The following is a 57,671-nucleotide window of genomic DNA, read 5'->3' as shown; positions in this document are numbered from 1 at the left end:
CGTCGACAGCGGCAGGTCGGGATTGTGGTTGGCCGGGGTGTCCTTCGCGAACCATGGCTCGCCGTAGAGGATGTAGTCCTTGCCGTCGCCGATGCCTTCGAGCTGTGCGCGCACCTGGCGCATCGTGTCGACGTCGATGAGGCCCATGAGGTCGAAGCGGAAGCCGTCGATATGGTATTCGCGCGCCCAGTATTCCACGGAGTCGGCGATGTACTTGCGCATCATCGGCTTCTCGGAGGCCATGTCGCAGCCGCAGCCGGAGCCGTTCGTGAAGGCGCCGTGCATGTCGCGGCGGCAGAAGTAGCCGGGCACCGTGCGCTCGAACCAGTTGTCGGTGGTGTACATGTGGTTGTAGACCACGTCCATGATCACCTTGAAGCCGGCCTTGTGCAGGGCCTGCACCATCTGCTTGCACTCGCGGATGCGCACGGCGCCGTCGAAGGGGTCGGTGGAGTACGAGCCCTCGGGCACGTTGTAGTTCACGGGATCGTAGCCCCAGTTGTAGCCGCGGTTCATGCGCGGGGCGGCTTCGTCGACGGAGCCGTAATCGTACATCGGCTCGATCTGCACGCAGGTCACGCCGAGGTTTTTGAGGTAGTTCACGCAGGTGGGCGTCATGCCCGCGCCGTCGAGCGTGGTGTCGGGGTGGGTGAAGGCGAGGAAGGTGCCGAGGTGCTCGCGCGGCACGCCGCTGCGCGGGTCGGCGGAGAAGTCCACCACGTGGGTCTCCCACACCACGAGCTTGTTGGCGGGGATCTCGGGCGCGCGGTCGTCGGCCCAGCCCTCGGGGTCGGTGCGCTTGAGGTCGATGACCATCGAGCGCTTGCCGTTCACGCCGGCGGCGCGGGCCCAGGGGTCGGCGGAGACGGTGACGGTTCCGTCATCGAACTGGATGGCGAAATCGTAATACGTGCCGTCGAGGTTCTCGGGCACGCTGGCGCGCCAGACGCCGGTGGATTTGAAGGCGGCGTCATGCGCCATCTCGTAGGTGGCGAAAGGCGCGAAGGCTGAGGATTCCAGCGCCGCCGCGTCGCCGACGGTGGCGGGGTCGAAGGCGGACGATTCTGCGGTTCCGTTCGTGGCCGCGAGGTCGCGCGCACGGCGGTTCCTCTCCTCGACGATTTCCTCATCGGAGCCCTTGCGATACAGGCGCACCGTCACGGCTGCGGCCGTCGGCGCCCAGAGACTGAAAATCGTCGAATCATCGCGCAACACCGCGCCGAGATCGTGACCGTGGTACTCCGCGGTGATGTCCTGAGCCAAAGCAACTGCATGAAGAGCCATTTCCACTCCTGAGAGAGCCAACACGACGCGACCCATCCTAACCCAGCTCCCCAGACCACGCCCCGTGTCTCCTCCGGGTCTCGCCGGACTGTGCGGAGCGCCCGCTCTGTCCGCGGACGTGGCTCACCATGTCCGCAAGCCATCACACTGTTGCCAATTCCACAACAATGTGATGGGTTACGGACAAAAATCCACGATTTCGGGGCCAAAATCGTCAAAAAATGTCCGCAAGCCATCACACTGTTCTGGAAGGGGCACATCGTTCTGGGAGGGGTCCGCACGCCCGCACGCCCCCCACAACAGCACAAGGCCTCTCGGCGAGTGCCGAGAGGCCTTGTGAATTCACGCCATACGCTAGCGCATCAGCCCTTGACGGAGCCAGCCATGGACTCCTGGTAGAAGCGCTGCATAACCATGAACAGAATCGCAATCGGGATGGAGACCACCACGGCGCCGGCGGCGAAGCGGGCGTACCAGTTGGTGATGTACTCCTTCTGCAGCATCTGCCACAGACCGAGCGCCACGGTGTACTGATCCTGGGTGCGGCAGATGGCCTTCGCCATAACGAAGTCGAGCCACGGGGCCAGGAAGCCGGTGATTGCTTGGTACACGATCATCGGGCGGCAGATCGGCAGAATGATCTTGTAGAACACCTGCCAACGCGTGCAGCCGTCGAGCATGGCGGCCTCATCAAGCGAGGTCGGGATGGTATCCATGTAGCCCTTCATCATGTAGAAGCCCGCGCCGGTACCGGCGGAGTACACGAGGATCAGGGCCACGACCGTCCAGTTGCCCGAGGTCAGGCCCATGGCCTTCAGGATGAAGTACACGGCCACGACGGACATGATGCTCGGGAACATGCCGAGCACGAGCACGATGTTCATGAACGGCTTGCGGAAGCGGAAGCGCATACGGCTCATGCAGTAGGCCACGAGCAGCACGAACGCCACCGAGATCAGGCACACGAAGCACGCGATGATGAACGTACGCAGGAACATCGAGCCGAAGTTCATGACGGACGTGTCGGTGAACAGCTGCTTGTAGTTGTCGAAGGTGTACTGCGTCGGGAAGAACGTTGCCTGGTACGGCGCGGTGTTCTTGTTAAACGATTCCAGGAACACCCACACGATCGGCAGGATCCAGATGATGCTCAGCACACCAAGCAGAATGTACGACAGGACATCGGCGATGACACGACGCGTATGAGCGTTGTGGATGCCGGTTCCGGCCTTTTCGGTGTAGCCGGCGCTGACGTCTTTGCTACTCACCGGAAGCCCTCCTCATTCTTGTACGAACCACTGTTGCGGTAGGTGATAAGCGACACGACGGCGAGGACGATGAACGTGAAGATACCGATGACGGCGCCCACGTTGTAGTTGCCCTGGTCGACGGTGAGCTTGTACAGCCACGTGATCAGCAGATCGGTCTTGCCTGCGGTCGAGCCAACCGGCTGCGGCTGGCCACCGGAGAGCAGGTAGATGACGTTGAAGTTATTGACGTTGCCGGTGAAGGTCGTGATCAGGTACGGGGTGGTCACGAAGATCATGTACGGCATGGTGATGTTGCGGAACTGCTGCCACCAGTTGGCGCCGTCCAGCTCGGCGGCCTCGTAGAGGTCGGCCGGGATGTTCTGGAGGATGCCGGTCACCTGCATGATGGTGAACGGGATGCCGACCCAGAGGTTGATGACGATAACCGTCACGCGGGCCCAGGTGGCGTTCGTGAAGAACGGCAGCGGCGAGCTGATCCAACCCCACGATTGGAGGAGTCGGTTCACGGCGCCGTTGGAGTCGAGCATCTGGTTCATGACCAGGAGGGACACGAACTGCGGCACGGCGATGGACATCGAGAACACGCCACGCCAGAAGTTCTTGAGCTTCGTGGTCTTGCGGTTGATGACCATGGCGAGGAACATGCCGAGGAAGTAGTTGAGGAACGTCGCGAAGAACGCCCACACCAAGGTCCAGGCAAGCACCGAAAGGAACGTGTGCAGGTTGACCTGGCCGCCGTTGTTCGAGAGAACCGTCTTGAAGTTCTCGAAGCCGACCCACGAGAAGTGCGACGGATGGTTGTTGTCGAACGACGTGAAAGCCATCGAGATCATGAAGATCAGCGGCAGGATCGTGAAGATCAGGATGCCGGCGGCCGGGAGGAAGAGCATCGTCACGTAGGCGCGGCCGTCGACGAGGTCCTTGACGTCCTCGACGAAGCCGGGCGCGTGGCCGGTGGTCTGCTTCAGGTACTGGGCCTTGTACGCGGCGCGCATGTTGACGGTCCAGAACCAGATGAAAATGGCCGTGAAGAACACTGCCATGATGCCGTACAGAAGAATCGTGACAGAACGCTCCTCGGCAGTCTGCACAGGAATGCCGTAGGAGTTGAACACCTGCTTGGATTCGGTTCCGTACAGGCCGGAAATGAGCTTGCCGATCGCAACGCTGCCCGTATTCACCATATACATGATGTAGAGCGCTTCGACGGCAAGGAACAGAATGCCTTTGACGATTTGCTTACGCGCGAGATTACTCAGGCCAAAGATGACGCATGAGAGGTAGGTGAAGACATCGCCGTGCTGGAACGCGTGCTTCACCGTCCAAGGCGCGGGGGCGACATAATCGGCGCCGACCTTCTTGGTCTTGCGCTTCTTAGTCTCCACATGCTTGCTGGTCGTAGCCACGAGCTGACCAACCTTCCTTGTCTAAACAGTGGAACTATTTCGTTTAGGCCATCGTCACACCATTCCCGGCGGCATCGCCGGAAATACGATGGCGACAGGCAAAACGAGGAGCTGTGCCGGTTGCAGAACCAAGCACAGCTCCTCATGATACAACCGTAGTTGTTAGTTATGCTGAGTTATTCCGATTGTCGCTTACTTGGCGGCCGGAAGCTGACCAGCGAAGGCGTTCGTCTGGGACTCGGCATTATCAGCGGTCACGTCACCGTTGTAGATGGCGGTGCCGAAGTTCTTGACCGGGGTCCAGAAGTTGGCGTCGTTCATCTCGGCGATGGTCGGCTGGACGATGGAGGCGTTGGCCACGGTGTTCATCTGGGCGACGGCGGCCGGATCAGACGTAATCGTGGAGTCGCTGGCGAGAGCGGTGTCGGACGGGATGACGCCGCCCTGGCGAATCTCGTAGTGAGCCTTCTGGGCATCGGTGGAGCCGAGGAACACGGCGAAGGCCATGGCGACGGCCACGTTCTTGGAGCCCGGGTTGTAGCCAACGGCCTTGGCGCCGGCGAAGGCCTTCATCTGGTAGTCGGTGCCGTCAACGGTGAAGGTCGGCGGCTGGGCGGCGGCGTAGTTGGAGTCGCCGAGGGCGGACTTGACGTCGGAGGCATCCCAGGTACCGGAGAACATGGCGTTCACGGAGCCGTCGGCGAGGCCGGCGAGGCCGGAGCCATCGTTGTCGAGCACGAAGTTCGGGTTGTTCTTGAGGTTGACGAGGTACTTCGTCACGGCCACGGCGTTGTCGCCGAGGGAGATGCCGGCATCGGCGTTGGTGCCGTCATCGCCGAACAGCGTGGCACCCGCGCCTGCATAGAAAGCCCAGAGGTACCAGGAGTTCTCAAGCGGGAAGGAGACCTTGCCCTTCTCGAGCATGGTGTCGAGGGACTTCACGTCGTCAGCGGAGAACACGGAGGAGTTGTAGTACATGAACCACGTGTTGGCGGTGAACGGAACGCCGTAGACGGAGCCGTTGTTGGTCACGGCCTGGATCATGGTGTCGTCGGCGTGATCCTTGATCTGCTGCAGATAATCGCCCTGGTAGGCGCCGATGGCGTTGGCCTCGACGAGCGTACCGAGCTGATCGTTCGAGAAGAGGTAGACATCGGCGGCCGCTTCCGGATCCTGCTTCACGGTCGTGCCGGCGTCACCTTCGGAGACCACGGAGTTGCTCCACGTGATCTTGCAGTTCGGGTTCGCCTTCTCGAAGGCGTCTTCCTCGGTCGGCAGCCAAGAGCTGTTGTCCGTCTGGTCCTCGGACGGGCCCCACACGGTCAGGTTGACTTCCTGACCCTCGGTGCAGATCTCCGCGCTCTCGGAGGAGCTGGAACCGGCAGCGCTGCTGCTCGCATTGTTCGAAGAGCCACCGCAGGCAGCGGCACCGGCGATCATAGCCACGGAGGCTGCGAGGCCGACAATCTTCTTTCCGTTGATCATCTTTGATCCCTTCCTGTTTCCGTCTCCGGAGGGAGGCGGGTTGTAACCCTTGTCTGTCCAAGACATCGGGATGCCTTGGACATAACAACCCTTAGTGTATCATGCTTTCTCCACGTTTCCGCAACCTTTTCCTCGCGGACGACCTTCCGCCCACGCCCCGCACGCCCGCCCGAAACACCCCCCCGACACCCGCGCAGCGTTCGGATTCAAGCCCTCCGGGGTCATCGTCCCGCGTTTGCACAGTTCCACGATGAACGCGACACGCACGGAGAATTTCTTTCGAACCGGGGCTTCCGCATCGAGGGAATGCCCCTCCAAAGCCCGCCAGGCACTCTTAGGCGGCCGTAGGAGTTCACGAGCCGGTAACAATTGCGCGTCCCTTTTCAGAGCGTTTCAAGGGGCCTTTCAGGAACGCGGCGAGGCATGCGATCCGGCGCTCCCACGCCGTGCCCTTCCACCGCCGCCGCTACAGTGGGAGGCATGTCATACAGCAGCAACGGCGCCGACGCAGGCAGCACTTCCGAATCCGCATTCACCTCCGCACCCAACACCGCACCCATCCCCTCCCCCGCCGCGGTACACGCGCCCTGGCTCAGGGACGCCGTGTTCTACGAGGTCTACCCGCAGTCGTTCAACGACACGAACGCCGACGGCATCGGCGACCTGCCGGGCGTCACGGCCAAGCTCGACTACATCGCGTCGCTCGGCGCCACCGCCATCTGGCTCAACCCGTGCTTCGACTCGCCGTTCCAGGACGCCGGCTACGACGTGCGCGACTACAAGAAGGTGGCCCCGCGCTACGGCACGAACCAGGACCTCGTCGACCTCTTCGCCGCCGCCCACGAGCGCGGCATGCATGTGCTGCTCGACCTCGTGGCCGGCCACACCAGCGACGAACACCCGTGGTTCCGCGCTTCCAGCCAGCCGGAGCGCAACGAGTTCTCCGACCGATATATATGGACGACCTCGTGGGTCGAGGGCGCGCCGGGCCTGCCGTTCATCGGCGGCGTGGCGCCGCGCAACGGCACGTATATCCTCAACTTCTTCGCCTGCCAGCCGGCGCTGAACTACGGCTTCGCACGGCAGGAGAAGCCGTGGATGCAGTCGCCCGACTCTCCCGCCGCCCGGGCCACGCGCGACGCCATGGTGGATGTCATGCTCTACTGGCTCGAGCTGGGCGCCGACGGCTTCCGCTGCGACATGGCGGATTCGCTGGTGAAATACGATGACGACCGCCGCACCCACACCATCGCGGCGTGGCGCGACATGATCGGCCGCGTGCGCGAACGCTTCCCGCAAGCCGCATTCGTGTCGGAATGGGGCCGCCCGACGTTGTCTCTGACGGCCGGCTTCGACATGGACTTCTACCTCGACTGGCGCTGGGACGGCAACCCGAACGGCTACTGTATGCTCGCCCGCGACACCGACAGCCAGATCGGCGGCGCGCCGGACGCGAGCTTCTTCCGCGCCACGAGCGGCACTGGCGCCGCGCGTTTCGTGCGCGAATACCTGCCGCAGTACGAGGAATCGCGCGGCAACGGCTACTTCTGCTTCATCACGTGCAACCACGATTGCGCCCGCCTCGCCCCGCGTCTGAGCCCGCGCGAGGAGCAGATCGCCTTCACGATGTTCCTGACCATGCCCGGCGTTCCTTATATTTACTACGGTGACGAAATCGGCATGTCCTACCGCGAGCTCCCCACGAAGGAAGGCGGCTACACGCGCACCGGCACGCGCACGCCGATGCAGTGGAACGGCGGCGCGAACCGCGGGTTCTCCGACGCGCCGGCCGAGAAGCTCTACCTGCCGGTCGACACCTCGTCGGACGCGCCGACGGTGGCGGCGCAGGAGGCCGACCCGGAGTCGCAGCTCAATTACGTGCGCGCGCTCACCGCGCTGCGCCACGAGACGCCGGCGCTGCAGTCCGACGGGCTGTTCACGGTGCTGCACGCCTCCGACGACGACCGCGCTTTCGTCTACGCGCGCACTGCGGCGGACGGCTCGTCGGTTGTGGTGGCGCTGAATCCGGGGCTTGAGCCGGCGGCGGTCGAGCTCGAGTCGGTGCCTGCTGGCGTGGGCGGCCAGGTGCTGCTGTCGCGCGGCGGTTCGGCGGCGCTCGAGGGGTCGCGCATCGTGTTGCCGGCGCAGTCGGCCACGATTCTGCGGTAGGGCAAGAACGATGTCGCAATCGCAAGCCATCGGAGGGAACGGAGAACACATGAAGAACCAGCAGACCCACGCATCGTGGACCCGCAGAATCGTGGCGGCGCTGGCCGCCATCGCAACCGTCGCCGCATGCCTCGTCGCCGGTGCGGCCACCGGTCTCGACGGCGCGCAGCCCGCCCTCGCCACGCCGAACGGCAAGGCGCTGCACGACGTACAGCCGGCGAGCGACGTCGTCGTCATCGCCTTCCAGCAGAACTGGAACTCCATCGCCAAGGAATGCACCGATGTGCTCGGACCCGAGTACGTGGGCTACGTGGAGGTGTCGCCGCCGCAGGAATCCATCCAGGGATCCGAATGGTGGACTTCCTACCAGCCGGTGAGCTACAGCCTCGACTCCAAGGAGGGCACCGAGGAGGAGTTCAAGAACATGATCGCCACCTGCAACGCCGCGGGCGTGGGCGTTATCGCGGACGCGATCACGAACCATATGGCCGCGGCGCCCGCCGACGGCAGCGACCAGGGCATCGGCGTGGCCGGCAGCACCTACACGGGCGACGGCGACTTCCCCGCCGTGCCGTGGACAAGCGCCGACTTCCACTCGTGCACCGACGCAGTCAGCGACTACAAGAACGTGCGGAACGTGCAGGAATGCCGCCTCGACGGCCTGCAGGACCTCAACACCGGCGACGAGCATGTGCAGGACGTGCTCGCCGGCTACCTCGCCAAGCTCTATGACATGGGCGTCTCGGGCTTCCGCATGGACGCCATCAAGCACATCGCACCCGAGGACGTGGCCGCCATCAAGCAGAAGACGGCGCAGAAACTCGGCGTCGACGAAGACCGCATCTGGTGGATGCAGGAGGTCATCGACGACTCGGGCAACGCGCAGGAGCTCATGCCGAGCAACTACCTGTCGACCGGCGACGCGTCGGAGTTCCGGTTCACGTATGACCTCAAGGCCGCCTTCGGCCTCAGCGTGGCGTCACTCAAACGCATCGGCACCGGCGGCTATGTGAGCTCCGACAAGGCGCAGGTGTTCGTAAGCAACTGGGATACCGAGCGCAGCAACAACTCGCTGAGCTACAAGGACGGCAAGAAGTACCTCCTGGCCAACGCCTTCATGCTCGCCTACGGCTACGGCACGCCGAACATCCAGTCCGGGTACGTGTTCTCCAACCGCAACACGGGCGCGCCGGGCGCCACGGCCACGTCCGTGCCCGACACACAGTGCGGTGCCGGCTCGCCGTGGCTGTGCGTCGAAAGGTGGACGTCGATCCGCGGCATGATCAAGTTCCACGCGAACCTGGCGGGTGCGCCCGTGACGGATTGGTGGGACGATGGCGCCAACAACATCGCGTTCGGGCGCGGCGACGCCGGGTTCTTCGCCATGAACAACTCGAACCAGGCCGTTACCACCACATACAAGACGTCGATGCCCGCGGGCACGTACTGCAACGTGTACGCGGCCGGCGACTGCTCGCAGACCGTGACAGTGGCGGACGACGGCACCGTCACCGCCACGCTCGAGCCGTACAGCGCGCTGGCCATCAGCCACACCGACACGCCCGAAACGTGGACCGGCACGGCGGCGAGCGACCCGAGCGACCCCACGTTCACGTCCACCGGCGCCTTCGACGATAGCGCCATCGACATGACCTACGGCGGGGTGTACGCCGCCAACGGGGCGTCGGCGAAGGAGTCCGCGAGCGCCGATCCGCACGCCGGTGCGGGTGCGGTTGGTGCAGGTTCCGATGGCGCGGGTTCGGATGGTGAATCGTCGGAGAACTCCCCCGCCAACACCCGCGCGCGCCTGATCATCGGCGCCGTCGTCATCGTCATAGCCCTTGCCGTCTGTATCCCCGAAGCCGTCCGCCGCCACCGCGCCGCCGCCGAGAACTCCGAGGCTGCGAACTAACCCGCGTCGCCGAGGCCGGAGCCGCGGCCTAACCCGCGCAGTCCGGCCAGACGCCTTCGTCGGGCCGGGCACCCCCATCGTGTCCGTAACCCATCACATCGTTTCGAATTCCATAACAATGTGATGGGTTACGGACAAAAATCCACGATTTCGGGGCCAAAATCGCCGAAAAATGTCCGCAAGCCATCACACTGTTGCGGAAACGGCCCCATCATGCGCCCTTTCGCCTACGACAGGCGGGAGGGCGCATTTTGAAAGAGCGCATATACAATTGACTCCGTATGGACACGAGCCGAAACACAAAGTTGTGAACCACATGCGCACAACGCCCGGAACGCCTCGCAACGCCCGCCGATGACGACGGAACCGCCCATGTCGGTCGGCAGCAGGCAGACCGGGCCGCACCCCACCCCCGGGGAACGGCGCTCCCGTCCATGCACCCGAGAAAACAGGAAGCAAAGGAACCAGTCACATGAGAACAGGGAAGTGGACATCGCGCCTGACGGCAATCGTCGCGAGCGCGGCCATGGCCCTCGGAACTGTGAGCCTCGCACCCCTGGCGTCGGCCTTCGCCGACGACGGGGACCCGACCACGACGACGTCGACGAATGTCAACGGCGCCGCCACGGCCGATGCGTTCAAGCTCAACAGTGACGTGCAGGTCATCGCATTCCAGCAAAACTGGAACACCATCGCCCAGGAGTGCACCGACACGTACGGCCCCGAAGGCGTGGGCTTCGTGGAGGTGTCGCCGCCGCAGGAATCCATCCAAGGATCCGAATGGTGGACCTCCTACCAGCCGGTCAGCTATAAGCTCGACTCCAAGCTGGGCACCGAAGAGGAATTCAAGAACATGATCACGACCTGCAAGGCTGCGGGCGTGGGCATCATCGCCGATGTGGTCATGAACAACACCGCCGCCCCCGACGGCACGGGCAAGACCTATACCGGCACCAACGGCAGCGAATACACGCCGGACACCGCATCGTTCCCCGGCTTCGCCACCAGCACGTATCCCAAAGGCATCACCGCCGACGATTTCCACACGTGCACCGACAAGATCAAGGACTACACGAACCAGACGGAAGTGCAGCAGTGCCGCCTGCTCGGCATGCTTGACTTCGATTCCGAATCCGACAAGGTGCAGGACATCGAGGCCGACTACATGGCGCGCATGTACAACTACGGCGTGGTCGGCTTCCGCATCGACGCGGCCAAGCACATCAACACCGACAGCCTGAACGCCGTCAAGGCCAAGCTGGCGCAGAAGGTGGGCAAGAACGCCGCCGACATCTACTGGATCCAGGAGGTCATCGGCAATGGCTCTGAGGCGGCCGGCATCCAGCCGCCGCATTACACGCAGAACGGCACCGTGACCGAGTTCGGCTTCAAGAGCGAGATGAGCCAGGCCTTCAACGGCAACGTCACCTCCCTCAAGGGCCTCGCCGACCGCCTGAGCGGAGACCTGTCGAGCAACGACGCAAACGTGTTCGTCACCAACTGGGACACCGAGCGCAGCTCCGGCACGATCACCTACAAGGATGGCGGCAAGTACCAGCTCGCCAACGCGTTCATGCTCGCCTACGGCTACGGCACGCCGCGCCTCATGTCGGGCTATAAGTTCGACAGCGATAAGACGTTCGAGGAGGAGAACACGAAACCGGGCGCGCCTGGCGCCACCGCCACCTCCGTGCCGGACGTCGACATGAACACCGCGTGCTCCACGAACACGGGTGACTGGAACTGCGAGCAGCGCTGGACCTCCACGCGCGGCCTCATCGCATTCCACAACTACGTGGGAGACACCACGTCCGCCCCGGTTCAGGACTGGCAGTCCAGCGGCAACGACAGCATCGCGTTCTCGCGCGGCGACAAGGGCTTCCTCGCCATCAACAACGGCACGACAGCCCTCGACGTCTCCTATGACACCACGCTGCCCGACGGCGAGTACTGCAACGTGTACGCCGTGGAGGACTGCTCCCAGACCGCGACCGTCGCCGACGGCAAGGTCACCACCACGATCCCGGCCCGCACGGCCGTGGCGCTGTACGCCGGCGCCACGAAGGACAGCCACCCGGCCTCCACCGTGACCACCGACCCCTCCGATCCGGAGAACGTGATCGAGGACGAGACGGTCAAGCCGACCGACACGACCCTCACCATCTATTACAAGAACACCGATAACTACGCGACCCCGTACATCCACTACGGCATCGGAAGCACCTGGACCACCGCTCCGGGCGTGGCGATGACGAAGGACGAGGCCACGGGCTATTGGAAGTACACGATTGACACGGGCGGCCAGGCGGTCAGCTACGTGTTCAACGATGGCGGCGACACCTGGGATAACCCGGCGGGCGGCGGCAACTACTCCGCCGCGGCCGGAATCGTGCAGGAAACCGTTGCCGACCACGCGAGCACCGTCGGCGCCCCGAGCGACTACCGCGCGAACGGCAAGACCCGCCTCGTGGTGCACTACAAGGCCGCCGAGGGCGATGCCGACCGTGCGCTGTGGGTGTGGGGCTCCAACTCCAACACCGGCGCCAACCTCGACGGCGCCCAGGTTGAGTTCACCGGCGCCGACGGCTGGGGCAAGGTCGCGGAATTCGTGACCGACGGCACCTGGACGCAGTTCGGCGTGATCGTCAAGGCCACGGATTCGTGGGACAAGGTCGGCGGCGACCGCACGGCCACCGTGGACGCCACGGGCACCGCGGAGATCTGGATCGACGGCACCGCCGCGGATCCGTCCGCCACGCTCACCGCAGCCCCTGAGGACTACGTGAAGGCCAACACCGCCTACGACGTGAACATCACCGTTCACTACTACCGCGATGACGGCCTGTACTTCAACTCCTCCGACACCACGAACAAGACCCCGCAGTGGGATCTGTGGACGTGGTCGGGCTCCGGCGCCGCCAACGGCCGCCAGACCTTCGCCAGCCATGATGACTGGGGCGAGGTCAGCACCTGGACGCTGAAGGGCTATAACTACTCCGCCGCCTCCGATGCCGCCGCCGGCGACATCGGCCTGCTGCGCCGCTATGGCGGCGACACCTGGGCCAGCAAGGACCCGGACGACGCGAACCACTTCGTCCCCGCCGCCTCGATGGTGTTCGATGCCGCGACCAAGACGGGCAAGGCCGAGGTCTGGCTCGTCTCCGGCGACCCGACGATCTACACCGCCCAGCCGAACCTGAGCGTCAAGGCCAAGAGCGCGGAGATCTCCGATTACAACCAGCTGACGGCCAAGCTGTCGGCCGAGAGCAAGAAGGACGTCACCGCCACCGTGACCGACGCCGACGGCAACGCCGTCGAGACGACGGCCGTCACGAAGAGCGGCTCCACCGTCACGATCACGACGAAGGACGACCTGTCGATCACCGGCAAGTACTCCGTCTCGCTCAAGGACTCCGACGGCACCGACCTCGGCACCGTCGATGCGATCGCGGGCGCCATCGTGCGCACCGACCGCTTCGACTCCGAGAACGCCTATGACGGCAGCGACCTGGGCGCCACGAATGGCGACGGCACCACCACCTTCAAGGTGTGGGCCCCGACCGCCACCGACGTGCAGCTCGTGACCTTCAAGGAGGCCACGGCCGAGGCCAACGACCCGGTGGCCATGACCCGCGGCGACAAGGGCGTGTGGTCCGTCACGATTGACAACACCGCCGACGCCCTCGCCTACGAGTACAAGCTCACCTTCGCCGACGGAACCGTCAACGAGTCCACCGACCCGTACGCCACCTCCGCCACCGCGAACGGCGACCGCTCCGTCGTGCTGTCGAACGCCAAGGCCAACGCCGTCACCGTGGACGCCGTCCAGGGCGGCCGCGTGAGCCAGGGCGACGCGATCATCGCGGAAACCCATATCCGCGACTTCACGAAGAGCGAGACCTCCGGCGTCTCCGAGGCCAACCGCGGCAAGTACCTCGGCATGATCGAGACCGGCACGAAGAACGCCAACGGCGACGCCACCGGCATCGACTACCTCAAGGAGCTCGGCATCACCGACGTCCAGCTGCAGCCGTTCTTCGACTACGCCTCCGTTGACGAAACGAAGACGCTCGATGACACGAACTACAACTGGGGCTATGATCCGGAGAACTACAACGTTCCGGAAGGCTCGTACTCCTCCGACGCCACGAATCCGTCCGTCCGCGTGGACGAGACGAAGGAAATGGTCGACGGCCTGCATGACGCGGGCATCGGCGTGGTCATGGACGTGGTCTACAACCACGTCGCGAGCGCGGCCGACAGCTCGTTCAACAAGACCGTTCCGGGCTATTACTTCCGTTACGATTCGAACGGCAACCTCACCAACAAGTCCGGCTGCGGCAACGACACCGCCTCCGAGCGCGCGATGATGCGCAAGTACATCGTGAACTCGGTGACGTACTGGGCCACCGCCTACGGCGTGGACGGCTTCCGCTTCGACCTCATGGGCCTCATGGACACCGAGACCATGAAGGAAGTGCGCGAGGCCCTCGACAAGATCGACCCGAACATCATCGTTCTCGGCGAAGGCTGGGACATGGCGGGCGACTCCGTCTCGAGCGACACCACGATGACGACGCAGCCGAACGCGTACCTGGTGGACAACACCGATGGCACGGGCTCGACGGTTTCGTTCTTCAACGATTCCATCCGCGACGGCCTCAAGGGCTCCGTGTTCTCCGACACCGACACCGGCTATGTGTCCGGCAAGGCGGGCCAGGAGAACCTCATCGCCCACAACATGCTGGGATGCCAGTACGACGCGACGCCCGGCGCCACGACGTGCTGGAACGGCTCCGCGCAGGACAAGTACGCGAACGCCTCCCAGGTGGTGCAGTACGCGGAGATCCATGACAACATGACCCTCTACGACAAGCTGCGCACGTCGAACCCGTCGGATTCCGACACGACGACGATGAAGCGCGCCGAGCTCGCCGATTCCGCACTGTTCCTCAGCCAGGGCATCTCGGAGATCCAGCTGGGCCAGGAGTTCCTGCGCACCAAGGACGGCAACGGCAACAGCTACAACGCCGGCGATTCGGTCAACGCCCTGGATTGGAACCGCCAGGACACGTACAAGGAGAGCGTCGACTATGTGAAGGGCCTCATCGCCCTGCGCAAGAACGTCAAGGCCTTCCAGTACTCCAGCTACGCCGACATCGCGGCCAATTCCACGATGATCAAGGCCGCCGACGGCGTGGTCGCGTTCCAGATCAAGGACGCCGACGCCACCTACGTCGTGATTCTCAACGCCAACGACACCGCCGCGAAGGTGCCCGGCCTCACCGCCGGCACCTACCGCACGATGGTCGCCGACAGCAAGGTGAACGCCACGAACGCGGCCGACGCCTCCAAGCTCGACGGCGTCACGGTCGGTTCCGACGGCACCTACACCGCCGGCGCGCTCTCCGCGACGGTTCTCGAAATCGAGATCCCGAGCATCGTCACCACCTCGCTCGCCGAGGCCACGGCGAACACGGAGTACACGCAGGCGATCGAGACCGCCCACGCCGACACCGTGAACGTGTACGGCCTGCCCGAGGGCCTGTCGTATGACGCGGCCTCCGGCTCCATCCACGGCACCCCGACCAAGGGCGGCTCCTATGTCGTCACCGTCACCGCGGGCAACGCCGATGTCGCGACGCCTGTGAGCACCACGTTCACGCTGGCCGTCCACGGCACCGCCGTGGCGATCGACACCACGGACCTGCCCGCCGCCGAGACCGCCACGACGTACTCCGCCCCGGTCTCCGTCGAAGGCGATCCGGCTCCGACGGTGCGCGTCTACGGCCTGCCCGAGGGCCTGGCCTACGATGCCGCCACCGGCACGATCACCGGCGAGGCCCAGAAGGCCGGCGACTACACGGTCGTCATCAGCGCCTACAACAAGCTGAGCGCCCCGGTGACGCGCGTGGTCACGCTTTCCGTGACCGGCGACGATGTGCAGAACGTCCCGGTGTACCGCGTGTACAACCCGGGCAACGGCGAGCACTTCTACACCGAGTCCGCCGATGAGCGCGACGGCCTGGTGGCCGCCGGCTGGAGCGACGAGGGCACCGCTTGGCTGGCGCCGTCCAAGTCGTCCGAGGCCGTGTACCGCATGTACAACCCGGTCGAGGGCACGCACCACTTCACAAGCAACGCCGCCGAGCGCGACCAGCTGGTGAAGGCGGGCTGGAACGACGAGGGCACCGCGTTCTACGCGGCGAAGACCTCCGACGCCAGCGCCGTGCGGCGTGCATACAACCCGAACACGGGCCTGCATGTCTACACGCTCGACTCCAACGAGTACGAGTCCCTCGTCGCCCTCGGCTGGCAGGCCGAAGGCGATGCCTGGAACTCCATCAAGGCCACGGCCTGAATCAAAGCCACGGCCTGATGACTCCTCCGCTCTCGCCCCTGGCCTCGCGGCCTTTCGCGGGTGCCGACGGTCCCCCTTCCTGACCGGCGGCTCCCGCGGTAGGGCTGCGGACTGGGCCCCGGGCGGGCCCCGGGCCGGTCCTTAGGCTGGTCCCGGACGAACCCCGGCGGGCCTGAGCGGGCCTTGGACCCCGAACCCCGGCGCGATAATCGCGCCGGGGTTCTTTTATCGCGCCGGGGTTCTTTTTCTGTCCGTAACCCATCACATTGTTATCGATTCCGCAACAATGTGATGGCTTGCGGACATTTTCCGACGATTTTGGGCGGGAAAATCGTGTTTTGTGTCCGCAAGCCATCACATTGTTCTTGGGGGGGGTGTTCTTGGGGGGGCAAGTGACGATGGTTCAGCTCTCGGTCCCGCCTTGCATCAACGGTCGGCTTCGCTGGTCGCGACAGTGCCAGTGAGAGGCACCGTTGGAGAAGAATTGGCCTGTTTCCAACGGCTGAGTCTCCAACGGTCAGCTTCACCGGTCGCTTGAATGCCAGCGAGAGGCACCGTTGGCAGAGCGACTGTTGAAAATGCTGGGCTTTCCCTCCAAGAGTGCCTCTTGCTGGTCGCTTGAGTGCCAGCGAGAGGCACTGTTGGGCTTGCGGGATGCCGGGCGGGTGGGAATCGGTCCGCAACCCATCACATTGTTTCTGGGAAGAACGGGGCACGGAAGAACGGGGCACGGACCGGGAAACGATGCACGGCCCGGGAAGGCGAGAGCACAGGTTCTGGGGCGAGGCCACATTTTTTGCGGGTTGTCCAATTATTTCGCCAATAGCCCAAAACGGTGGGTCGGTCGGGACATGCGGCAAAAGTCTGAGTAGGTTAAGTCTATGCATCGTCCCGATTGGGACAGAACGCCGCGAACGTTGGAACGAGCCGCCAAACGCACGATGCGCACCCGAAACGCGCACGCACGCGCACACGCCCCGCGCACCCGAAACGCACGCACACGCGCAACGCGCACCTTAGGCACACCGCGTATTACGCTCGTACAAGCGCCCCGGCATGTCACGACAGGAGGAGCCATGGAACGCAACGAGAAATCATCCGCCTACGAGATGGTCGCGAACATGAACTCGATCGCCCAGCTTGACGACACAACACGCCTTTTCATCGGCATGCACCAGCTCGAGGCGCTATCGAGCCGCGGCCTGCGCAACGCCATCCCCGACAGCGTCACCGAACGCCTCAACGGCTGCCCGGCCACGCCGTGCAACATCCGCATCATCACGTACCTGGCGCGCAACGAAGGCCGCGTAATCTTCCAGAACGACATCGAGCGCCGCTGCGGCGTGACGCGCTCCACCGCCAGCCGCGTGCTGAACCTCATGGAGAGCAAGGGCCTCGTGCGCCGCACGATCCCGACCTTCGACGCCCGCAAGCGCCAGATCACGCTCACCGACAAGTCGCGCTCCATCGTGCGAGACATCGAGCAGCTCGGCGAGGAATACTTCAACCACCTCACCGAGGGCATCCCACAGGAGGACCTCGACGCCACGATGCGCACGGTGCGCGCGATCATCGCCCGCGCCGAGGAGGAGGAATTCGGTTCGGTCTCGCCCGAAGACAGGCCGTTTAATCCGATCGACGATGGCGATGGCGGCGATTTCTCCGGCGCAAACGATTTCTCCGGCGCCGGCGCGCTCCGCGGCTGACGGAGGCTGACAATGGTCGGCGCAGGCGGCGGAGGCGACACGCCGCCGCGTCACGGCGATACGCACCACAAGTGACATTCGTCCCGAACGGTGGCATACTGAAACTGAAATAACCGACCGGTCCATAGGGGTTCGCCCCGATGACGACGCCCTACCCGCACGCAGCGGATAGGGCGTTTCACTGTTTTGGCAGTCGGGACGCCCGTCGCGCGCCTCGCCCCGGCATCTGCGCGTGACGCGCCGCGTCATATGGCAGACAGGCAGCCGAAGAAGAAGACAGAGAGAACAGACGGAAACACGATAGAAAGAAGGCCCTGTGGTTCGACATAGCGACGACACCCAGCGCACCGCCCCGGACGGCGGCCCCAATCCCGCGGATCCTGCGGATCCCGCGGCGGCGACCCCCGCGACCCCCGCGGCGGCGACCCCCGCGACGGCGGCGACGACGAAAAAATCGTATAAGGTGAACACCCCTCTCGGCGACGACGGCGAACCTCTGGACGCCGAGGCCCTCCAGGAATACACTCGCGACCAAGGCCACAAGGGCGACTACCGGCTCATCGGCCGGTCCATGCGCGAGTACAGGAAGCACGCCATCCTCGCGCCGGCCTATGTGGTCGGCGAAGCCATCGTGGAGATCCTCATCCCCACCTTCATGGCCTACCTGCTCGATCAGGGCATCACCGCCGGCAACATGGCCAGGGTGTGGCAATGGGGCGCGGTCCTCGTGGCATGCGCCATCGTCAGCCTCGTCTGCGGGTTCGCGTCGGGCCGCGAGGCTGCCATCGCCGCCGCCGGCTTCTCGAAGAACCTTCGCCACGACCTATTCGAAAAGGCGCAGGGCTTCTCATTCACGAACATCGACCATTTCTCCACCGGCTCGCTTATCACGCGCCTGACCACCGATGTGACGAATGTGCAGATGGCGTTCCAGATGACGATCCGCACGGTTTTCCGCGCCCCCGTGCTCGCCGTCTGCGCGTGGATCTTCGCGTTCCGCATCTCGCACAGCATCTCCGTGGTGTTCCTCGCAGTCATCCCCGTGCTGCTCGTGGCGCTCATCGTGATCGCAGGCAGCGTGCATCCGATTTTCGTGCGGGTCTTCCACCTCTACGACGTTCTGAACAACAACGTGGAGGAGAATCTCGCGGGCATTCGCGTGGTCAAGTCCTTCGACCGCGAAGAGCACGAGGATTCCAAGTTCATGCGCATCTCGCAGCGCATCTACGACGGCTTCTGCAAGGCGGAGAGCCGTCTCGCGCTCAACCCTCCCGCCATGCTGCTGTGCGAGTACACGTTGATGATCGCCATCGCGTGGATGGGCGCCAAGCAGATTGTGGCGTCAGGCAACGACGCCGCGCTCGGCCTGACGACGGGCGACCTCACGTCGCTCGTGGCCTACGCGATGGAGCTGCTGATGTCGCTCATGATGATCTCGATGGTGTATGTGATGGTCATCATCTCGCGCGCCTCGGTGGCGCGTATCTGCGCGGTTCTGCGCGAAGAGCCGACGATGACCGTTCCTGCGGACGCCGCCACCGATGTGAAGGACGGCAGCGTGGAGTTCAGCCACGTGACCTTCCGCTACGAGGAGACGTCGGAGGAGCCGGTGCTCGACGATGTGTCGCTGTCGGTGCCGTCCGGCTCCACGCTGGGAATCGTGGGCGGCACAGGTTCGGCGAAGTCGAGCCTCGTGCAACTGATCCCGCGCCTGTATGACGTCAGCTCCGGATTTGTCAGGGTCGGCGGCCACGACGTGCGCGACTACGACCTCGACGCGCTGCGCAACAACGTGGGCATGGTGCTGCAGAAGAACACGCTGTTCTCCGGAACCATCGCCGAGAACCTGCGCTGGGGCAACCCGAACGCCACCGACGAAGAGGTGCGCCACGCCGCCGAGCTGGCGCAGGCCGACGAGTTCGTGCAGGGCTTCCCCGACAAATACAACACCATGATCGAGCAGGGCGGCACGAATGTGTCGGGCGGCCAGAGGCAGCGCCTGTGCATCGCCCGCGTGCTGCTCAAGAAGCCGAAGGTGCTGATTCTCGACGATTCGACCAGCGCCGTGGATACGAAAACGGACGCGAAGATCCGCGAGGCCTTCGCCCACGAGATCCCGGGCACGACGACTATCATCATCGCGCAACGCATCTCGTCGGTGCAGGACGCCGACCAGATCATCGTGATGGACAGGGGCCGCATCGTGGCGCGCGGCACGCACGACGAGCTGCTGCGCTCCTGCGAGGACTACCGCCAAATCTGGCAGTCGCAGACCAAGAGCATGGCGCAACCGCAGGCGGCGGGTGCCACGGCGGCGGATGCCACGACCACCGAGGGAGGCGCCGACCATGAGTGACGCAACCGCAACCTCGAAAACCACCGCTCCGAAAACCACCGCCCCGAAAACCACAAGACAGCGTGCGAAAGGACGCCCCGGCATGAACAAACACGGCATGCGCATCAACCCGGGAACCACCCGGCGCGTCATCGGCTACATGATGCACTATCGCTGGCGCCTGGCGCTTGTGGCGCTGTGCATCATCGTCAGCGCCGCGGCCCAGGCGGGCGCCTCCCTGTTCCTGCAGCGGCTCATCGACGACTACATCCTGCCCATGATCGGCGCGGCCGACCCGAACTGGGCGCCGCTGCTGCGTGCGCTGACTCTCATGGCCGCCCTCTACCTCTCGGGCATCGTGTGCACGTATGTGTACAGCCGCCTGCTCATCACCGTGGAGCAAGGCACGCTCAAAACCATCCGCGACGACATGTTCGGCCACATGCAGAAACTGCCTCTGCGCTACTTTGACTCCACGCCGCACGGCGACATCATGAGCCGCTACACCAACGACGCCGACACGCTGCGCCAGGCCATCTCGCAGAGCCTTCCGCAGATGTTCAACTCACTGATCAGCTCGCTCGCCGCGCTGATCGCCATGATGGTGCTGAGCCTTCCGCTCACCGGCATCGTGGTGGTGTTCTCCGTGGCGCTTTTTGCCTTCGTGCGCGTGCTCACCACGCGCTCCGGGCGCTTCTTCGGCGAGCAGCAGCATGAGCTGGCCGACGTCAACGCCTTCGTGGAGGAGTCGATCTCCGGGCAGAAGGTCATCAAGGTGTTCACGCACGAGGCCGCTACGCAGAAGGACTTCGACAAGCGCAACGCCTCGTTGTACGAGGCCACGCGCAACGCGAACTACTACGGCAACATCCTCATGCCGATCGTGAACAACATGGGCTACCTGCTGTACGTGCTGCTCGCCGTGGTCGGCGCGGCGCTGGCGATCGGCGGCGCGGGGAACGTGTCGCTGACCGGCGCGGGCGCGTATACCACGGGCACGATTGTGTCCTTCCTGACGCTGTCGCGCAGCTTCGTGAACCCGCTCGGCGAGGTGTCGCAGCAGATGACGTCGGTGCTGATGGCGCTGGCGGGCGCGTCGCGTATCTTCGAGCTACTTGACGAGAAGCCTGAGGTGAACGACGGGCGCGTGACGATCGTGAACGCGTCGGTGCTCGACGATGGCACGATTCGCGAGGCCGACCACCGCACGGACCAGTGGGCGTGGAAGGTGCCGGCCGGCGTGCGCGTGCGCGCGGATATCGCGCGGATGTCACCGGTGGGCGCGGGTGACGGCGGGACGGGCGCGGGTGACGGCGGGAAAATCGTGGATACCGCGAACGCCGACCGCACCCAGAGCGCACCCGCGGCCAAGGGCACCGTCGTCGTGACACCCGCCGCCACCCTTGTGCGGCAGCGCGGCGACATCCGTCTCAACCATGTGAACTTCTCGTACGAGCCGGGGCACGAGGTGCTGCATGACATCACGCTGTTCGCCAAGCCCGGGCAGAAGGTGGCGCTTGTCGGCGCGACCGGCGCGGGCAAGACCACGATTACGAACCTCATCAACCGGTTCTATGACATCGATGACGGCGAGATTCTGTACGACGGCATCAATGTCAAGGACATGGACAAGACGGATCTCAGGCGCTCGCTCGGCATTGTGCTGCAGGACGTGAACCTGTTCACGGGCACCGTGATGGATAACATCCGCTACGGCAACCTGGAGGCGAGCGACGAGGACTGCATCCGCGCGGCGAAGCTTGCGAACGCGGACGGGTTCATCCGCATGCTGCCGCACGGGTACCGCACGCGCATCTCCGGGTCGGGCGACGGGCTTTCGCAGGGCCAGCGGCAGCTGATCTCCATTGCGCGCGCGGCCGTGGCCGATCCACCGGCGATGATTCTCGACGAGGCGACCAGCTCCATCGATACGCGCACCGAGGAGATCGTGCAGTCCGGCATGGATGCGCTGATGGAGGGGCGCACCGTGTTCGTGATCGCGCATCGCCTGAGCACCGTGCGCAACGCCGATGTGATCATGGTGATGGACCACGGGCGCATCATCGAGCGCGGCAACCACGATGAGCTCATCGCGCAGCGAGGCCAGTACTACCAGCTCTACACCGGCGCCTTCGAACTCGAGTAAGGCGCGGGTGTGGGGAGGTCACGCGGGCGCGGCGCGGGCGCCCGCGTGACCTCCCCACCAATTCCTCTCTCCCCACCAACAATGTGATGGGTTACGGACACAAAACACGATTTTCCCGCCCAAAATCGTCCGAAAATGTCCGCAAGCCATCACATTGTTGCGAATTCTCCAACAATGTGATGGGTTTCGGACACGAGGCCGGTCCGGCCGCCACGCCTCTGCCGCAAACGGGGCATCGAACACCTATTGCGCGGTTTGTGGGGTCCCGGACGGCAAACCGACGACGCAATTGCAACGTTCCCGGACGCTCTCTACTCGGGCACTCCCTCGAAAACGACCCCACAAACCGCGAATTACCCCTCCGCGGCATATCGAACACCCGCATCGGGCACCCGATTCACCGCTTCGCGGCGTCCGCACCGTGTCCGCACCGTGTCCGCAACCTATCACACTGTTGCGCATTCCCTAACAATGTGATGGGTTACGGACACAAAACACGATTTTCCCGCCCGAAATCGTCCGAAAATGTCCGCAAGCCATCACATTGTTGCGGAAACGAGAACGATGTGATGGGTTACGGACCGATTTCCACCCGTCCGGCATCCCGCAAGCCCAACGGTGCCTCTCACTGGCACTGCCGCGACCAGCGAGAGGCACCGTTGATGCAAAGCGGGACCGAGCCATCGTCACTTCCCCCCAAGAACACCCCCCCCAAGAACAATGTGATGGGTTGCGGACCAAGGGCGCTTCGCTACGGACCAGGGGCACGATTCGATGGTGCGACACGCGGAGGAAGGCGGGGGTAGAATCCATCACAGTGGTGCGACACGCAACGTATGACGCGCCGTTCCGCGCATGGTCGCGCGGGGCGCGGAACACGCGCAAGGCACGCACCAACGCACGGCATCACGATTGCACGGCATCACGATTACAAGGCGTGATGAGTTCAAGATATATAGGGGGTATCGATGGCCGAACACACGCTGACATTCGACGATCTGCAGAAAGACACCGAGGTCGAGGGCATCGTTCCGGGCCGAGTGGTGAAAATCGTGGTTGTGCAACCGGCCCCCACGCCCGCCCCCGCCACCGCAACCGTCATCTACACCGACCCCGACGGCAAGCTCGGCTCGGAGCTTCTCACCGCCGCCCGGCTCGCCGACCTGCACATCGTGCGCAAAGCCAACGCAGCACCCGCCTTCGACGGCGACCCCACCGCGTTCCGCCTGGCGTCCGAAGCCTTGCGCATCCGCAACGCCGCGGCCTACGACCCCATGAGCGCGGTCTACTCCTCGAGTATTGCGCCGCTGCCCCACCAGATCCGCGCGGTCTACGAAGACATGCTGCCCAAGGTGCCGCTGCGCTTCTTGCTCGCCGACGACCCGGGCGCCGGCAAAACCATCATGGCCGGCCTGTACATCCGCGAGATGCTGCTGAGGTCCGCCGCCGAGAGAGTGATCATCGTGTGCCCGGGCGGCCTGGCCGAGCAGTGGCAGGACGAGATGCAGTCGAAGTTCTCGCTGGATTTCGACATCTTCTCCCCCGCCATGGTGGCCGCGTCGCCGTCGGGCAATCCGTTCCGCGAGGCGCGCCTACTCATCGTGCGCATGGACCAGGTGGCGCGCAACGACGAATTCAGCGCCATGCTCCGCGACCCGGACGTGCGCTGGGACATCGCGGTGGTGGACGAGGCGCACCGCATGAGCGCCCACTACCGCAACGCCTACGACGAGATGGACCGCACGCGGCGCTTTGCACTCGGCCAGACGCTGTCGCAGACTTCGGAGAACCTGCTGCTCATGACGGCCACGCCGCATTCCGGCAACGAGGCCGACTTCCAGCTGTTCCTGACCCTGCTCGACAAAGACCGCTTCGCCGGCCAGCCGCGCGGCCAGCACAACCACCAGCACATCGACACCAAGGACGTCATGCGCCGCATGGTCAAGGAGGAGATGCTCGACTTCGACGGCCATCACCTCTTCCCCGAGCGCCGCGCGGAAACCGTGCGCTACCCGCTTTCGCCCGACGAGGCGAGCCTGTACCGGGCGGTCACCGACTACGTGCGCAGCGGCATGAACAAGGCCCAGAGCATCATGTCGACCGACAAGCGCCGCGGCAACAGCATCGGCTTCGCGCTCACGGTGCTGCAGCGCCGGCTTGCGTCGAGCCCCGAGGCAATCTACCGCTCGCTTGTGCGCCGCCGCGACAGGCTGCAGATGCTGCTCGAGGCCATCGACAGGAATCCCCACGATATCGCACGCCTGCTGGCCGCGCCCTCCGGCAACGGCTCCGCGCCCGGCAGCACCTCCGCCCCGAATTTCGACGATTTCTCCGATCTCAACGATTACGACGATGCCTGGGACGAGGCCAGCGAGGACTCGCAGGGCGTCTTCGAGAACGGCGCCGACGCCATCGTGGATTCCGCCACCGCCGCCCGCACCCGCGAGGAACTCAAGGCGGAAGTGGCCACGCTCAACATTCTCGTCAGCCAGGCCCGCACCCTGCGCGACTCGGGCAACGACACGAAATGGCGTCAGCTAAGCGACATCCTGCAGGAGCACATCCTCGACACCGGCACATCCGACATGCCGCACAAGATGATCGTGTTCACCGAGCACCGCGACACCCTGAACTACCTCGAGCGCAACATCGCCAACCTACTGGGCAGGCCCGAGGCCGTGTGCACAATCCACGGCGGCCTCAGCCGCGACCAGCGCAAGACAGTGCAGGAGCGCTTCATCAACAACCCTGAATGCCGCATCCTCGTCGCCACCGACGCTGCGGGCGAAGGCCTCAACCTGCAGCGCGCCGACCTCATGGTGAACTACGACCTGCCGTGGAACCCTAACCGCATCGAACAACGCTTCGGCCGCATCCACCGCATCGGGCAGAAGCGTATGTGCTTCCTGTGGAACATGGTGGCGGCACACACGCGCGAAGGCGATGTCTACACGCGTCTGCTAAGCAAGATCGGCACGATGGACAAGGCCTACAACGGCCGCCTGTTCAACGTGTTGGGAGACAGCAAGGCTTTCGAAGGGCGCTCGCTGAGCGACCTCATGGTGCAGGCGATCCAGCGCGGAGACAGCCCCGAGGCGCAGCAGTGGCTCGACACGGTCATCGACGCGGGCGTCACCGACGGCCTGCAGAAGCTCAAGCAGGAGGAATCGGTGGACCGCGAATCCTTCCTCCACCTGACCGGCGCGGACGTGGACGCCGAGCGCCGGCGCATGGAGCAGCACCGCGAGCGCAAACTGCAGCCCGGCTATATCGAGGCTTTCTTCGTGGAGGCGATTCTCGACCTCGGCGGCTCCATCTCCAGGCGCGAAACCGGCCGGTGGGAGATTCTGCGCATGCCGCAGGAGGTGCTGCGCGCGGCGGAGCAGCTGAACAGGCACCGTCCGCTGGCGAACCGCTACGAGCGCGTGACCTTCGACCCGGCGCATGTGGACGATGCGAGGAACCAGACCAAGGCGCTGCTCGTCACGCCGGGCACCCCGATTCTGAACGCGGTGATCGCGGTGGTGCTCCGCAAATACGCCGGCGAGCTCGCCAAGGGCACGATTTTCGTGGATGACACGGATAGCCAGAACGAGCGCCCCGCCATCGTAACCGCGGCCAGCCAGGATATCAGCGCCTCGGCCCTGGGCCCGCGCCATAAGGGCGACAGCGAGGTGATCGCGCGGCAGTTCGACTACCTGCAAGTGGAGGATAACGGCGACATGCAGACGCTCGCCGTGCCGCCCTACGCCGATTTTCGTGCCCCCACCGACGCCGAGCGAAGGCAGATCGACGCCATCCGGGCCTGCGAATGGTTCACAATCGACCATTCGCAGGAGCTGTGCGACTACGTGTATGCCACGTGCACGGCGAAGCGCGTGACGCAACTGCAGGCGGCGCATGATGCGGAGCGGGCCCATGTGTGGGAGCGCGTGAAGCAGCGCTTGGATAGCGAAAGCAACTACTGGTGGGGTGAGTATCTTCGCATTCAGGAAAGCGAGCGCACCCAACCCGGCAAGAAGCAGCCGATGTCATCCGCCGCCGCATACAAGCGCGCCGAGGAGATGGATGCCCGCCTCAAGGAGCGCAAGGCGGCGCTGGCGGGGCCGGACCATCTGCATGTCAGCCCGGTGCGGCTCCACGGTCTGGCGCTGGTTATTCCCGCGTCGCTGCTGGCGCACGATGGCGAGGGCAATGATGCGGCGGATGAAGGCGACGAGCAGCTGCCTGCGCATATGGCGAAGGAGACCGAGGAAGTGGACCACCGCGGCATGGAGCTCACGATGGAGGCCGAGCGCCGCCTTGGGCGCGAGCCCCACAAGATGCCCCACAACAACAAGGGCTACGACATCGAATCCTACGATGCTCACGGCACGAAGATCATCATCGAAGTCAAGAGCAAAATCGACCTGCCCGGCCGCGATTACTTCTTCGCAACTCCGAGCGAGATCATGATGGCCAAAACCCAAGGCGACCACCACCGTCTGGCCCTGGCGCTCATCAGCCCTGACGGCCCCGAGCATGACAAGATCAGATACGTGGCCCATGCCTTCGACCGGATTGTTCCCGACGAAACAATAGTGGATGCCAAAATATACTTCAGCAAGCACTGGAACAATGGCTCCGACCCGTTCTGATGTAGGCACAAACTTGAAAACGCCTAAGTACTCATTGAATTACAGCACACTGCATCACATCATTGCCCAGCGTGACAATATCGACGATGAAGATGACGAGGCATTGGAAACATGGCGAACACAGCTGGCCACGTTTCTCACCGAAGACATCAGCGGCACCGTCGAGTGGCTCGAAACGGATTGCACCCGCGAGCAATTCGAATGGCTGAGCGAGTTGTTCGACAAAATACTCGCCAGATCCCAAGATTCGCGACTGGTCCAGGCTCTGGTCGAGACCTGCGACAGGCTGATTCCGGACGAGGACACATATCATGTGCGGGAGATGCTGCAGATGGCGATTTTCGGCTATTGCAACGATTCCGATCGCGATCGGTATCTGCGACGAGAGCTGCTTTCTCCTCGCGAATGGAACATATTCCAACAAGAAAAGGCCGCCGCCGCTTCATGTCGGATTCATGAAGAGCAGAACCCACTGTTCTGAAGCTACGACGACATCACCACCCGCCACTCCATAGCAACACACGGGGCCAGGTATCGTCCTCCGTCATACCCGGCCCCGCGGCGGGAACACGTCACGCCATCGGCGGATTTCCGCTACATGAATACCACTCGAAAATTCTCTTCCATATATCGCGTACTTCCCTTCCGCTCCGGCTGAAACTTTCAAGCGAAAATCATGACGTTGCAACACAGTTCACAGCCTCCGACACACTGGTGTTCATCGCGCATACACTAGAGGCAACAGCTAAGAAGGGAACGATATGACGACCCCCCCCCGAAAGAAACTCATTGAGACCAGCATTCCGCTGACGGATATCAACGCCGAATCCGTGCGGGAGAAATCCCTGCGCCACGGTCTGCCGTCCACACTGCACCTGTATTGGGCGCGGCGACCGCTCGCCACCACTCGCACCATCCTGTTCGCTCAGCTGGTGGACGACCCGTCCGGCCGCCCCGACCTCTTCCCCACCGAGGAAGACCAGCGCAGCGAGCGCACCCGGCTGCATGACATCATGAAACGCCTCGCCTCATGGGACAACATCCACGATGCCGAACTGTACCGTGAGGCGCGGCAGGCGATTCTTGACTCCAACGATGGTGTGGAGCCCGCCGTGCTTGATCCTTTCGCCGGTGGCGGCGCCATTCCGCTCGAAGCGCAGCGCCTGGGATGCGAGGCACACGCCTCGGACCTCAACCCGCTGGCTGTCATCATCAACAAGGCGCTGATCGAGATCCCGTCGCGCTTCTGCGGCCACCCCTCCGTGCACCCCACGGAAGGCGTGCGCACATCAGACGGCGCAGGCGGCTTGGCTGACGACATCCGTTATTACGGCAAGTGGCTGCGCGACACCGCGTATGACAAGCTCAAAGGCCTCTACCCAACCGTGGTTGACGACGACGGTAAGGAACGCACGGTCATCGCATGGATCTGGGCGCGCACCGTCACCAACCCCAATCCTGCAAACCAAGTGCCTGTGCCGCTCGTGCGCTCGTGGTGGCTGAGCAAGAAGAAGGGCCACGAGGCATGGATCAAACCCATCGTGCACGATGACGGGTCGATCAGCTATGAGGTTCAGCATTCCGCGGATGGGCCGACGGGAGATGACGGGACCATGCTCAAACGAGGCAATGCCTTTTCCGTGGTGGACGGCACTCCGATATCCTCCGATTACATCAAAGCCGAGGGAAAAGCGAATCGTCTGGGTGCTCAGCTTCTGGCTATTGTCGCCGAAGGCGACAGACAACGTCTCTATCTCTCTCCTAGTGAATTCCAGGAGCGTCTTGCCTCGAACGCTCCTGTTCCCGATGAAGTGCCTGACTACCCCTTGGCAAATGATCCTAAGAATTTGTGGACGCCTTCATATGGTCTGACTCAGTTCTCTGACCTCTTTACCAATCGGCAGCTCACGGCTTTGACTACCTTGTCGCAGATGGTGGCGCATGTGCGGGAGCGCGTGCTCGCCGATGCCCGCGCCGCAGGCATGTCCGACGGCGAACGCCTCGACAACGGCGGGGACGGAGCCCAGGCTTACGCCGACGCCATTGCCGTGTATCTCGCCCTCGCCGTCAGCCGACAGACAGATCGCTGCTCGAGTATCAGTGGCTGGGATTCGAGTCGAAGCACGATTCGAAATGTATTCGCACGACAAGCGATTCCCATGACATGGGATTTCGCTGAGGCGAATCCGTTTTGCTCTTCGACAGGCAATTTCCTCGGCCAAGTGGATCTCGTCGCTGAGGCAATCGAAAATGTGCCAGCCCATCCTCATAGCGAAGCCATGCAAGCCGATGCCATGACACGCGACTACACGAATGTGGTGATTTCCACCGATCCGCCGTATTACGACAATATCGGTTACTCCGACCTGTCGGATTACTTCTATGTGTGGCTGCGGCCCATGCTGCATGATGTGCTGCCCTCGGTCACGGCCACCATGCTCACGCCCAAGGCGCAGGAGCTCGTGGCAAACCCGTACCGACACGGCGGCAAAGACGGCGCGGAGCAGTTCTTCGTGGACGGTTTCGACGCGGTATTTGACCGCATCCGCGGCACGGCGCGCACCGATGTGCCCATGACCGTCTACTACGCCTACAAGCAGCATGGCTCCGACGGCGTCTCCACAGGCTGGTATGCGCTGCTCGAAGGCCTCATCAACGCCGGGTGGCAGATTACCGCCACCTGGCCGGTGCGCTCCGAGCTGTCCAATCGTATGCTCGCCAGCGGCACCAACGCCCTCGCTTCCTCCATTGTGCTCGCCTGCCGTCCGCGCCCCGACGACGCACCGCGCGTCACCATGCGCGAATTCATCTCCACGCTGCGCCGCGAGCTCAGCGAGGAGCTGCGCACACTGATGACGAGCGGCATCGAGCCGGTGGACCTCAACCAGGCCGCCATCGGCCCCGGCATCAGCGTGTACTCGCGCTACTCGCGCATTGTGGAAGCCGACGGCAGCGACGTGGATGTGCGCCAGGCGCTTGAAATCATCAACCGCATCATCGACGAAACCCTCGGCGAGGACGGCGACGACTATGATCCCGCCACGCGCTTCGCCATCAAGTGGTATCAGAGCTACGGATGGTCCGGCCAGCAGTCCGGCCTCGCCGACCAGCTCTCGATGGCGTGCGGCACCACGCCGGGCGCCTTGGTGGATGATGGCATTTTTGAAGCAGTCGGCGGCACGGCGCGCCTGCTCACACCAAGCGAGCTCAGCGGCGAATGGAACCCGGCCAAGGACTCGCACACTGATCTGTGGGAGGCCGTGGTGCGCCTGACCGGCGTGTATGCCACGAGCGGCGCTGATGCCATAGTGCCGCTACTCGCCGAGGTGTCGCAACGTTTCCCCAGCCTCGACGCCATCAAGGCGCTGGGTTTCCGCATGTACCACGAGGCGGAGAAGCGCGGCGACACCGACGCCGCCCTGCAGTTCAACTCGCTGGTGTCCGCATGGGATGACCTCGCGATGGATGCGCATCGCTATGCCGAAAGCCACCAGCACGGCGTGCAGGGGCAGCTGGATTTGTAATAATTCCCGCGCGCAGCGATGCGCGCGGGGGTGGTTAATAGATAGAAGGGAATAATCATGGCCATCACGAACAGAGACCGGATTATGAAGGCATTGGATTACCTGGAAGAGGGGCTTTACGACGTTGTCGACGAAGCGGAAACCAAAGCGAACGGCCCTGATTGGGATCGCACATGGGAACAGGAACGCATCCAAGACAACAAGCGCCCCTATGAGGTTCGCAAGGATGACATCCACTACCAGCTGACATCCATCTATCGTCATTGGAAGTACTACGAGGGAAAAATCACCCAGACACAAGAGGCCTGGGCCAGCGAACTCATTGGCGTGCGCAACAAAGCCATGCACAGCGGGAACACCACCGGCTCCGGAGAGGAGAGCTTCAGCACGGTCGAAACCCTCCGGGCCCTGCAAACCATGGTTCTGCTGCTCAACGCCGTGGATTCCCCGGATTCCGCCGCCAGCGTCCAGACCATTTACGATGACCTTGAGCGTACCGTACGCAACGAGCACTCCCGAGCCATCAGCCGCCGCAAGGCCCTGGCGCTCGACCCCAGCGGCGCCATCAAGCCGTGGCGCGAGGTCATCACGCCGAAGGATGATGTGGCGACCGGCACCTTCGACGCCAGCGAATTCGCGGCGGATCTCTACACGGTGGCCGTCAGCCACGAGGCCCGCCACGCCGGCAACCCCTATGGCGACCCGCAGAAGTTCTTCGCCGGCACCTATATGACGGAAGGCCTCAAGGACCTCCTCACCCGCGCGTGCCAGCGCCTTTCGGGCCAGACCGGTTCCCCGGTGGTGAACCTGCAGACGAATTTCGGCGGTGGCAAAACGCATTCGCTGCTCGCCCTCTACCATCTTTTTGGCAGCACAGATCCGGCCGCGCTGCCGCTGAGGGTGCAGGAGGTCGTGCAGAACGCGCATCTGGCAACCCCGTGGAAGCCCGGCAGCGTGCATCGTGTGGCCATCGTGGGCACCAACCTGCACCCCGCCTCACCCGAGACCAAAGACGACGGCACGCAGGTCAACACCATCTGGGGTGAGATCGCCTGGCAGCTCGGCGGCCGCGAAGCCTTCGACTACGTGGCGGAGGACGATGCGAAGGGCACCAACCCCGGCGCCAAGCTGCGCGACCTGCTCGCCGACTACAGCCCGTGTCTGATCCTCATCGACGAATGGGTGGCCTACGCCAGGCAGCTCGTTGGGCGCGACGACCTGCCTGCCGGCAGCTTCGACACGCAGTTCGCCTTCGCGCAGGCCCTGGCTGAGGCGGTCTCCGCCACCCCGAACTGCATGCTCGTGGTGTCCATCCCCGCCTCGGAGAACGGGAAGGACGGCGCCTCCGACGCGGAAAGCATCGAGGTGGGCGGAGATAACGGCAAGGCCGCGCTCAGCGCCCTGAAGAACGTCATCAGCCGCGAGGCCTACCAGTGGAAGCCCTCCACTCAGGATGAATCCTTCGAAATCGTACGCACAAGGCTGTTCAACCCGCCGCAGCAGGGCATGGATGACCAGCCGGCCGTCACGGCCGGGGCTTTCGCGGCTTTCTACAAGAAGAACGCCACCTTCTTCCCTCCGAAAACGCAGGACCTCAACTACCGCCAGCGCATCGAGATGTCGTATCCGCTGCATCCGGAGCTGCTCGACACAATCTACGAGAGCTGGTCGAGCCTGCCGAGGTTCCAGCGCACACGCGGCGTGCTGTCGCTCATCGCCACCATGGTGCACGAGCTGTGGATCTCCGACGACGCCAGCCCGCTTATCATGCCGGGAAACATGCCGCTGGAGACGGATAGCGTAAGCACCAAGCTCATGCAGTACCTACCGGAGAACTGGCGGCCGATCATCGACGCCGACATCGCCGGCGACCACGCCACGGCCACCGTCACCGACAAGACCGTGCCCGCATTCGGTCAGCGCCATGTGGCCGAGCGCCTCGCACGCACCATCTTCATGGGCACGGCTCCGCTCCAGGGGCTCAAGAACGTGGGACGCACGAAGCTCGACATCAACCTGGGCACCGCCGTGCCCGGAGACAATGCCGGGAACTTCGGCCAAGCGCTGAACACGCTGGAGCGCGAATCCACGTATCTGTACGACACCGATGGTCGCTACCGTTATGACACCCAGCCGTCCATCAACAAGACGGCGCAGGATATCATCCGCCAGCTGAAGGAAGACCCGACCTCCGTCTACAACACCATCACGGAGTTCATGAAGGCGAATGGCGCGGACCGACCCGGCTCCCCCGACAAGAGGCTGTTCGAGCGCGTCTGCCTGGCGCCGAAAGACACATCCGAGATTCCGGATGTGGATGAGGCGACGCTCGTCATCCTGTACCCGCAGTACACGGTCACGAGGGGCACGACCGCTGAAACCGACAGCGAGACCGTGCGCTTTATGGAAGACGCCACCAAGCATCGCGGGAACTCCCAGCGGACGAACCGCAATATGCTGGCGTTCCTCGCGCCCGACAACACGCAGATGGAGCTCGCCTTCGACACCGCCTGCTCCTACCTGGCGTGGAAGGATATCTGCAACCGCGCCAAGCAGCTGAACCTCCAGCCGACGCAGGTGGCCCAGGCCGACGAGAAGCTGACCATGTACAGGACCCAGCTGGGCAAGAGGCTGGCGGAATCGTATATCTGGAGCTTCTACCTGGCAACCGATGATCCCAAGAAGGAGCCCGTGCTCCAGCATTCCAAGGTGACCGCCGGCGATAGTCTGAGCGAACTGGCCGAGCGGACCGGGGCGCGCCTGCAGCGCGAGGACCAACTGCTGGGCGGCATCGCCCCCGGCATCCTGTGCGCCGACATCGACAGCTATCTGCGCGGGATGTTCGATGAGAAAGGTTCGCTGAGCGTCGGGGCGCTGTGGGAGTACATGACGCAGTACGCGTATCTGCCAAGGCTGCGCAACCGCGGCGTGCTGGATTTCGCGCTGCAGCAGATGCCGCAGAACGTGCAGAACGGCGCGCATCCATATGCGCTGGCCACCGGGTATGACGAGTCGCTCGGGGAATTCACCGGGCTGACCATGCAGGGCGAAGACCAGTTGGCGCAGATCACGGATTCCACGCTCATCGTGACCGGGGAGGCGGCGGAGGCGTCGCGCGCGCGGACGCAGGCGCGGACGCGGGCGGCGGCGCCGAGCCCGGCGGACACTCCTGCGACGCCGGCGGTTCCCGGGCCTGCACCTGTTTCGCCTGCGCCCTCCGTGCCTGGCCCCGCGCCCGAACCGAAGCAGACGCGCTTCTACGGCAGCGTCGTTCTCGACCCGGACCAGTACAATCGACAAATCGCCAAGATCAACGAGATGATCATCGACCAGCTCAGGTTCAGCCACGCCAAGATGGAGCTGCGCCTCGACCTCCAGGCCACCCAGCCCGACGGCTTCGACCCGAGCATCGTGCAGCGCATCTCCAGCAGCGCCGAAACCCTCGGCTTCACCGCCAGCGGCTTCGACGAGGAGTAAGGAAAGGAAAAGCGCCGGGGTTCCGGAACTCTTAGAGTTCCAGCGCTCCGGCGCCCCGCCCTCCCCAGAAGCAACACTGGTACGGCTTTCGGACGCGGTGTCCGTGGGGGTCTGTCAGAGGTCGATGCGGGGCGTATCGAGAATCCGGCCGTGATCCAGGAAGAGGCCTTTCTCCGCCGAGTAGAGCAGGTGTCCGTCGCTTGTCACTTCCGAAGGCATGTGGCGGCGGGAGATGGAGAGATAACGGTAGTTCGGATTATGATTCGGGCCATCGTTAAGAATCGATGAGATGCGGTAATACATCTCCGGCCAGTCCTCGTATCCTTCCTCACCAATGTCAAATTCCTCGCCATTGTCATCTTCGCCCTCCGTCGCTTCGTCGGATTCGTATCGGTCTCCTTCGGCGAAAACGATTCGGTACGTCGCGTGAGGTGCCAGGCAGGCATAGGCCCCAAGTTCGTCGATGATCTCATCGAGAATCCTCGTCGTCATGATGCCCTCCGTTTTCTTTTCTCATATTGTTGTAGCTCCCACAGCTTCGCGTTTCTGACAGATTGCTATCGTGGGGAGCTTCTGGAGGCGTCGCGGGGACGATGTGTGCTCCGCTGGAACCATAGTTGATAATGCCGATTGTAGTGTCGAGGCCGGAGCCATCAGACAACTTCGGAGATTTGAATTTTCCTATGACTTGGTGAAAGTCAACACGCTCCTTGTTGGGGGTGATGAGCTCGCCCGTTCCCGCATATTGGTCAAGGAGCTCCCTTGCACGGCTTAGACCTCCGTTGAGGATGCTTCGTCCCGGTATGTAGTTCTTGTGCCCAGGGATGTGTTTGCCTTGCTGCCCTGCGTGTATTTTGACCGGGAACCCGTAGACCTTCCGGTATCCGTCATCCTGAGAGCCTGCGGTGTGCCCGGTGTTGCGCCTGCTGCTACCACTGCCCATAGCCGTTCCTCCAATCCAGCACTCCTCGGCTGCACGGCGGGTACGCGCGCACGGGGATGCCCAGGGAAATCGGGTAAGCCATGGCGGTCTGCGGCAGCGATCCGTAATAGACGATGAACGTGGGTTCGAGTCTGTCGACGGTGGCTCTCACGTCACGCAGGAACCTTCGGCGCTCCGCAGGGTCCTTCATGAGGCCGCGCCCGCAGATGGCGATGGTGGAGCGGCGTGGAATTCCGCCGAGGAGCCACGGGCATCCGGGCTGGTAGCGGGCGCAGGGAATCACGTCGATGCCCTGCTCCTGGAGCCATGCTGCAAGGAGGTGGTTCCTGTAGCTGTTCCACATTTTCAGAGGCTTGGGAAAGTCGATGCATGTGGAGTATTCGGGCATGATGACGCCCTTGAACTGTTTCAGCCGCCGCACGTACCGTTGCGGATTCCTCCACAGCCTTTCGAACCGGTAGTCGTCCTCATGGAAGTGGACATGGCAGTCGAACGCCGTGCAATCGCGCCGCATGGCGAGGGTGAACGGAACCAGTCCGGTCGGCTCAGCGCGCGATGCCTTGACGATGGGCATCTCCCAGCGCCCGGCATAATGCCGGTCGGCAAGCATCCACAGATGGAACACGTCGCGTTCATGGATGGGTTTCCTGTGTTGTGCTGTGTTGTTCGCTGGTTTTTCCATATGCCGCTCCTTTCGAGACGTTTTCGTTTGTCGGAGCACAGGCTAGGGATTTCGCCAAGGGTTTCCCAAGGGCTGGACCGGTGGTATGTCGCAGGTTCTGCGCCTGTGGGCGCCCGCATGCGTCAATGCGATGTTCTTCGCCAAAACGGCCGTTGCGGTTCGTCCTTGTGGTGATGATTCTCATATGTGGTACACGGGATAGTTATATGCTCTTCGCAAAAGAGTGTGCGAACAAGTGGACGATATCAACGCCGGTGTTGTGGGGGATTGCATCCGCAGGGTGATGGAGAGCCGTGGGTGGACTCAAAAACGTCTGGCGGCAGCTTCTGGAATCGGGCAAACGGCAATCAGCGATTACGTGAATGGCCGCAAGATGCCTGGTCTCAAATCAGCGGCAAGAATTGCCAAGGCACTGGACGTCACCATTGATGCACTGTGCGAGGATGACGGGAGGAAGCCGGTCGCGCGCAATGGGTCCGCGGTCAGCGGGCGGGCGATAGCGCAAGCGGTATACACACTGTGGCGTGCGGGAGTCGCAACGGACTTTATCCAGTCGAGCATCGAGCCGAGCATGATGGATGACGCTGAAGAGGTCGCCTCGGGCTACTCCCGTAACTTCATCGAGATAAGGCGTACGCCGCAAGCGGTGGAACGGCTCATCGGATTGCTCAACGATTATGCCGAGACGAAGGATACCTACTCCGATCCGGATGCCTACCTTGAACAGATACTCCACTCTGCCGCGCAATCCATCGAGAAGGGAATGGGTATCGAATGGAAGATTGGATTTTGATGAGTTCTTCGAGACCGCGCATTATCGCTGGAAGGATTCCGACAAGTCCCATTGAGCAGATTCGGCAGCCGGATTACGTTTCGTTACATCTAGCCAGCGTGCCCGCACGTACCACTGTTCCAGATTTCCCAACACTGGCACGTGTTCCGGACAGAAAGACACGATTCTGGGGCCGCAATCCCCCGAAAATGTCCGCAAGCCGTACCACTGTTCCAGAATCGATAACGCTGGTACGGGTTGCAGACACGGGGATTGATTCGGACGGGCGACCACTGACGTCCGCGGTGGTCTGACCCGATCCGGCCACCCCGCCTCCACCGCAAGCGGGGCATCGAACGCCTATTGCGCGGTTTGTGGGGTCCCGAGCGGCAGACCGCCGACGCAATTGCAACGTTTCCGGACACTCCCTACTCGGGCACCCCTCGAAAACGACCCCACAAACCGCGAAATAGCCCTCTGCGGCATATCGAACGCCCCATCGGAGCCCCCGATTCACCGCTTCGCGTCGCTCGCACCACGAGACCCCTGGGCACGCATATCCCGAAGCGTCTCCAAGAGCGCAAGCTTCGCGCGCAAAAACTCGTTCTCCTCCTGCAGTCGTTGCAAACGCGTCGGCTCCGGCTTGGGCCGGTTGCACAACCCCGCGGACGTCCGCGCCGCCCGGGTTTGAGCGCTTCCGCGCCACCCTCACGGTACAGACGAGACCATCGTTTCACCGACGACGCACCCGGAATATCGAAACGCCGCATGACCTCCTGCACAGGCACTCCGTCGTCGACATGTGCCTTGGCCACGGCAAGCCGCGTCTCGTAATCGTATGACTTCCTGGTTTCGCCTATACCGCCTCCTCACCGACGTCGCTAGAACCAACGCCTCCATTCTCTCGCATCCCCAATATCAGTGGCGCGGGTTCCAGGCATAGGACCGATTTCACGCCCGTTCCATCCACGGACGTCCATGCCGGATCGCCAACAGTCGGCCTCACTGGTTGTCCCAGTGCCAGCGAGAGCCACCGTCAATCCGGATGCCATTGGAAATGCTGGGCTTCCACCGGAACAGTACCTCTCACTGGTCACCCCAGTGCCAGCGAGAGCCACCGTTGGCCAACCCATCGTTGCAAACACTAAGCTCCCCCGCCAACAGTGCCCCTCACTGGTCGCCCCAGTGCCAGCGAGAGCTACCGTTGGTTCCGCTAGGCGAGAACAAGCGGGAATCAGACCGAATCAGCGTCGCAATCCCGCGTCCCCGCGCTCTCCCCAGAAACAGTGGTACGGGATTCGGGCAAAAATCCACGATTTTCAGGCCAAAATCCCCGAAAATGTCCGCAAACCGCACCACTGTTCTCGAATGCACGGTGCGTCGGGGACTTGAGGCATGGCGACGATACAATGGGTGGGATACCGAAGCACAGGGGCTGATATCGGGGACGGAGGAACCATGGTGGACCAAGGCACGAACGCAGCGCACGATCGCGGCACCGATGCCGCACCGCGCACGTTCGCGCCCGCACCCACACCGCCTACCACCCCCGCCCGCCGGCGCTACACATACATCTCCCTCGAACCACTCATGGAGCGTGTCTCCAATCACCTGCGCACCACGCAATACACGGCCATCGCGGAGGAGATCCAGCGCATGACGCGCGACGGCGAGCTCGATCCGGTGAAGACAAGCAAAACGAATGGCCGCACGCCTGCGCTGTTCAACCGGTATCGCGAGCCCGTCCCCGACTTCGCCCCGCCCGAAACACAGCGCGAGGAGCGCGAGGAATTCACGTGGTGTCTGACTCCACCCATCTCGCACAGCTACTACTCCAACCACCCCGAGCGCTACCATGCGGAGCGGCGCTACGTGCTCCAGCTCAGCGATTACCTCAAGCACCGCGCCGACCGCCTCGCACGCCGCATCTCGCTGCGCGAACGCTGCTTCGAGATCTGGCAGTTCGAGAAATGTTACGACGAGCAGCCGTTCCAAGGCGAGCGCTTCAACGCCAGAGATGTGCTCAAACACTGCGGCATGACGCTCGACGACCTCAACGTCTATCGCACGGTGGAGCCGGTCCCGGCTTTCTCGTTGCGCTACTCCACACCGCAAACAGTGCTTATTGTGGAGAACAGCGACACCTTCTTCAGCTTCTGGAGCTACCTTTCCTCGCGCCCCGCGAGCTCATTGGAGTCTCGCCCCACTCTCTTCTCCACGCCCATCGACTCCATCGTCTACGGCAGCGGCAACAAGGTCACGGCCCTCGGATCGCATTTCTCCGAAGCCCTGCCCGCCTACCTGCGCTGCCCCGCGAACCGCTTCCTCTACCTGGGCGACCTCGACGACGAAGGCATCGCCATCTTCGACGCGCTCCGTCGCGGCCTCGCCGGCACCGTGAGCATCCGCCCGTTCCGCGAAGGCTACACGGCGATGGCGCGCAAAGCGCGGGCGATGCGCGGCCTCGGCCTGCTCATGCCGCGCATGAAGGAGCGGCAGAGGTCGGGGAATATCGACGATTTTCTCGCCGTGTTTCCCGACGATGCACGCGACGAAGTGCGGCGCACCCTCGCGGAGGGTCGCTACATTCCCCAGGAGATTCTCAGCGACGACGATTACGCCGCGGACGACGCAGCCGCCGCGCCCAACACCGCACCCGCGCCCGCTGACACCACACCCACCCCGAAGGAGGCGGCATGATCGACAACCTCTCCTGTCTCGACCGCTTCGAGGAGCGCATGCGCTTCGTCTCGTTCTTCGCGCAGCTCGCCTTCCAGACCGGCCCGACCAAGCGCGCATGGAAAACAAGCGGCTTCGGAACGTCGCAGCAGGAGCAGTTCACGCTGCTCGTCATGGTCATGCTGTTCATCATGGAGCGCTCGATCAACGAGGAAGTGTGCACAAAAGACGATATCGCCGAGTTCATCGAGGCCACGGACCGCGCCATCTGGCACCGCGGCATGACGAGCGAGCAATGCCGCGGCCTCTCGCAGTTCATTGTGGACACGCTGCTCATCAACGACGGCACGCTGATGACCTTCCGCACGTATTCGAGCGCCACCGGCGGCCTCGTGGATATGCCGGTGCAGTTCGTGAGGGACGATTACTGGCAGCTCGATTCACGAACCGACAAGCGCATCACCTACCGCATGACGGATATCGGCTACAGCTGCCTGTTCGCCACGCTCGAGCTCGAGGATTCGACGAACGTGCCGCTGCAGCGACTCATCGTCTCGTATCTGCTCAACCAGGGCGATTTCGACGATGCGCTGCAGCATGTGCGCAAGATCAACCAGACGCTCAAGCAGCAGAAACAGAAGCTCGCCGACGACATCCACGCCATCCGCCAGAACGTCAGCGAATACCGCATAGATCGCTATGGCGACACGATGGACGCGATGTTTGCGGAAATCGATGCGGCGAACCAGGAGTTCCGCGAGTACAAGGAGCTGGCGGTGAGCAAGATCGCGGCGCTCGAGCAGACGCAGCGCGAGATGCGGGAGGCGACGGAAGCGGCGGAGGCAGCTGCTGCGCAGGCGACGGCGGCGACAGCTGCGCAGCCCACGCCCGCGCAGACCACGCCTTCAATGGCTCGCCAGCGCGCCGAGTTCGCGGCGAAAACGCGCCACCAGCTGACCTCACTGCGAGACATCAAGGAGTCGCTGGACCAGGGCCTGTTGCTGGAAAGCGAGATCCTGCATCTGGCGCAGGATATGTCAGGCGCGTACAGCGAGGCGCTGGATTCCTCGCTCGCGGCGGGCATCGACGCCACGCACCGCTACCCCTTCCCCGCGCACGTGTATGCGCCACTGCTCGACGACGCAAGGCTATTGGAATCGGTGGCGAGCGACTTCCTGGCGCCGCTTTTCGCCCATACGATTCGCCAGACGCCGCAACCGGACGGCAGGATGCCCGAGAACCGCATCTTCAACCCGGCGGTCGCGTTCCTCCCGCAGGTGCGGATCGAGGATGACGACGAGGATGAGATCGCGCTGCCCGACGCCGACGAAGAGGCGGAGAAGCGCGAGAAGGCGGCCCGTGCGGCGGAGCTGGACGCCGACCGCACGGCGTTCCTGGCGCTGGTGCGCGAGATTGCGCACACGACCCGCCCCCGTGTGACGCTGGGCGAGCTGGCGCGCGCCTCGCAGACCGACGCGGCGGCGGCCGCACGCCTGGCTCCCGATCCGGACCGCTTCCCCTTCGCGCTGTCGGAGCTGCTCGGCCACGACCCGTATAACATCGCGCAGATCCGCGAGACAATGTCGCGCACCATCCGCACCGACGACGAGCAATTCGACGCCCCGCGCACGCTGGTGCACGGCATCGACACGATGGATGACCTGGCGGATATCGAGGCCATCGAAATCGAAACGCTGGGCGGGGACATCGTATTCCATGCCGCTGCCGCCGCGCCGAGCAATGCCAACGCCGCGCCGAGCAATGCCAACGCGCCCGCCACCTACCCGCTGGTGCGATGCACGGACTGCGCCATCGTCATCCGCCGCAGCACAGACAGCACCTCGAACACCAAGAGGAGTGTGGCCGCACTCCAAACATCCGAAGGACACTGACCGCCATGCACGCAAGCTATTCCATCGACGACATCTCTCGCGCGCACGAGATCTTCGCCATCCTCGCCACCTCGCCCACGCATGAGCTGCGGCGCACCAACAACCCCGACCTCTACAACGACTATGTGGAGCGCGACGACATCCGCGAGCTGTGCGCTCAGGAGGCCGCCACATGGAACTGCACCATCGTGGCGATGCAAGCGCGCTTCGACATGCCCGGCGAGCGCGACGCCGACGGCCTGTGCCTCGTGCCCGACAAGCTCAACACCACGCTCGGCTACACGCGCGCAACGCTGCGCGACGCGGTGCTGCCTGGCAGCGGCAACACGATGACCGACTACTACCTCATTGTGTTCATCATCATGACGCTGATCGAGATGTTCTACGACGGCAGCGGCGAGGACCCGCGCACACGCTCCAGCATCACGATGCGCGTGCTGCAGACCGAGGTGGAGAGGCAGCTCAAAATCGGCGCGGAGCACGAGGAGGAGCGCGACGGCATCCTCTACACCGACCTGTACAACCGCTTCACCGCGCTGCGCTCGGATGACGACGACACGAAGAAAACCACGAAGCAGGGCTTCATGCACTACACGCTCTCCTTCCTCGACAAGCAGGGGCTGGTGAACTACGCCAAGGACGTGCGCGTCTTCTCCCCGACGGCGAAAATGGACGCCATCATGGAGCGCATCGTGCTGACCGACGATTACTTCGCGCGCTTCTCGCGCTTCTTCGACGTCGACGATGGCGAAATCGAAGATTTCGGTTTCGACGATGACGCAGCGCAGGCCCCGGCAGCCGGAAAGGACTCGGACGATGCCCAGAATCTCTAGGATCCGCTACGCGAACATCCGGTATAACAACAACAAGAGCTCCATTCCGGACCTCACCTTCGACCTCGACGGCATGAACACCGTGTTCCGCTTCGAGAACGGCGGCGGCAAAACCGTGCAGGTCATTCTGCTCAACGGCCTGTTCACGCAAGGCGGCACGCGCAACCTGCAGAAGCGCAACTACGCGGACTACTTCCCCACCACGCAGCCGTCCAGCGTCATCGTGGAGTGGATTCCGGACGGCGCCGACCCCGGCAACGCCAATCTCGCCGCCGCCACTGCCTCCGCCAGCTCCGGCGGCGCAGGTAGCCCGGCCTCCCGGCGCCGTTTCATCACGGGCCTGTGCGCGCGCCGCCAGCCGACATCGGATTCCACCGGCACCTCCGCGGCCGGCGTCTCGGGCCTTGACATGATCGCCTTCGTCGGCGATTACGAGGACGGCGCCGACTGTCCCTACGCGCTGCCCGACTTCCCCGCCACACGCCACACCGCCGAAGGCTATGTGGTGCCCACCTGGCAGGAGGTGACCGCGTTCCTCAAGCGCATGGAGCGCGAATACGGCATGCGCTTCCACGCCTACCGCCTCTCGAACGGCGAGGGCCGCGCATACTTCGCAGACCTCGAGGAGCACCGCATTCACCGCGACGAGTGGACGCGCGTCATCGCACCCATCAACCAGGACGAGAACGGGCTTTCGTCGTTCTTTGAGAAATATGGCACGAGCGAGGCGCTGATCGGCAGCTGGTTCCTTGACATCGCGGCGCAGAAGGCCGATCCGAAGAACAGCTTCGAGCAAACGCGCGACTCGGCGGTGGCATATGCGCGGCAGCGCGAGAGACTGGCGGGCAATTACGCGCGCGCCGAGCTATTCACCACATGCGCCGCAGATCTCGACGCACTGCGCGACGAGCAGGTGGAGCGCTACCGTTCGGCACGTAAGAATCACCTCGAGTCGCTGGGGAGCGCGGCCGCACTCCATACCGCGTTGAGCGGTGCAAAGGCGACGGCCGAGGCGCAGGAAAACGCCGCGAACGAGCGGATTGCCACCGTGGAGTCTGACACCACAACAACAATCGAGCGCAAGTATTCGCATGCCTGCGTGCAGGCCGACGTGACGGCGCAGCGAGCAGAGGAGCTCGAGGCACTGCGGCGCGAGGAGCGCGACGCGGCCGACGAAGCGAACCGCCGTGCGCAGGCGGAGCACACCACGATGCTGCTCGCGCGTGACGAGGAAGCGGTGGGCGAGGCCAGGCGCGAGCTGGACGGTGCGCAGGCGCGGCTGGAGGCGCTCCGGTCGCCCGATGACGAGAACCATCGCAAGCTGGCGGTGTGGGGCCCGAGGCTGTTCGCGTATTACACGGAGGCCGAGGCGCAGGCGCGCGACGCCGCCGAGGCGAAGCGCGGCGAGAGGAAGCAGGCGGAGAGGCGCGAGGATGAGGCGCGGCACGCAGGCGAGGCGGCGCGAGATGAGCTCAGCACGTGCGACGTGACGATTCAGCGCGGCGACGATGCCGTGGAGCGTTTCGGCAAGCAGGCGGACGATTTCGTGGCCGAGTACGGGCCCGATGGCGCAGGTACGGGCGCGGGCGCTAGCGCGGCTACGACAGGCAGCACCGGCGCGGCGAAGCACGGCGCCGCCTCAGACATGACAGACGATGCAGCCGCGGAATCGTTGCCCGACGCCATCGTGACGGCCCGAGACGCCGCCGATGCCGCGGCAACCGAGGCCGCGGCGGCAACACGGCGCTGCCACGAATACGACATGCTTGGCGACCTTGCGCCCGACGCTTTCGAAACCGTTGCCGACGCCTACACACACGATGCGACGGCGGGCGACGCGCTGGCCCAGGAGGCATCGACGGAACGGGAGGGCACCGAGGCACGCCGCGCCGCCCTCGCAGCCGACGCCGAGCAGCGCACCAAGCGCCTCGGGCAGCTCGATGGCGACCTGCGCGAAGCGCGGGCACACCGGGCACGGCTTGACGCGACGCTTGCGTGGATTCGCGGCAGCGTGCTGACGCTCGACCGCCTAGGCATCGACGACCCCTTCGACGCGGAGCTTCCCGGCAGGATCGACACGTTGCACGACCAGGCGCAGCGCGACGCGGAGACAGCGCGCGGCAGGCAGCGCGACGCCGAGGCACGGCGCGACGAGCTGACGAATCTCGGCAAAGGCGAGTCCCGCACCATCGACGCGAGCTTTGTGGCGACGCTCCAGGACGCGGGCATCGATACCATCGAGGGCGCCAACTACCTAGCGAAGTATGTGGACGAGGCGCGACGCGACGAGCTGGTGCGCGAGTATCCGATGCTGCCGTATGCGCTGCTGATTACCGAAAGCAGCGTGGCACGGCTGGAATCCCTGGATTTCCAAGGCACCGTGAGCAGGCCGGTGGCCGTGATGGTGCGCGAGTGGGTCGATGGCGCGGGGGCGCGAGGCGGTGTGGATGCCGCAGACAATGCAACCACAGCGCTTAATCGTCTCGGCGACATCTTTGTGTATTCGCGCTATGACACGCGCATGCTGCATCCCGAGACGCTGCGCCGCAGCATCCAGAAAGCCGCACGAGAGGCCGAAGACTGGCGGCAGCGGGCGGACTCCCTGCAAACGCAGGCCGACGACCTCATGCGCATCGCCACGCGCCTGAGCTCCGACGCGTTCACGCGCGAAGAGAACGATGCTGCAACGGCACGCGTGAAGGAACTCGAGGCGGAGCAGGCCGCCACCGAGCGTAACATCGCCGACGCCAAAGCCGAGATTGCGCGGTTGGAGGGCGTCGGCGCGCAGCTAGATGCTCTGCTCTCCGCGGAGCATGACCGTGCGGGTCGGCGTCAGCGGCGCGGCAATGAACTGGATAAGCTGCGCGACGATTACAGCGAACGCCAGGCCTTGAAGAAGAAGGCCGACGAGGCGCGTCGCCGACGCGCGGCGCTCGAACGCACGATTCGCGACGCACAGGCCGAGCAGTCCGCGCAACGCCGCGCCGCCGACGAGGCACGCGAGGCGGCGAATGCGCTGAACGGCGAGGCGAAGGACGCGCACGCGAAGGCGCAATCGTATGCCGATTACGCAGGCGAGGCTGCCGGCAGCACCACCGGCAGCACCACCGGCGGCGTGGCATCAACCAGCGCAACCGCCGCCGAGCCTTTGGATCGCGAGGAAGCCGAGCGCCTTGCGGCGCAGTACGATGCGATCCGCCATGACGTCGGCGCGAACGAAAGCCAGGCACAGCAGCAGGTCGACGGGGCGCGCAAGCATCTCGACGCCGCGAAGCGCCGGCGTGACGCCACGCTGCGCGATAGCGCGAAATACGGCGTCACGCAGGAGGACGCGCGCGGCATGGCCTACGATGACGACCGTCTCGCCGAGCTCAGCGATGCCAAAGACCGCACGGCCGCGGCCGCCACGACGGCCACGGAGGAATTCGTCCGGGCGCAGACCACGGCCGAGAATGCGCGCAAGGATGTGCAGCGGACGCACGCCGACCTGCGGCGCTACACGCAGCTCGAGGAAGCGCTTCCGGCCGATCAGATTCCGGATATCGACTTCGAGGCCGAGCTGCGCGAGCTCGAGGCGCGGAAGAAGGCGGCGTCGGCGGATGCCGCCCGCGCCGTCGAGCGGCGGCGCGCGTGCGATGACGCGCAGAATCGGTTGGCGAGGTGGAAGGACGCGCTGCCATCGTATGCCCTGTCGGCCGAGGATCTGGCCATCATAGCAGGGCGGCGGGGCGCGAGCGATGGCGATGCTTCTCACGCCGCCACTTCCGCCTCCGCCGCGCCGCAGCACGCCGTGCCAACCACCTTCCGGGTGCCCGCGCACGCCGCCGGCGCCGACGCGCACCGCCCCGTACCCGCGGAATGGCACGAGAACCTGGGAATCGTGGATAACGATGGGCTCGTCAAGCGCGCCGAGAACCTCGACGCCCGCGCGCAGAAGACGCAGACCGCGCTGGGCGCCGCGCAGAACGCGGTGCAACGCCAGCTCGGCAACCTGCAGACGAAGTATTCGCAGGAGTCCGACCCCACGCTCGGCAAGCTCATCTCCGCGCTGCGCGACGCCATCGACGCGGACGCGCAGAACCGCACCGACGTGTTCCCCGGCCAGCTCACGGAACGGCGGCGCAGCCTCGGCGACGCTATCGGCAAGCTGGAGCGCGACCTCACCGACAACCGCAACATGCGCGACCATCTCATCGAGCATTGCGTGGTTCTGCTCGGCGCCATGAACAAGGCGTTGGGCAAGGCCGGAGACAATTCCACCATCGAGATCAAGGGCAAGCCGCAGAAAATGCTGTCCATCGAAGTGCCCAAGTGGGATGGCGCCGACGACTGCCGCGAGCGCACGGAGCGGGCGTTCGACGAAATCATCGATGCGGCGGATGCGGAGCCGTCCACCGCCGACGAGACCATCAAGCGCACACTGACGCTGCCCGGGCTGTATAAGAAAGTGGTGCGGCTCGAGAGCGTGAAGCTCACGCTGTACAAGGTGGAGCGCGACGGTGCTGTGAAGATGACTTGGGACGAGGCGAAGACGAATTCCGGCGGCGAAAGCACGCTGAGTGCGTTCATTGTGCTCAGTGCGCTGATGGATTTCGCGGGGCGCGATGCGGACGGTGTTCTCGATGTTTTCAGCGGGCGCAAGGATTGGAAGGTGCTGCCGATGGACAACCCCTTCGGCAAGATGAACGCCGAGTACCTGCTCGAGCCGATGGCGCGGATGGCAGCGTCGAAGCATGTGCAGCTGCTGTGCTGGACGGGTCTGACCGATGCGAGCATCACGCGCACGTTCCCGAACAACTACGTGGAGCGACTGGCGAATGCGGGCGACGGGCAGCGCATCGTGGTGGCCGAGCGCATCAGCGGCGGGCGCAGGGCTTCGGCCGGGGCCGGCGCGGACGGTACGGCGGGCGCGGCGGCCGGCGCGGACGAATCCCCCGCCCACCGCATCGACGCCCGCCACGTCGAAGACCTCCGCGCCATCCAGTCCACCCTCTTCGACTTCTGATCGACTTCTGATCGCCGCGCCTCTTTCCATCAACAATCTCCCCACCAACAATCTCCCTACCAACAATGTGATGGGTTTCGGACCAAAATCGGGCTCCCGAGCCCCAAAATCACCCGAAAATGTCCGCAACCTATCACACTGTTGCGAATTCCCTAACAATGTGATGGGTTACGGACACGAGGCCGGTCCGGCCGTCACGTCTCTGCCGCAAACGGGGGCATCGAACACCTATTGCGCGGTTCGTGGGGTCCGGAACGTCAGACCGCCGACGTAATTGCAACGTTCCCGGACGCTCTCTACTCGGGCACCCCCTCGAAAACGACCCCACAAACCGCGAAATACCCCTCCGCGGCATATCAAACACCCGCATCGGAGCACCCGACTCACCACTTCGCGTCGCCCGCACCATGTCCGCAACCTGTCCGCAACCTATCACACTGTTCCCGAATTCATAACAATGTGATGGGTTACGGACACAAAACACGATTTTCCCGCCCAAAATCGTCCGAAAATGTCCGCAAGCCATCACATTGTTGCGGAAACGAAAACGATGTGATGGGTTGCGGACATGCGGCCGATTCGGCCCCACCCGATTCGGCTCCACCCGATTCGAACCGGGCGCTAACGCTTAGCGGATTCAGCGGAGGCGAGGCGACGGCGAATCCAGATGGAACCGGCGATCAGAGCGCAGCCCACAACCACCAGCGCAATGATCAGCGGAAGCGTCTTTGACGACGAGCTCTTCTGCGCGGCGGTCGATGCGTCGGAGAAGCCGTTGAGGTCGATGCGGATCAGTCGCCCGACCGAATCGGAGGTCGTAGAGCTCACGCCCGTGTTCGACGATGCGCCCGACGACGACGCATCCCCGGTCGCCAGCACATACATCGCCGACCCGTCGGGCGCGAAGGCCACGCCGCGTACCTCCACGTCGCCGCCCGCGCCGACGCCATCGTAATACACCTGGCCGGTCTGCACGGTGGTGCCCGAATCCGACGCGGACCGCGACACATCAAGCGTCGTCAGCCCCGACGCCGCCGCGCCAGCACCACCCGCAGCCGCGCCAGCGCCACCCGCCGCGCCATCGCTCCCGACCGACACCGACATCAGATACCGCCCATCGGGCGACACATACGCGTCCGGCTCGTTCGCCGCCAGATCGCGCACCTTCGCGCCGCTGGCCGCATCGTAGAGATGCGCACCCGTCGACGTGCCCACCGCAAGCCGCGAGCCATCCGCCGACAGCGCCATGCTCACAATCCTCGCCTGGGAATCCACGCTGATCACGCCCACCTCGCGCGAATTCGCGTTCACCTCGAGCACGTTGCTCACGCTGGAATCCGGCACGTACACCTTGGTGCCGTCGGGGCTCGCACAGCCGATGTAGCTGACCGCCGCCACCGCCAGATGCGTGCTGGAGCCGGTTGCGGGCTCGATGGCGAGGATATGCTCGGCGGAATCGTATTGCGCGTCGGCGATGACGGTCACGCCGTCGTCCGACACGATCAGCGGATTGACCACGCTGGGGTCGGCGCCTTCTTGGAAGACGACGGGCTGCGAGGTGATGCCGCCGCCGGCCACGTCCACGGTGTCAATCTGCCACGTGCCGCCGCTTTGCACCACGGCGTACAGCGTCGAGCCGTCGCGCGTCACCACGTAGTTGCTGGTCACGAGGTCGAGCGTCGTGACGGCGTAGGAGGCGGTGTCGATCACCGCGATGCCGGCGGTGGTGGCCACGAAAAGGCGCGCGCCGTCGGTGGAGAGCGTCACGCCGCCGTTGACGCCGAGGCTGTCGCCGGGCAGAGTGGCGGTGTGAGTGGTGGTGAAGTCCGGGATGTCGACGGCGCAGACCTCGCTGCCGTTCGACACGATATACGCGGTGGCGCCGTCAGGCGAGATGCGCAGCGCGCCGGGGTCGGCGCCGACGCAGGCCGGGTCGGAGAAGTTCGTGGAGTCGAGCGTCACGCTTTCGTTCTGCGCCTCGGCGGGGGTCGAGGAGGCGGTGGCATCGGAGGTTGTGTCGGTGTCGGTTGCGTCGGAGGTGTCCGACGATTCGCCCATCGTATCGGCGCTCGTTGCATCGGCGCTCTGCGCAATCTCCACCGCCTGCGCCTTGGGAGCCGCGGTGTTCTCCGCCCACAGCGCCGCCAGAACGATGCACGCCGACAGCGCCAGACACACCACGAATGCCAGGAGCCGGCGCCGCATGCTGCGCATCTTCCGGCGATGCTCAGCCCCGGGCGACCACAAATCATCGGGCGCGTCAGGCAGCGAACCCCGGCCACGCAATGAATCATGCCATGAATCGTGGATGGACAACGAGTCCCCGCCGCGCTGCGACTTGTGCACTGTTACTCCCGCCTGTGCGCCAATATTTCTCTGCACATGATACGACACAACCCTTGCCCCCGATCGTTCCCTTCCCCGCATCCCGGCTCTCCCGCATCGCCGGCGCTGCACATTCCGGCGCCCGCTCTCACATCGTTCCCATTTCCGCAACAATGTGATGGCTTGCGGACATTTTTCGATGATTTCAGGCGGGAAAATCGTGTTTTCCGTCCGCTACCCATCACATTGTTAGGGAATTCGTAATGGTGTGATGGCTTACGGACACGGTCGGGCGCGCTGGATCGGGGCTCCGACGGGGGTGTTCGAATATGCCGCAGAGGGGTATTTCGCGGTTTGTGGGGTCCTTTTCGGGGGTTGCCCGAGTAGAGAGCGTCCGAAAACGTTGCAATTGCGTCGTCGGTTTGCCGTCCGGGACCCCACAAACCGCGCAATAGGTGTTCGATACTCCGCCCTCGGTCAGTGCGGGGCGGTCAGATCGCCCCGTGTCCGCAACCCATCACATCGTTGTGAATTCCGCAACAATGTGATGGCTTACGGACATTTTTCGACGATTTTGAGGTCGAAATCGTGGATTTCGGTCCGAAAACCATCACATTGTTATGGGAAGAGGGGCGGGAGCCCCACGCACGCGCACGCACGCGCACGCGCCGCGCGCCACGCGGCTAGTCGCGGCGGCCGAAGGTGAGGGCGCGGATGATGGACACGATGCCCATCACGATCAGCGCCACGGCCACGAACATGAACAGGAACACCGTGGACTGCTGCGGCGCGGCAAGCACCACGATGCCCGCGATAATCGACACAAGTCCGTACACGATGGACGCGGCCGGGTTGATGGTGAAGCTCGACTGGAACAGCGACGTGATGCCGTCGAGAATCCACACCATGCCGAGGATGATTGTGACGAACACCACCAGGGACGCGCCAACGGCCTGCGGCGCCTTGAAAATGGCGATGCCAGCGAACACGAACAGCACCGCGCTCAGAATGCCGAGCGTGCGCCAGCCGGCCGGCATGATCGGCGTGCCGATGGCCGCGCCGAGATACACGATGGCGAGCAGCACGAGCCCCACGCCGAGCAGCACGGTGACGGCGGCAAGCGTCTTGCTCGGCCAGAACAGCATGACGATGCCGACGATAAGCTCGACGATACCTCCGATGACACCGGCCTTGCGCACGGTTTTCTTCAGCGAGTCGAACATATCATCGTCGTCTTCGATGTGATAGATCTCATCGGGCTTGAGCGGAGTCTTTCCAGACATCTTTCCTCCTTACTCCCGCGTAGGTACGCGGGGTCGCGTTTGCCCGCCGCGCAACGGCGCGCGGCCGGATACGCTTCCATTGTATGGAGGAATCCACGATTTTCCCGTCATGCGGCGTGCGTAATCGCGGCATGACGGAACGACCGACGGCGTGAGGAATCCACCTCAGCGGAGCCGTCCCGTCGCTCCGCCGACCGCCACCCCTCAGCGCACTGCCGCCCCTCAGCGCGGCCGGCTCGCAGCCACGGCCGCGGCCCTGCGCGCCAGGTCGTCGAGCCGCCTGAGCTCATCGGCCCCCTGCGCGGTCGGCTCGAGCCGCTCCATGCCGTAGCGCCTGCGCGCGGCCTCGCCGATCAGGTAATCCGCCACGCGCGGGTTCTTCGGCAGCACCGACCCGTGCAGATACGTGCCGATCACGGCGTTGTAGCGCGCGCCCTCGGTGTGGTCGCGCCCATTGTTGCCGGTGCCGTCGGCGTCCACCCGCCCCCATGGCCGCGTGCGGCCGCCGTCACGCAGGAAGGTCTGCCCGGAGTGGTTCTCATACCCCACCACGTCGCCGAATTCCTCGGTGTGGTCCACAAGATTGCCAATCATGCGCACGGGCTGGCCGACGGTCACGAGGTCGAGCACGCCGATGCCGGGCAGGCGATCGCCCTCGACGGTCTGGAAATACTCGCCGAACAGCTGGTACATGCCGCAGATGAGCAGCATCGGGCAGCCATCGTCCGCAAGCGCGCGAATCTGCCGCGAGCGCGCGAAAAGGTCGTCGGTGATGGTGCCCTGGCCCTGGTCCTGCCCGCCGCCGCCGAGCACGATATCCACATGCTCGGGCCATTCGTCGCCCTGGTTGTAGTTGTGCACCACGGGCGTGAAACCGTACAGCGCGGCGCGCCGGCGCACGGTGAGCACATTGCCCGAGTCGCCGTAGATATTCATGTCGCGCGGGTACAGGGTCACGATATCGAGCACGCGCCCATCGTTCGCATTCGCCGCCGCGGCCACGTCCGCCGTCCCATCGTTCGCATTCGCCATATCGCTCATAGTCCGGCGTCCTCCACTCGCGTCAGGCGGCCCATGCACTCGCGCACCGCGAGCATGGCCGTGTACGTGCAATAGATGTATTTGGGCTCGTCGGGGTGGCTGCGCACGAACGACTCCACCGCGCGCGGGATATCCTCGTCCACGGCGCGCGCCTCGACGCCATCGTAGGCCAGGCGCAGCGCCATGTCGGTGGCGCGCACGCCCGACACCATGTCCACTCCGGTGGCGCGCAGACTGTCGAAGTCCACGTCCCACAGCCAGCTCATGTCGCGCCCGTCCGCGTATTCGTCGTTGATCACGATCATGGTGCGGTGCCCCTGCGCCGGGAACGAGCCGAGCGACAGGCGGAATCCCATGGGGTTCTTGACGAGGATGAGCTCGACCGGCACGCCATCCACGTCGATGCTTTCGCCGCGCCCGAAGGCCGGCGTGACCTCGCTGAGCGCCGCGATCATGCGGTCGGTGAGTTCCGCGCGGGTCTGCGCCGCGGGTTTCGACGATTTTTCCGACGATTTCTGCGCCGCCGCCGATTTCTGCGCCGCAAGCTTCGACGATGCGGCCGCTTCCGCGCTGGAGCGGCGCGCCAGCTCGACGTCGTCCATGACGGCGCGCACAACCGCGAGCGCCGCGGCCGCGTTGAAGAGGTTGTAGACGCCTTCGAGGCGCAGCGTGGCGTCGTAGGTGCGGCCGTCCATGCCGAAGCGGGCGGCGTGCCCGTCGACGGCGAGCAGCGTCACATCGGCCGGGCGCGTATGGGCGCTGTCGGCGCTGTCGGCGGAATCCTCGGCGGCATCATCGTGAATCGTCGCGCCCGCGCCCGCAGCACCAGCGCCGGCACTACCAGCGCCACCGCCAGCACCCGCAGCACCCTCGTCCCCCGACAGCTCGCAATGCATGGAATCGTCGGTCGGGAAGAAACTCACCAGAGAATCGTCGAGACCGAAATAGCGCACGGCCGTGCCTTTCGGCGCCACCCCGGCAAGCGCCGCCACGCGCGGATCCTCGCGGTTGAGCACCAGCGTGCCGGTTGTTGCCGCGGCCGCCTTGCCCAGCAGGCGCGCGGTGTTGTCGATTTCGCCGAAGCGGTCGAGCTGGTCGCGCATCACGTTGAGAAGCAGCGTGTAGCGCGGCCGCACCCGCTGCACAAAATGCACTGCGTACGCCTCGTCGAGCTCGAGCACGGCGATGTCCGCGTCGAGCCTGCCGCCCACGCTCACCTTGTCAAGCAGCGCCGACACCACGCCGCGCGTGAAATTCGAGCCGGTCGGGTTCGTGAACACGCGCAGGCCCATGCCTTCGAGCAGCGACGCCACGATGCGCGTCGTGGTGGTCTTGCCGTTCGTGCCCGACACCAGCACCACGCCGTAGGGCAGCTGCGCCAGCGTGCGCGCCATGAAGCCCGGGTCGATGCGCTCCACCACCTTGCCGGGGAACGCCGTGCCGCCGCCGCGCAGGCGCGCAACCTTGCGCACGGCCTTGCCGATCGCCGGTGTCAGTGCCTTGAATGCCATGTCACAATCCTTGCTGGTAGTCCTGCGGAAGGTCGCGGAAGCGCGACATCGCGCCCTCGAAGGCGAGGGTGAAGGTCGCGGTCGGGCCGTTACGATGCTTCGCCATGATGATATCCGCCTCGCCCGGCCTGTCGTCCTTGTTGTACACGTCGGGCCTGTTGACGAGGAACACCACGTCGGCGTCCTGCTCGATCGAGCCGGATTCGCGCAGGTCGGACAGCATCGGCGTTCGGTCGGCGCGCGCCTCGACGCCGCGGTTGAGCTGAGACAGCGCCACGACGGGCACCTCGAGCTCCTTGGCGAGCAGCTTGAGGGCGCGGGAGAAGCCCGACACCTCCTGCTGGCGCGATTCCACGGAATGGTCGGAGCTCATGAGCTGCAGGTAGTCGACCACCACGAGGCGCAGGTCGTTCGTCTGCTTGAGGCGGCGGCATTTCGCGCGGATCTCCATCAGACTCATATTCGGCGAATCGTCGAGGAACAGCGGCTTGCTCGCGATCTGCGAAACGCAGGTGTTGAGCTGCTGCCAGTTCTGCGGCGTGAGCTGGTGCGGGTCGCGCAGCACGCCGAGCGGGATATTCGTCTCGGCCGCGAGAATACGCTGCGCGAGCTCGAGCTTGCTCATCTCGAGCGAGAAGATGACGGTGGCCATGTCGTTATGCAGGGCGGCGGAACGCGCGAAATCCACGCCGAGCGTGGACTTGCCCATGGCCGGGCGGCCCGCGACAACGATCATCTGGCCCGGCTGCAGGCCCTGCGTGGATTTGTCGATTTCGCGGAAGCCCGTGGGCACGCCGCGGCTGACGGTGCCGTCCTGGATGCTCTGGAGCGTGTCCATGGCGCTCATGACCACGTCGCCGATGGGCACGTAGTCCTGGCGCACGTGGCCCATGCCGACCTGATAGATCTGCGCCTGCGCAAGGTTCACGATATCCTCGGCGTCGCGGCCTTCGGCATCGTATCCGAGCTGCGCCACCTGCGTGCCGGCCATGATGACGCGGCGCAAAATGGCCTGCTGGTGCACGATGTCGGCATAGTTGACCGCGTTGGCGGCGGTGGGCACGCTGTCGACGAGGGTGGCGAGGTAGTCGGATCCGCCGATTTTCTCCAGCTGCTCGCGGCGGCGCAGTTCGCTTGCCACCACGATGGGGTCGACGGGCTGGGAGCCGGCGAAAAGCGTGATGATGGCCTCGTAGATCATCTGATGCCGGGGCTGGTAGAAATCGGACGGCTCCAGGACCTGGCTGATCTCGCCGACGGCGTCCTTGCTCAGGAGCATGCCGCCGAGCACGGCCTGTTCCGCGCGGTCGTCATGCGGAGGGACGCGGTCGAAAAGACGGGCGTCGTTGGCATCGTTGGCGTTGAAACCGCGCGCCCCGTTCCGGCGCCAGCCGCCGCGCGGCGATGCAGGCGCAGGCCCTGCGGCGGGGGCGTCGGCCATCGGTGGGAAATCCTGGGAAGTCATATCCACGATTCTATGCTGACCGCGCTACGCCGCCGCGCCCAATACGCGCAGCGCGCATTCCCGCGTGGGCGCAAGCTCAGTGGCGCCGGCGCTTGCCTCCCCGATGCCGGGCCGCAACGGCCACGCCCGCAAGCACCGCAACCACCGCAACAGCCACGCCTACGCCCCATGCAACCCTGCGGCCGCGCGAGGCATCGGGAGCGGCGTCCTTCGCATCGTCGGCCTCCCCCGCCGCCGCGGCATCGGACGCGGCCTGGGATGCCGCCGCGGCCTGTTGCTTCCAATCGGCGGGCACCGTCACTTTCGTCAGCGGCAGACCGGCACCGGACACGAACACGCCGGTTCCGTCCGGCGTCGGTATGCTCGCGATGATCGGCGAAGACCCCTCCAGATTCTTCCTCGCCCTCTCGGCATTGGGAATGTCCACCGCATAATTCGCCACATACGCGCCGTCCGTCGACATCATGCGAAGCACCGTGGGCGCGGTTTCATCCCAGATAGTTTCGTCATACACACCCAGCGGTTCGATAACCGTCGATCCGTCTCTCGTCAGGGTTCCTCCGACCGCCCTCATTTTCTCGCCCTTGTATTGCGCACTCGTCATCCACGGCACCGTGCCTTTGACGGACCAATCGGATGTCGACAGGATTGTCTCCTGAGACAATCCACTCGTTGACGAACCCGTGGCAGAAGCCGTTCCGCCATCATCCGGCGCAGTGTCATATCCATACATGACCGACCCATCGGCAGATAGCATCGGCCCATGTCGCAACGACAGACCTTGCAAGTCGTTCACCGCAGATAGCGCACCCGTCCGCAGATTGAGCGCCACAAGGGGCGACGGCGACGGCGCATCATTCAGCGTCGCGTCGGTGAAATACACTGTGTCGGAACTTGCCAGCATCGAGGCGTAAAAACCACGATAGTCTCCGTTGTTCCGCGGCTCGACCAGCGCAAGGTAGTCCTCTGCGGCGGGCGACGCGTCATCATGCGTCGGCACGACGGGAAGCGTGGTCGACGTACCGGTCTGCGCATTGACCGCCACCAGGCTGGCCGTGCTCGAGCCTTGGGGAACCGTATCGACATACCACGTCATGCAATCGGGGGATACGCCTTCGATCAGATCGGCTCCATAACCGGTCGCGGCGAACGGCAGGTTGATGATTTTATCATCGATGATCGTGCCATCGGCTGTGGATATGGAGACGATGCGGCGCTGCTGCCGAAGAGAGGGGTCGGGTCTTGTGTACGCGTAAGCGATGGAGCCATCGGGCGATGGCGCGAACCACATGCTTTCAACAGGCAATCGAGTGAGAGACATGTCGGCGGTGTTAACGGACAGGCCTGAGTCACCTTGCCCGTTGTCATCGGCGCCAAGCACAATATGCGACCCATCGTCCGATATATCGGCGGAATATGCGGGATACAAATCGACGCCCGTCAGATCGGCCTTGCCTGTGACCGTCATGCTCGCCACGTCGATGCGGCAGATGGCGTTTCCGTCCGGATAGGGGATGGTATAAACAGTGGCACCGTCAGGCGAGAACAGGAGGCGAACGCCTTGATCATCAGAGGACGTTCTCTGCGGCATGCACTGTGGGTCCTTCGCCTGGGCCACGCTGGCGGAGGGCAGGTCATCCGCGATGACGGGATCCGCGGAATCATCGGAATCCGAAGAAGAGATTGAGGAAAGGGCGTCGGAGGAAGAGATATCGGAATCATCGTCATCCGCGAATGCGAGCGGAACACTCATCGGCGCCGCCACAAGCGCGCACACGCATGCCGCTGCAACCGCAATCCGCGCCCACGAACCGTACCGGGAGACACGAATCGTCCGCCCATGAAGATTCCGCGCTCCCCCGTGATTCACCGCCCGTGCAATGCCATGCGCTGCACGGCGCAACAGGTTCGCGATTATGCCTTGACCCGGGTTCTCCATGAAAATCCCCCTCAGGTATTCCTACGAGTCCGTGGGCGCACCCGACAGACAGCATGCCTGACCGGGTACGCCCACGGACTATCTCTGACTTCATCTCACGGAATTATCGCCAGAATCATCGCAGAATGCGGTTAGCTGGCTCTGCTCCATACTGTAGCCCCATGTCGACAAATGCATTCACGATAGTACCAGTTTTCCTATCAGTGAAAGTCTTCCACGGAGAGTTCGCCGACTCACGCCAGTGAGAAGCACTGATCCTATACGGCCAGTGACTCCCGCAGGAAGCGGAGGCAGGAATCGCAATCTGCATTCCGGCATGGAGCAGCCCGCTCGATGACACAACGCCGCCAGTACCGGAAACCCAATCGGTGCCATGGACCAGCGTATAAATCCGACACTGCCCGCCATTCAAAACAACCGTATTGGAGTCGTTGCTTGTCAGGCTTGTTCCATCGGAGTTCCAATTAGCGAAATTCTCCTGGCTATCCGCCCAAGCATAGTGGCCTTGGCTTCCTGTCCGTCCATCGACCTCCACCTTTGTGTAATACCCGTGCACAAGATGGCCGTCACCATCATTGGCATAGATCTCGAACTGCAGACCGGTTGCATCCGGGAACGGATTTATGCCCTCCACATCTTTCAGATGATACGGTTTCAAATCACGCGCAAGATACGAAGAACCGTAATGCACTGTGGCAACCACTTCTCCAGGAACAGATTCAAAGTTACCCGAAGGGTGGTAGTTCTTCGTAATCGCGATATCGCCTTGCCACAAATTCGTCTTCGCCTCGAATACAGGCAGAATATCGACATACTGATCCGTGATCTCAGGAATTGGCAGGCAGCACGGCGTGAAGCATTCGGCCATGTCTTTCGACACAAGGTCGTTGTCGATTTCCAGGCTGTCGTTTCCGTGGGTGATTGTGACGTTGGAGATCTGGTCGATGCTCCATCCATCGGGAATCGGATATCCCATATTGCCGCTGAACCCGGAAGACATGTCGGAAACAAAGCTGAATTCGGCATATCCGGCCTCGCAGACCCTCGTGCAGACATTCCGAGGGCCATAGACACCAATACGGTATCCACTCATCTCCCCTGAGAGATTCTTGAAGTAGGGAAGCACATTTGTCGTGACTTCTCCATCAAGGGCATCGAAATCAACAGCAAAGAAAATCACCGCCGAATGAGGAATCCCGTGCTTGGCAGCGCACTTCATAGCAGCAGAGGCATCAGCGGTCCCCCTGTTCCTCGGTGAAGTACGCCAGTTCCGCGCCATCTTCGTAAATCAGGAACAGATCCAAGCCGGCTGCCGTGATTCGTTCTGCCTCTCCATCCCGCAATTCCTTGAAAGAACCACCATTGATATATCGTCCAACATGGCGATAGCCATTGGCAATCAAGGTTGCGACGTGTGCGTCGGTGATTTCGAAACGGGTGTCGCATGCCGTGCCTTTCCTGCTTGTGTCGCCGCAGCTGACGCACAGGCTGAGCCATGTGCTCAGGTTGATGCGTCCCGTCTCGGCGACGGCGTACTTCCTCTGGAACTCCCTGACCCTGGCCGGGTCGATCTTCTCTGGGAACGGAT

At 63.9% G+C, this 57,671-nt stretch carries 31 protein-coding genes (1 of these 31 running past the window's edge); 15 read left to right on the top strand and 16 right to left on the bottom strand.

Annotated features, from left to right (window positions below):
* The 4 genes from pulA (PSRA_RS02380) to PSRA_RS02365 form a co-directional block, all read right to left on the bottom strand.
* Positions 1-1,284 carry the 5' portion of a type I pullulanase gene (gene pulA, locus PSRA_RS02380; protein ID WP_094660283.1) on the bottom strand. 726 nt of this gene lie to the left of the window's left edge, so only the first 1,284 of its 2,010 coding nucleotides appear in the window; its start codon is at positions 1,282-1,284; the stop codon falls past the left edge of the window.
* A gap of 362 nt (positions 1,285-1,646) precedes the next feature.
* On the bottom strand, positions 1,647-2,501 hold the full coding sequence (locus PSRA_RS02375; protein ID WP_245834858.1) for a sugar ABC transporter permease: 855 nt from the start codon (positions 2,499-2,501) through the stop codon (positions 1,647-1,649).
* A gap of 47 nt (positions 2,502-2,548) precedes the next feature.
* Positions 2,549-3,961 (bottom strand): carbohydrate ABC transporter permease, encoded by a 1,413-nt coding sequence (locus PSRA_RS02370; RefSeq protein ID WP_094660280.1) that lies wholly within the window; start codon positions 3,959-3,961, stop codon positions 2,549-2,551.
* 192 nt (positions 3,962-4,153) lie between these two features.
* A complete protein-coding gene (locus tag PSRA_RS02365) occupies positions 4,154-5,446 on the bottom strand; it encodes an extracellular solute-binding protein (RefSeq protein ID WP_094660278.1) in 1,293 nt (430 codons plus the stop codon).
* A gap of 480 nt (positions 5,447-5,926) precedes the next feature.
* Between PSRA_RS02365 and PSRA_RS02360 the strand changes: the two genes are divergently transcribed.
* The 10 genes from PSRA_RS02360 to PSRA_RS02315 all read left to right on the top strand — a co-directional run bounded on the left by PSRA_RS02360 (position 5,927) and on the right by PSRA_RS02315 (position 33,713).
* A complete protein-coding gene (locus tag PSRA_RS02360; protein WP_094660467.1) occupies positions 5,927-7,615 on the top strand; it encodes an alpha-amylase family glycosyl hydrolase in 1,689 nt (562 codons plus the stop codon).
* A 49-nt stretch (positions 7,616-7,664) separates the two neighbouring features.
* Positions 7,665-9,527: an alpha-amylase gene (locus PSRA_RS02355; RefSeq protein ID WP_094660276.1), complete on the top strand. Its 1,863-nt coding sequence runs from the start codon at positions 7,665-7,667 to the stop codon at positions 9,525-9,527.
* A gap of 472 nt (positions 9,528-9,999) precedes the next feature.
* Positions 10,000-15,888 (top strand): type I pullulanase, encoded by a 5,889-nt coding sequence (gene pulA, locus PSRA_RS02350; protein ID WP_094660274.1) that lies wholly within the window; start codon positions 10,000-10,002, stop codon positions 15,886-15,888.
* Positions 15,889-16,964: 1,076 nt separating this feature from the next.
* Complete coding sequence (locus PSRA_RS02345) at positions 16,965-17,594, top strand: MarR family winged helix-turn-helix transcriptional regulator (protein ID WP_245834843.1); 630 nt, start codon at positions 16,965-16,967, stop codon at positions 17,592-17,594.
* Positions 17,595-18,090: 496 nt separating this feature from the next.
* Entirely contained in the window at positions 18,091-19,950 is a 1,860-nt protein-coding gene (locus PSRA_RS02340; RefSeq protein WP_245834857.1) for an ABC transporter ATP-binding protein, read from the top strand.
* The gene (locus tag PSRA_RS02335) at positions 19,943-22,075 is read left to right on the top strand and encodes an ABC transporter ATP-binding protein (protein WP_094660273.1); all 2,133 of its coding nucleotides are present in this window, start codon (positions 19,943-19,945) and stop codon (positions 22,073-22,075) included. The genes PSRA_RS02340 and PSRA_RS02335 overlap by 8 nt, the downstream gene beginning before the upstream one ends.
* Positions 22,076-23,043: 968 nt before the next feature.
* The gene (locus PSRA_RS02330; RefSeq protein WP_094660271.1) at positions 23,044-26,712 is read left to right on the top strand and encodes a helicase-related protein; all 3,669 of its coding nucleotides are present in this window, start codon (positions 23,044-23,046) and stop codon (positions 26,710-26,712) included.
* A 34-nt stretch (positions 26,713-26,746) separates the two neighbouring features.
* On the top strand, positions 26,747-27,193 hold the full coding sequence (locus PSRA_RS02325) for a hypothetical protein (RefSeq protein ID WP_143516303.1): 447 nt from the start codon (positions 26,747-26,749) through the stop codon (positions 27,191-27,193).
* 280 nt (positions 27,194-27,473) lie between these two features.
* Positions 27,474-30,236, top strand: coding sequence for a DUF1156 domain-containing protein (locus PSRA_RS02320; protein WP_094660268.1), 2,763 nt, complete (start codon positions 27,474-27,476; stop codon positions 30,234-30,236).
* A gap of 84 nt (positions 30,237-30,320) precedes the next feature.
* Complete coding sequence (locus PSRA_RS02315) at positions 30,321-33,713, top strand: DUF499 domain-containing protein (RefSeq protein WP_245834842.1); 3,393 nt, start codon at positions 30,321-30,323, stop codon at positions 33,711-33,713.
* 114 nt (positions 33,714-33,827) lie between these two features.
* Here the strand turns inward: PSRA_RS02315 and PSRA_RS02310 are convergent, their stop codons facing one another.
* The 3 genes from PSRA_RS02310 to PSRA_RS02300 are packed head-to-tail and all read right to left on the bottom strand — an operon-like array spanning position 33,828 to position 35,338.
* The gene (locus tag PSRA_RS02310) at positions 33,828-34,205 is read right to left on the bottom strand and encodes a hypothetical protein (RefSeq protein ID WP_094660264.1); all 378 of its coding nucleotides are present in this window, start codon (positions 34,203-34,205) and stop codon (positions 33,828-33,830) included.
* Complete coding sequence (locus PSRA_RS09780; protein ID WP_094660263.1) at positions 34,183-34,656, bottom strand: polymorphic toxin type 50 domain-containing protein; 474 nt, start codon at positions 34,654-34,656, stop codon at positions 34,183-34,185. The genes PSRA_RS02310 and PSRA_RS09780 overlap by 23 nt, the downstream gene beginning before the upstream one ends.
* On the bottom strand, positions 34,643-35,338 hold the full coding sequence (locus PSRA_RS02300) for a DUF4417 domain-containing protein (protein WP_211280477.1): 696 nt from the start codon (positions 35,336-35,338) through the stop codon (positions 34,643-34,645). The genes PSRA_RS09780 and PSRA_RS02300 overlap by 14 nt, the downstream gene beginning before the upstream one ends.
* Before the next feature lie 235 nt (positions 35,339-35,573).
* Here PSRA_RS02300 and PSRA_RS02295 point away from each other — a divergent pair, with 235 nt between their 5' ends.
* Positions 35,574-36,131, top strand: coding sequence for a helix-turn-helix domain-containing protein (locus PSRA_RS02295; RefSeq protein ID WP_094660262.1), 558 nt, complete (start codon positions 35,574-35,576; stop codon positions 36,129-36,131).
* 407 nt (positions 36,132-36,538) lie between these two features.
* On the opposite strand, the gene PSRA_RS09775 is transcribed toward PSRA_RS02295, so the two are convergent.
* The gene (locus PSRA_RS09775) at positions 36,539-36,925 is read right to left on the bottom strand and encodes a helix-turn-helix domain-containing protein (protein WP_158216288.1); all 387 of its coding nucleotides are present in this window, start codon (positions 36,923-36,925) and stop codon (positions 36,539-36,541) included.
* A gap of 643 nt (positions 36,926-37,568) precedes the next feature.
* On the opposite strand from PSRA_RS09775, the gene PSRA_RS02285 reads away from it, so the two are divergent.
* Genes PSRA_RS02285 through PSRA_RS02270 form a run of 4 tightly spaced genes read left to right on the top strand, consistent with a single transcriptional unit; the run spans position 37,569 to position 46,519 of the window.
* Positions 37,569-38,810 carry a Wadjet anti-phage system protein JetD domain-containing protein gene (locus PSRA_RS02285; protein ID WP_094660259.1) on the top strand — a complete coding sequence of 414 codons (1,242 nt, stop codon included), beginning with the start codon at positions 37,569-37,571 and terminating at the stop codon, positions 38,808-38,810.
* On the top strand, positions 38,807-40,681 hold the full coding sequence (locus tag PSRA_RS02280) for a hypothetical protein (RefSeq protein WP_094660257.1): 1,875 nt from the start codon (positions 38,807-38,809) through the stop codon (positions 40,679-40,681). The genes PSRA_RS02285 and PSRA_RS02280 overlap by 4 nt, the downstream gene beginning before the upstream one ends.
* 5 nt (positions 40,682-40,686) lie before the next feature.
* Positions 40,687-41,514 carry a DUF6063 family protein gene (locus PSRA_RS02275; RefSeq protein ID WP_094660255.1) on the top strand — a complete coding sequence of 276 codons (828 nt, stop codon included), beginning with the start codon at positions 40,687-40,689 and terminating at the stop codon, positions 41,512-41,514.
* The gene (locus tag PSRA_RS02270) at positions 41,498-46,519 is read left to right on the top strand and encodes a hypothetical protein (RefSeq protein WP_094660254.1); all 5,022 of its coding nucleotides are present in this window, start codon (positions 41,498-41,500) and stop codon (positions 46,517-46,519) included. Before PSRA_RS02275 ends, PSRA_RS02270 begins: the two co-directional genes overlap by 17 nt.
* Positions 46,520-47,140: 621 nt before the next feature.
* Here the strand turns inward: PSRA_RS02270 and PSRA_RS09305 are convergent.
* The 8 genes from PSRA_RS09305 to PSRA_RS09650 all read right to left on the bottom strand — a co-directional run.
* Positions 47,141-48,733 carry a WD40 repeat domain-containing protein gene (locus PSRA_RS09305; RefSeq protein WP_094660253.1) on the bottom strand — a complete coding sequence of 531 codons (1,593 nt, stop codon included), beginning with the start codon at positions 48,731-48,733 and terminating at the stop codon, positions 47,141-47,143.
* Between the two features lie 794 nt (positions 48,734-49,527).
* Complete coding sequence (locus PSRA_RS02260) at positions 49,528-50,127, bottom strand: HdeD family acid-resistance protein (protein WP_094660252.1); 600 nt, start codon at positions 50,125-50,127, stop codon at positions 49,528-49,530.
* A 222-nt stretch (positions 50,128-50,349) separates the two neighbouring features.
* Positions 50,350-51,159 (bottom strand): type 1 glutamine amidotransferase, encoded by an 810-nt coding sequence (locus PSRA_RS02255; RefSeq protein WP_245834855.1) that lies wholly within the window; start codon positions 51,157-51,159, stop codon positions 50,350-50,352.
* A gap of 5 nt (positions 51,160-51,164) precedes the next feature.
* Entirely contained in the window at positions 51,165-52,679 is a 1,515-nt protein-coding gene (locus PSRA_RS02250) for a Mur ligase family protein (RefSeq protein ID WP_094660248.1), read from the bottom strand.
* A gap of 1 nt (position 52,680) precedes the next feature.
* Entirely contained in the window at positions 52,681-54,120 is a 1,440-nt protein-coding gene (dnaB, locus tag PSRA_RS02245; protein ID WP_094660246.1) for a replicative DNA helicase, read from the bottom strand.
* A 100-nt stretch (positions 54,121-54,220) separates the two neighbouring features.
* A complete protein-coding gene (locus PSRA_RS02240) occupies positions 54,221-55,897 on the bottom strand; it encodes a hypothetical protein (RefSeq protein ID WP_094660245.1) in 1,677 nt (558 codons plus the stop codon).
* 301 nt (positions 55,898-56,198) lie between these two features.
* Positions 56,199-57,302 (bottom strand): glycoside hydrolase domain-containing protein, encoded by a 1,104-nt coding sequence (locus PSRA_RS02235; protein ID WP_275542329.1) that lies wholly within the window; start codon positions 57,300-57,302, stop codon positions 56,199-56,201.
* A gap of 13 nt (positions 57,303-57,315) precedes the next feature.
* On the bottom strand, positions 57,316-57,671 hold a 356-nt coding region (locus PSRA_RS09650; RefSeq protein WP_143516301.1), incomplete at its 5' end, for a glycoside hydrolase domain-containing protein.

Origin of the sequence: Pseudoscardovia radai (assembly GCF_002259605.1) — a bacterium.
Taxonomy (GTDB): Bacteria; Actinomycetota; Actinomycetes; order Actinomycetales; family Bifidobacteriaceae; genus Pseudoscardovia; species Pseudoscardovia radai.
The sequence above is the reverse complement of the archived record's forward strand: the minus strand, read 5'-3'. Positions and strand labels throughout refer to the sequence as shown.

Bases quoted from the DNA above. Each gene is read 5' to 3' on its own strand.
- PSRA_RS02365 (WP_094660278.1), bottom strand. From the start codon at position 5,446: ATGATCAACGGAAAGAAGATTGTCGGCCTCGCAGCCTCCGTGGCTATG.
- PSRA_RS02360 (WP_094660467.1), top strand. From the start codon at position 5,927: ATGTCATACAGCAGCAACGGCGCCGACGCAGGCAGCACTTCCGAATCC.
- PSRA_RS02355 (WP_094660276.1), top strand. From the start codon at position 7,665: ATGAAGAACCAGCAGACCCACGCATCGTGGACCCGCAGAATCGTGGCG.
- pulA (WP_094660274.1), top strand. From the start codon at position 10,000: ATGAGAACAGGGAAGTGGACATCGCGCCTGACGGCAATCGTCGCGAGC.
- PSRA_RS02345 (WP_245834843.1), top strand. From the start codon at position 16,965: ATGGAACGCAACGAGAAATCATCCGCCTACGAGATGGTCGCGAACATG.
- PSRA_RS02335 (WP_094660273.1), top strand. From the start codon at position 19,943: ATGAGTGACGCAACCGCAACCTCGAAAACCACCGCTCCGAAAACCACC.
- PSRA_RS02330 (WP_094660271.1), top strand. From the start codon at position 23,044: ATGGCCGAACACACGCTGACATTCGACGATCTGCAGAAAGACACCGAG.
- PSRA_RS02320 (WP_094660268.1), top strand. From the start codon at position 27,474: ATGACGACCCCCCCCCGAAAGAAACTCATTGAGACCAGCATTCCGCTG.
- PSRA_RS02315 (WP_245834842.1), top strand. From the start codon at position 30,321: ATGAAGGCATTGGATTACCTGGAAGAGGGGCTTTACGACGTTGTCGAC.
- PSRA_RS02310 (WP_094660264.1), bottom strand. From the start codon at position 34,205: ATGACGACGAGGATTCTCGATGAGATCATCGACGAACTTGGGGCCTAT.
- PSRA_RS09780 (WP_094660263.1), bottom strand. From the start codon at position 34,656: ATGGGCAGTGGTAGCAGCAGGCGCAACACCGGGCACACCGCAGGCTCT.
- PSRA_RS02300 (WP_211280477.1), bottom strand. From the start codon at position 35,338: ATGGAAAAACCAGCGAACAACACAGCACAACACAGGAAACCCATCCAT.
- PSRA_RS02285 (WP_094660259.1), top strand. From the start codon at position 37,569: ATGGTGGACCAAGGCACGAACGCAGCGCACGATCGCGGCACCGATGCC.
- PSRA_RS02280 (WP_094660257.1), top strand. From the start codon at position 38,807: ATGATCGACAACCTCTCCTGTCTCGACCGCTTCGAGGAGCGCATGCGC.
- PSRA_RS02275 (WP_094660255.1), top strand. From the start codon at position 40,687: ATGCACGCAAGCTATTCCATCGACGACATCTCTCGCGCGCACGAGATC.
- PSRA_RS02270 (WP_094660254.1), top strand. From the start codon at position 41,498: ATGCCCAGAATCTCTAGGATCCGCTACGCGAACATCCGGTATAACAAC.
- PSRA_RS09305 (WP_094660253.1), bottom strand. From the start codon at position 48,733: ATGCGCAGCATGCGGCGCCGGCTCCTGGCATTCGTGGTGTGTCTGGCG.
- PSRA_RS02260 (WP_094660252.1), bottom strand. From the start codon at position 50,127: ATGTCTGGAAAGACTCCGCTCAAGCCCGATGAGATCTATCACATCGAA.
- PSRA_RS02255 (WP_245834855.1), bottom strand. From the start codon at position 51,159: ATGGCGAATGCGAACGATGGGACGGCGGACGTGGCCGCGGCGGCGAAT.
- PSRA_RS02250 (WP_094660248.1), bottom strand. From the start codon at position 52,679: ATGGCATTCAAGGCACTGACACCGGCGATCGGCAAGGCCGTGCGCAAG.
- dnaB (WP_094660246.1), bottom strand. From the start codon at position 54,120: ATGGCCGACGCCCCCGCCGCAGGGCCTGCGCCTGCATCGCCGCGCGGC.
- PSRA_RS02240 (WP_094660245.1), bottom strand. From the start codon at position 55,897: ATGAGTGTTCCGCTCGCATTCGCGGATGACGATGATTCCGATATCTCT.
- PSRA_RS02235 (WP_275542329.1), bottom strand. From the start codon at position 57,302: ATGAAGTGCGCTGCCAAGCACGGGATTCCTCATTCGGCGGTGATTTTC.